Annotated in this window: 55 protein-coding genes (1 of these 55 cut by a window edge); 29 read left to right on the top strand and 26 right to left on the bottom strand. The window is 69.9% G+C overall.

Translation table 11 applies throughout. From position 1 onward, the window contains the following. Window positions 1-313 precede the first annotated feature (313 nt). Window positions 314-1,222 carry a hypothetical protein gene (locus QFZ27_RS29620; protein ID WP_429230046.1) on the top strand — a complete coding sequence of 303 codons (909 nt, stop codon included), beginning with the start codon at window positions 314-316 and terminating at the stop codon, window positions 1,220-1,222. A 414-nt stretch (window positions 1,223-1,636) separates the two neighbouring features. On the opposite strand, the gene QFZ27_RS29615 is transcribed toward QFZ27_RS29620, so the two are convergent. Next, complete coding sequence (locus QFZ27_RS29615; protein WP_429230045.1) at window positions 1,637-2,248, bottom strand: LysE family translocator; 612 nt, start codon at window positions 2,246-2,248, stop codon at window positions 1,637-1,639. Between the two features lie 260 nt (window positions 2,249-2,508). On the opposite strand from QFZ27_RS29615, the gene lpxA (QFZ27_RS29610) reads away from it, so the two are divergent. Next, a complete protein-coding gene (gene lpxA, locus QFZ27_RS29610) occupies window positions 2,509-3,297 on the top strand; it encodes an acyl-ACP--UDP-N-acetylglucosamine O-acyltransferase (protein WP_429230044.1) in 789 nt (262 codons plus the stop codon). Window positions 3,298-3,316: 19 nt separating this feature from the next. On the opposite strand, the gene QFZ27_RS29605 is transcribed toward lpxA (QFZ27_RS29610), so the two are convergent. After that, entirely contained in the window at window positions 3,317-4,861 is a 1,545-nt protein-coding gene (locus QFZ27_RS29605) for an amidase (protein WP_429230043.1), read from the bottom strand. Between the two features lie 178 nt (window positions 4,862-5,039). Between QFZ27_RS29605 and lpxA (QFZ27_RS29600) the strand changes: the two genes are divergently transcribed. After that, window positions 5,040-5,825 carry an acyl-ACP--UDP-N-acetylglucosamine O-acyltransferase gene (gene lpxA / locus QFZ27_RS29600; RefSeq protein ID WP_429230042.1) on the top strand — a complete coding sequence of 262 codons (786 nt, stop codon included), beginning with the start codon at window positions 5,040-5,042 and terminating at the stop codon, window positions 5,823-5,825. A 64-nt stretch (window positions 5,826-5,889) separates the two neighbouring features. Then, the gene (locus QFZ27_RS29595; RefSeq protein WP_429230041.1) at window positions 5,890-6,354 is read left to right on the top strand and encodes an SRPBCC family protein; all 465 of its coding nucleotides are present in this window, start codon (window positions 5,890-5,892) and stop codon (window positions 6,352-6,354) included. A gap of 151 nt (window positions 6,355-6,505) precedes the next feature. Here the strand turns inward: QFZ27_RS29595 and QFZ27_RS29590 are convergent, their stop codons facing one another. The 5 genes from QFZ27_RS29590 to QFZ27_RS29570 form a co-directional block, all read right to left on the bottom strand. Then, the gene (locus QFZ27_RS29590; RefSeq protein WP_429230040.1) at window positions 6,506-7,408 is read right to left on the bottom strand and encodes an NAD-dependent epimerase/dehydratase family protein; all 903 of its coding nucleotides are present in this window, start codon (window positions 7,406-7,408) and stop codon (window positions 6,506-6,508) included. A gap of 356 nt (window positions 7,409-7,764) precedes the next feature. After that, the gene (locus QFZ27_RS29585) at window positions 7,765-9,267 is read right to left on the bottom strand and encodes a xylulokinase (RefSeq protein WP_429230039.1); all 1,503 of its coding nucleotides are present in this window, start codon (window positions 9,265-9,267) and stop codon (window positions 7,765-7,767) included. A 20-nt stretch (window positions 9,268-9,287) separates the two neighbouring features. Further along, on the bottom strand, window positions 9,288-10,274 hold the full coding sequence (locus QFZ27_RS29580) for an ABC transporter permease (RefSeq protein WP_429230038.1): 987 nt from the start codon (window positions 10,272-10,274) through the stop codon (window positions 9,288-9,290). After that, window positions 10,274-11,779, bottom strand: coding sequence for a sugar ABC transporter ATP-binding protein (locus QFZ27_RS29575; protein ID WP_429230037.1), 1,506 nt, complete (start codon window positions 11,777-11,779; stop codon window positions 10,274-10,276). The genes QFZ27_RS29580 and QFZ27_RS29575 overlap by 1 nt, the downstream gene beginning before the upstream one ends. 51 nt (window positions 11,780-11,830) lie before the next feature. Then, entirely contained in the window at window positions 11,831-12,796 is a 966-nt protein-coding gene (locus QFZ27_RS29570; protein ID WP_429230036.1) for a substrate-binding domain-containing protein, read from the bottom strand. Window positions 12,797-12,972: 176 nt separating this feature from the next. Between QFZ27_RS29570 and QFZ27_RS29565 the strand changes: the two genes are divergently transcribed. Genes QFZ27_RS29565 through QFZ27_RS29555 form a run of 3 tightly spaced genes read left to right on the top strand, consistent with a single transcriptional unit; the run spans window position 12,973 to window position 15,435 of the window. After that, window positions 12,973-13,599, top strand: a complete 627-nt coding sequence (locus QFZ27_RS29565) for a glucose-6-phosphate isomerase (RefSeq protein WP_429230035.1) — start codon at window positions 12,973-12,975, stop codon at window positions 13,597-13,599. A gap of 3 nt (window positions 13,600-13,602) precedes the next feature. Continuing rightward, window positions 13,603-14,550: a shikimate dehydrogenase family protein gene (locus QFZ27_RS29560; RefSeq protein WP_429230034.1), complete on the top strand. Its 948-nt coding sequence runs from the start codon at window positions 13,603-13,605 to the stop codon at window positions 14,548-14,550. A 9-nt stretch (window positions 14,551-14,559) separates the two neighbouring features. Next, the gene (locus QFZ27_RS29555) at window positions 14,560-15,435 is read left to right on the top strand and encodes an SIS domain-containing protein (RefSeq protein WP_429230033.1); all 876 of its coding nucleotides are present in this window, start codon (window positions 14,560-14,562) and stop codon (window positions 15,433-15,435) included. 349 nt (window positions 15,436-15,784) lie between these two features. Here QFZ27_RS29555 and QFZ27_RS29550 read toward each other — a convergent pair whose 3' ends face one another. The 4 genes from QFZ27_RS29550 to QFZ27_RS29535 form a co-directional block, all read right to left on the bottom strand. After that, window positions 15,785-16,828, bottom strand: coding sequence for an IS110 family RNA-guided transposase (locus tag QFZ27_RS29550; protein WP_429230032.1), 1,044 nt, complete (start codon window positions 16,826-16,828; stop codon window positions 15,785-15,787). Between the two features lie 180 nt (window positions 16,829-17,008). After that, complete coding sequence (locus QFZ27_RS29545) at window positions 17,009-17,818, bottom strand: DUF72 domain-containing protein (protein WP_429230031.1); 810 nt, start codon at window positions 17,816-17,818, stop codon at window positions 17,009-17,011. A gap of 91 nt (window positions 17,819-17,909) precedes the next feature. Beyond that, a complete protein-coding gene (locus tag QFZ27_RS29540) occupies window positions 17,910-18,941 on the bottom strand; it encodes an NAD(P)-dependent alcohol dehydrogenase (RefSeq protein WP_429230030.1) in 1,032 nt (343 codons plus the stop codon). A 251-nt stretch (window positions 18,942-19,192) separates the two neighbouring features. Beyond that, window positions 19,193-19,687, bottom strand: coding sequence for a DUF1993 domain-containing protein (locus tag QFZ27_RS29535; RefSeq protein ID WP_429230029.1), 495 nt, complete (start codon window positions 19,685-19,687; stop codon window positions 19,193-19,195). Between the two features lie 178 nt (window positions 19,688-19,865). On the opposite strand from QFZ27_RS29535, the gene QFZ27_RS29530 reads away from it, so the two are divergent. Further along, window positions 19,866-20,339, top strand: coding sequence for a nuclear transport factor 2 family protein (locus QFZ27_RS29530; RefSeq protein ID WP_429230028.1), 474 nt, complete (start codon window positions 19,866-19,868; stop codon window positions 20,337-20,339). 2 nt (window positions 20,340-20,341) lie between these two features. Then, the gene (locus QFZ27_RS29525) at window positions 20,342-20,899 is read left to right on the top strand and encodes a TetR/AcrR family transcriptional regulator (RefSeq protein WP_429230027.1); all 558 of its coding nucleotides are present in this window, start codon (window positions 20,342-20,344) and stop codon (window positions 20,897-20,899) included. Here the strand turns inward: QFZ27_RS29525 and QFZ27_RS29520 are convergent. Genes QFZ27_RS29520 through QFZ27_RS29510 form a run of 3 tightly spaced genes read right to left on the bottom strand, consistent with a single transcriptional unit; the run spans window position 20,886 to window position 22,929 of the window. Further along, window positions 20,886-21,794 carry an alpha/beta fold hydrolase gene (locus QFZ27_RS29520; protein ID WP_429230026.1) on the bottom strand — a complete coding sequence of 303 codons (909 nt, stop codon included), beginning with the start codon at window positions 21,792-21,794 and terminating at the stop codon, window positions 20,886-20,888. The genes QFZ27_RS29525 and QFZ27_RS29520 overlap by 14 nt on opposite strands. A 14-nt stretch (window positions 21,795-21,808) precedes the next feature. Next, window positions 21,809-22,360 (bottom strand): GNAT family N-acetyltransferase, encoded by a 552-nt coding sequence (locus QFZ27_RS29515; RefSeq protein WP_429230025.1) that lies wholly within the window; start codon window positions 22,358-22,360, stop codon window positions 21,809-21,811. Then, window positions 22,357-22,929, bottom strand: coding sequence for a TIGR00645 family protein (locus QFZ27_RS29510; protein ID WP_429230024.1), 573 nt, complete (start codon window positions 22,927-22,929; stop codon window positions 22,357-22,359). The genes QFZ27_RS29515 and QFZ27_RS29510 overlap by 4 nt, the downstream gene beginning before the upstream one ends. Before the next feature lie 212 nt (window positions 22,930-23,141). On the opposite strand from QFZ27_RS29510, the gene QFZ27_RS29505 reads away from it, so the two are divergent. Then, window positions 23,142-24,290 carry a lytic transglycosylase domain-containing protein gene (locus QFZ27_RS29505; RefSeq protein WP_429230023.1) on the top strand — a complete coding sequence of 383 codons (1,149 nt, stop codon included), beginning with the start codon at window positions 23,142-23,144 and terminating at the stop codon, window positions 24,288-24,290. 493 nt (window positions 24,291-24,783) lie between these two features. Further along, entirely contained in the window at window positions 24,784-25,743 is a 960-nt protein-coding gene (locus tag QFZ27_RS29500) for a crotonase/enoyl-CoA hydratase family protein (protein WP_429230022.1), read from the top strand. A gap of 75 nt (window positions 25,744-25,818) precedes the next feature. Here QFZ27_RS29500 and QFZ27_RS29495 read toward each other — a convergent pair whose 3' ends face one another. The 5 genes from QFZ27_RS29495 to erpA form a co-directional block, all read right to left on the bottom strand. After that, window positions 25,819-28,338, bottom strand: coding sequence for a hybrid sensor histidine kinase/response regulator (locus QFZ27_RS29495; RefSeq protein WP_429230021.1), 2,520 nt, complete (start codon window positions 28,336-28,338; stop codon window positions 25,819-25,821). After that, on the bottom strand, window positions 28,335-29,123 hold the full coding sequence (locus tag QFZ27_RS29490) for a histidine kinase dimerization/phospho-acceptor domain-containing protein (RefSeq protein WP_429230020.1): 789 nt from the start codon (window positions 29,121-29,123) through the stop codon (window positions 28,335-28,337). The genes QFZ27_RS29495 and QFZ27_RS29490 overlap by 4 nt, the downstream gene beginning before the upstream one ends. Before the next feature lie 281 nt (window positions 29,124-29,404). Beyond that, window positions 29,405-31,540, bottom strand: a complete 2,136-nt coding sequence (locus QFZ27_RS29485; protein ID WP_429230019.1) for a GGDEF/EAL domain-containing response regulator — start codon at window positions 31,538-31,540, stop codon at window positions 29,405-29,407. Between the two features lie 132 nt (window positions 31,541-31,672). Next, window positions 31,673-32,443, bottom strand: a complete 771-nt coding sequence (gene xth, locus QFZ27_RS29480; RefSeq protein ID WP_429230018.1) for an exodeoxyribonuclease III — start codon at window positions 32,441-32,443, stop codon at window positions 31,673-31,675. Between the two features lie 105 nt (window positions 32,444-32,548). Further along, window positions 32,549-32,890 carry an iron-sulfur cluster insertion protein ErpA gene (gene erpA / locus QFZ27_RS29475; RefSeq protein ID WP_429230017.1) on the bottom strand — a complete coding sequence of 114 codons (342 nt, stop codon included), beginning with the start codon at window positions 32,888-32,890 and terminating at the stop codon, window positions 32,549-32,551. 122 nt (window positions 32,891-33,012) lie between these two features. Here erpA and QFZ27_RS29470 point away from each other — a divergent pair, with 122 nt between their 5' ends. The 3 genes from QFZ27_RS29470 to nagZ all read left to right on the top strand — a co-directional run bounded on the left by QFZ27_RS29470 (window position 33,013) and on the right by nagZ (window position 36,382). Next, window positions 33,013-34,179, top strand: coding sequence for a deoxyguanosinetriphosphate triphosphohydrolase (locus QFZ27_RS29470; protein WP_429230016.1), 1,167 nt, complete (start codon window positions 33,013-33,015; stop codon window positions 34,177-34,179). Between the two features lie 172 nt (window positions 34,180-34,351). Continuing rightward, window positions 34,352-35,338 carry an SPOR domain-containing protein gene (locus QFZ27_RS29465; protein WP_429230015.1) on the top strand — a complete coding sequence of 329 codons (987 nt, stop codon included), beginning with the start codon at window positions 34,352-34,354 and terminating at the stop codon, window positions 35,336-35,338. A 9-nt stretch (window positions 35,339-35,347) separates the two neighbouring features. Next, complete coding sequence (gene nagZ, locus QFZ27_RS29460; RefSeq protein WP_429230014.1) at window positions 35,348-36,382, top strand: beta-N-acetylhexosaminidase; 1,035 nt, start codon at window positions 35,348-35,350, stop codon at window positions 36,380-36,382. A 4-nt stretch (window positions 36,383-36,386) separates the two neighbouring features. Here the strand turns inward: nagZ and QFZ27_RS29455 are convergent, their stop codons facing one another. Further along, window positions 36,387-36,947, bottom strand: a complete 561-nt coding sequence (locus tag QFZ27_RS29455; RefSeq protein WP_429230013.1) for a flavin reductase family protein — start codon at window positions 36,945-36,947, stop codon at window positions 36,387-36,389. 119 nt (window positions 36,948-37,066) lie between these two features. On the opposite strand from QFZ27_RS29455, the gene QFZ27_RS29450 reads away from it, so the two are divergent. The 5 genes from QFZ27_RS29450 (at window position 37,067) to tatC (ending at window position 40,245) form a co-directional block, all read left to right on the top strand. Then, on the top strand, window positions 37,067-37,867 hold the full coding sequence (locus tag QFZ27_RS29450; protein ID WP_429230012.1) for a segregation and condensation protein A: 801 nt from the start codon (window positions 37,067-37,069) through the stop codon (window positions 37,865-37,867). Beyond that, window positions 37,864-38,472 (top strand): SMC-Scp complex subunit ScpB, encoded by a 609-nt coding sequence (scpB, locus tag QFZ27_RS29445; protein WP_429230011.1) that lies wholly within the window; start codon window positions 37,864-37,866, stop codon window positions 38,470-38,472. Before QFZ27_RS29450 ends, scpB begins: the two co-directional genes overlap by 4 nt. A gap of 116 nt (window positions 38,473-38,588) precedes the next feature. Next, window positions 38,589-38,840 carry a twin-arginine translocase TatA/TatE family subunit gene (gene tatA, locus QFZ27_RS29440; protein ID WP_429230010.1) on the top strand — a complete coding sequence of 84 codons (252 nt, stop codon included), beginning with the start codon at window positions 38,589-38,591 and terminating at the stop codon, window positions 38,838-38,840. A gap of 61 nt (window positions 38,841-38,901) precedes the next feature. Further along, window positions 38,902-39,417, top strand: coding sequence for a Sec-independent protein translocase protein TatB (tatB, locus tag QFZ27_RS29435; protein ID WP_429230009.1), 516 nt, complete (start codon window positions 38,902-38,904; stop codon window positions 39,415-39,417). 3 nt (window positions 39,418-39,420) lie between these two features. Next, window positions 39,421-40,245, top strand: a complete 825-nt coding sequence (tatC, locus tag QFZ27_RS29430; RefSeq protein ID WP_429230008.1) for a twin-arginine translocase subunit TatC — start codon at window positions 39,421-39,423, stop codon at window positions 40,243-40,245. Window positions 40,246-40,382: 137 nt separating this feature from the next. Here the strand turns inward: tatC and QFZ27_RS29425 are convergent, their stop codons facing one another. Both QFZ27_RS29425 and QFZ27_RS29420 read right to left on the bottom strand, forming a co-directional pair. Next, window positions 40,383-40,835, bottom strand: a complete 453-nt coding sequence (locus QFZ27_RS29425; RefSeq protein ID WP_429230007.1) for a GFA family protein — start codon at window positions 40,833-40,835, stop codon at window positions 40,383-40,385. Window positions 40,836-40,903: 68 nt separating this feature from the next. Then, window positions 40,904-41,374, bottom strand: a complete 471-nt coding sequence (locus QFZ27_RS29420; protein ID WP_429230006.1) for a VOC family protein — start codon at window positions 41,372-41,374, stop codon at window positions 40,904-40,906. A 173-nt stretch (window positions 41,375-41,547) separates the two neighbouring features. On the opposite strand from QFZ27_RS29420, the gene QFZ27_RS29415 reads away from it, so the two are divergent. After that, window positions 41,548-41,775 carry a hypothetical protein gene (locus QFZ27_RS29415; protein ID WP_429230005.1) on the top strand — a complete coding sequence of 76 codons (228 nt, stop codon included), beginning with the start codon at window positions 41,548-41,550 and terminating at the stop codon, window positions 41,773-41,775. Window position 41,776: 1 nt separating this feature from the next. Here the strand turns inward: QFZ27_RS29415 and QFZ27_RS29410 are convergent, their stop codons facing one another. After that, window positions 41,777-42,946, bottom strand: coding sequence for an MFS transporter (locus QFZ27_RS29410; protein WP_429230004.1), 1,170 nt, complete (start codon window positions 42,944-42,946; stop codon window positions 41,777-41,779). Window positions 42,947-43,127: 181 nt separating this feature from the next. On the opposite strand from QFZ27_RS29410, the gene ampC reads away from it, so the two are divergent. Then, a complete protein-coding gene (ampC, locus tag QFZ27_RS29405) occupies window positions 43,128-44,255 on the top strand; it encodes a class C beta-lactamase (RefSeq protein ID WP_429232510.1) in 1,128 nt (375 codons plus the stop codon). 61 nt (window positions 44,256-44,316) lie between these two features. Here ampC and QFZ27_RS29400 read toward each other — a convergent pair whose 3' ends face one another. After that, window positions 44,317-44,688, bottom strand: coding sequence for a nuclear transport factor 2 family protein (locus QFZ27_RS29400; RefSeq protein WP_429230003.1), 372 nt, complete (start codon window positions 44,686-44,688; stop codon window positions 44,317-44,319). A gap of 153 nt (window positions 44,689-44,841) precedes the next feature. On the opposite strand from QFZ27_RS29400, the gene QFZ27_RS29395 reads away from it, so the two are divergent. The 5 genes from QFZ27_RS29395 to QFZ27_RS29375 all read left to right on the top strand — a co-directional run bounded on the left by QFZ27_RS29395 (window position 44,842) and on the right by QFZ27_RS29375 (window position 49,555). After that, window positions 44,842-45,783: a hypothetical protein gene (locus QFZ27_RS29395; protein ID WP_429230002.1), complete on the top strand. Its 942-nt coding sequence runs from the start codon at window positions 44,842-44,844 to the stop codon at window positions 45,781-45,783. A 109-nt stretch (window positions 45,784-45,892) separates the two neighbouring features. After that, window positions 45,893-47,167, top strand: a complete 1,275-nt coding sequence (gene serS / locus QFZ27_RS29390) for a serine--tRNA ligase (protein ID WP_429230001.1) — start codon at window positions 45,893-45,895, stop codon at window positions 47,165-47,167. 2 nt (window positions 47,168-47,169) lie between these two features. Then, complete coding sequence (gene surE / locus QFZ27_RS29385) at window positions 47,170-47,928, top strand: 5'/3'-nucleotidase SurE (protein ID WP_429230000.1); 759 nt, start codon at window positions 47,170-47,172, stop codon at window positions 47,926-47,928. Between the two features lie 11 nt (window positions 47,929-47,939). Beyond that, window positions 47,940-48,605, top strand: a complete 666-nt coding sequence (locus QFZ27_RS29380) for a protein-L-isoaspartate(D-aspartate) O-methyltransferase (RefSeq protein ID WP_429229999.1) — start codon at window positions 47,940-47,942, stop codon at window positions 48,603-48,605. Next, window positions 48,536-49,555, top strand: coding sequence for a peptidoglycan DD-metalloendopeptidase family protein (locus QFZ27_RS29375; protein ID WP_429229998.1), 1,020 nt, complete (start codon window positions 48,536-48,538; stop codon window positions 49,553-49,555). Before QFZ27_RS29380 ends, QFZ27_RS29375 begins: the two co-directional genes overlap by 70 nt. A gap of 1 nt (window position 49,556) precedes the next feature. Here QFZ27_RS29375 and QFZ27_RS29370 read toward each other — a convergent pair whose 3' ends face one another. Further along, window positions 49,557-50,459: a LysR family transcriptional regulator gene (locus QFZ27_RS29370; RefSeq protein ID WP_429229997.1), complete on the bottom strand. Its 903-nt coding sequence runs from the start codon at window positions 50,457-50,459 to the stop codon at window positions 49,557-49,559. 114 nt (window positions 50,460-50,573) lie between these two features. Between QFZ27_RS29370 and QFZ27_RS29365 the strand changes: the two genes are divergently transcribed. After that, window positions 50,574-51,731 carry a M20 metallopeptidase family protein gene (locus QFZ27_RS29365; RefSeq protein ID WP_429229996.1) on the top strand — a complete coding sequence of 386 codons (1,158 nt, stop codon included), beginning with the start codon at window positions 50,574-50,576 and terminating at the stop codon, window positions 51,729-51,731. 2 nt (window positions 51,732-51,733) lie between these two features. Next, a complete protein-coding gene (locus QFZ27_RS29360) occupies window positions 51,734-53,257 on the top strand; it encodes an AbgT family transporter (RefSeq protein ID WP_429229995.1) in 1,524 nt (507 codons plus the stop codon). 12 nt (window positions 53,258-53,269) lie between these two features. Here the strand turns inward: QFZ27_RS29360 and QFZ27_RS29355 are convergent, their stop codons facing one another. Next, the gene (locus tag QFZ27_RS29355) at window positions 53,270-54,142 is read right to left on the bottom strand and encodes an ATP-binding protein (RefSeq protein ID WP_429229994.1); all 873 of its coding nucleotides are present in this window, start codon (window positions 54,140-54,142) and stop codon (window positions 53,270-53,272) included. A gap of 162 nt (window positions 54,143-54,304) precedes the next feature. Here QFZ27_RS29355 and yajC point away from each other — a divergent pair, with 162 nt between their 5' ends. Continuing rightward, window positions 54,305-54,540, top strand: the 5' portion of a protein-coding gene (gene yajC, locus QFZ27_RS29350; RefSeq protein WP_429229993.1) for a preprotein translocase subunit YajC. It continues 208 nt past the right edge of the window; only the first 236 of its 444 coding nucleotides appear in the window; the start codon lies at window positions 54,305-54,307; its stop codon lies off the right edge, out of view.

Raw genomic sequence — 54,540 nt, 5'->3', positions numbered from 1 at the left:
CCTTCCGGGGCCGCCCCAGCGGCGTGAGATGCTCGCCATGACGTGTCGGGGGCAGATGACAGCTCTCCGGGAACAGATCGGGCTGCGGCCCCGCCGATCCGGATTCACCGTCTCGATCAAAACCGTCATGGCGAGCCCCGCAGGGGCGTGGCCATCCAGCAGGCACCGGCCTGACATTGCGGTGAACATTCAGCCAAGTGCGATTCCGATTGACTGTATGTTCCCTTTTTGTTCTAGTGTAGGCATGGTCGATGCCATCCCAGCCGGGACTCCCTCTGCCGCTTCGCCGTCCCCCGACGAGCGGGAGGCCGAGGTGCTGTCCGGGCTGTCCAGGCTCGCCTTGGAGATGGCCCGGACCTTTCAGGCTCGAGGGCTCGCCGCCCTCGCGGCCGGCGATCTCGACCGCGCCGGCACGGCCGAGACCCGCTTCAGCACCCTCTTCCTCGCCATCCGCCGCGCCGTCGCGCTCAGGCTCCGCCAGCAGCGGGAGGACGCCGCCGCGTCGCCGGCCATGGACCAGGCCGCGATGCTGTCCGAGCTGATGGAGCTCGCGGAGGCGCTGGCCCGCGGCTTTCACGCCCTGGCCCTCGCCGCCCTCGCGGCCAACGATCTCGATCGCGCCGGGGAGGCGGAGACCCGCTTCAGCAGCCTGTTCCTCGGCATCCGCCGCGCCATCGCCCTGAAGATCAGGCTGCGGCAGCAGCGGGAGCAGGCGCAGCGTGAGGCCGAGCTCCGGCGCAAGGCCCGGCAGGACGAGAAGGACGGCCGGCGCCAGGCCGCCGCCCAGGGCGTCGCCGCCGCCATCGCCGCGGTTCCCGACGCCGAGGCCCAGGAACGGCTGACCGCCGATCTCCGGGAAAAGCTGACCGAGGACGAGCGCATCGACGTCGACCTTGCCGACACCGCCTTGCCGATCGAAGCCCTGATCGCCAGCCTGTGCCGGGCCCTCGGCCTGCCGCCCCCCGGGACGCCCCCGGCCGGCGGGCCTGCGACCGGCGGACCTGCAGTCGGCAGCCCCGCCGCCGCGGCGAAGTCCGGGGCCAATGTTCCGGGCGCCGGGTCGAAGGGCGAGCGCCGCAGGCACAACCTCGCCACCGGCGAGTCTTCAACCGGAACCGGCAGCCTGTCCCGGCACCGCCCGGGGACGACCGGCCGGACGCCGGCACCGGCCCGCCCGCCACGGCCGCACCCGATCCCGCTCCACCCCCGCGGGCCGCCCTGATCGGCCGGCGCCCGCCGAACGCCGCCGCCAGGACGACGAGCGCAACACGCCACCTGCAGATGCCTGCCCACATCCACCGGCACGGCCGACCGGAAGCCCGGTCGCCGTGGCCGGAGTCATGCGCGCGGTGTTCCCCGCGTGCCAGGGAATTTCGGAATTCCCCAACCAGTCATCCCCGCGGGAGCCAGGGCATCTCCACATCGATCGGGGACACCGACGGCGGGCTTACGAGCAGCCCGACCTCTCCCGCAAGCGGGAGAGGCAATCGGATGACGCCGGGCAGATATGTAGATGCCCTGGCCCGCGGGAGGGGAGGGGCTGCGCGCATCCGCGCGCGAATGGGCGGGCACCGAACTCGCCGTCCGTGGCGGGTTGCAACAGTCTGGGCCGGATTCCACCTCGATTCTTCCCGCTTCAACGGGTCGCCACCGCCACCGCGGCGCCGGCCATCACCGCGCCGGTGCCGCGGTTGATCGCCCTGAGCGCCCGCGGCGACCGGAACATCCGGCGGGCGCGCAGGGCCAGCACGACATACAGCGCCAGCACCGTGCCATAGACCACGACCAGCGTGGCGGCGAGCTCGGCGAAGCCGATCCAGGTCAGCCGCGGCAGGTCGATGATGGTCGGCAGCAGTGCCAGGTAGAACAGCGTCGTCTTCGGGTTGCCAAGGCAGACCGAGATCCCGGTCAGGAACAGCCGCACGCCTTCGCCACGCACCGGCTGCGCCTCGACCGGCGCCGCCGCCGGGGCGGTCCACAGCCGCCAGGCGAGATACAGCAGATAGGCCGCGCCGGCGTATTTGATCACCACGAAGACCGGCTGCAGCGTTGCCGCCAGCATGGCCAGGCCCAGCGCGGTGGCGCCGAGCCACATCAGGTCGCCGGCCACCAGCCCGGCGCAGAACGCCGGCGCCCCACGGCTGCCGCGGCCGAGCACCCGGGCCACCAGCGCCGCGGTGGTCGGGCCCGGGACGGCGCAGGCGACGCCGAGCGTGACGGCGTAGATCAGCAGTGTCGACAGGTCCATCGGCTTGCCCTCGCGAGTCGGCCTGAGAAACTTTGAGAAACGATTATGCCAAGGGCTGCTCCTTCTGTCTCACATCATTGAAAACACTCGACGTTTGAAGAATTCTAGTGAACTTAATCATCTGTAATTGTAGCGATGAGGATTTTGACATTTCTTTATTGCCTGTTCGCGCGCAATATCGGTGCCGGAAAAAGAGCGCTGCCCGATCTGATCCAGAGGTCATTCTGGTTTCATCCACGCATTCCGGGGCAGCCGAGATCATGTCCTTGTCGAGTCTGTTCCACCCCACCGCCATCATTGCAGCCGGCGCCGAGATCGGCCTGGGCACTCGCATCGGGCCCTATGCCGTCATCGGCGCGGAGGTGCGGCTCGGGTGCGACAACGTCGTCGGACCGCATGCCGTGGTCGAGGGCGACACCGAGATCGGCGATCGCAATCAGATCTTCCAGTTCGCCTCGGTCGGGGCGCCGCCGCAGGACCTGAAATGGGGTGGCGGCAACAGCCGGCTGCGGATCGGCAACGACAATGTGTTCCGCGAGCACGTCACCATCCATTCCGGCGCCGCGCGGCCCCTCGGGGTGACCAGCATCGGCGACGGCAACCTGTTCATGGTCAACTCCCATGTCGGCCATGACTGCCGCATCGGCAACCACACCCGCTTCGTCAACGGTGCGGGGGTCGCCGGCTATTGCGAGGTCGACGACCACGCCTTTCTCAGCGGTGTGGTCGCGGTTCATCAGTTCACCCGGATCGGCGCCCTCGCCTTCGTCGCGGCCGGCGCCATGGTGTCCCAGGACGTGCCGCCCTTCTGCCTGGCGCAGGGCGACCGGGCCCGGCTGGTGTCGCTGAACGAGGTCGGGCTGCGCCGCAACGGCTTCATCGAGGCGGATGTGCTGATGCTGCGCAAGGTGTTCCGCCTGCTGTTCCGCGGCGGCGGCAGCAAGGCCGAGCGGATGGCCGCGGTGGATCATGCCTATGCCGGCCGCCGCGGGGTCGATCAGCTGCTGCGCTTCCTCACCGATACCAAGCGCGGCCTGGCAGCGGCCTGAGTGCCAAGGGTCCTTCGTATCAGGCGCCCAGGGTCGGCGGCCGGCGGTGCCGGGTGGCGCTCTCATGGTCGAAGGCGAAGGACAGCAGGGCCGCCTCGCTCCACATCGTGCCGATGAAGATCAGGCCGAACGGCGCGTCCGACGCGGTGCGGCCGGCCGGCACCGTCACGCCGGGCAGGCCGGCGATGTTGATCTCGGAGACTGCGGTCGTCTCTATAACCCCGGCGCTCCCCGCCAGCGGCAGCTCGGCACGCATCTGCGGGAACACCAGCCCGTCGAGCCGCTCCCGCGTCATGACCTCGGCGAAGATGGCGAGATAGGCCTCTTTCGCCGCCAGGAACTCGGACAGGTCCGGCGGCGCCAGCGGGTCCGCCAGGCTGGCCCGGAGCGCCGGCAGATCGGCTATGTCGGAGAGCACGCCGTCCGGGCCGAACGGGTCCTCCGCCGCGACCGCGGCCCTGAAGGCGTCGAAGGACCGGATCGCGGCGTCCGGACCCAGTTGCTTCAGGTAGCGGTCCAGGTCGTAGGGCAGGCCTTCGCTGCCGCGCGGGTCGTACCCGTCGGCGGTCGGCAGCGGGCGGGCGATGTCGGCGAAGCCGGACCCGGCGAACGGATCCTCGACCAGGACCGCGCCCCGCGCCGCCAGCTCCCCGATCGCCCGCCGGTAGGCCGCGGCCATCTCGGGCGACAGCGGCTGGCGGCGCCATCCCGGCCCGTACAGGCCGAGGCGTCTGCCGCGCAGCGCCGCGGCGTCGAGGCCGGCGGCATAACCGGCCCGCGGCCGGTGCCCGATCCCGGCCACGGTCTTCGGGTCCTCCGGGCTGAAGCCGGCCAGCACGTCCAGCGTCAGCGCCGCGTCGCGCACGCAGCGCGCGATCGGGCCGACGACGTCGCGGGTGCTGCCGGCCAGCGGCATGACGCCGGCATTCGGCACCAAGCCGAAGCTCGGCTTGACCCCGACCAGCTCCTGGGCCGCGGCCGGGTTCTGGATCGAGCCGCCGGTCTCCTCGGCCAGGCCCAGCACAGCCATGCTGGCGGCGACTGCGGTGGCGGTCCCGGCGCTGCTGCCGCCCGGCTTCCGGCCGGGATCGGCGGCATTCAGCGTCGCGCCGGCCCAGCTGTCATCGGCATGGCTGCCCGACGCGCTCAGCACCGGGACATTGGTCTTGCCCAGGATGACGGCGCCGGCGGAGCGCATCCGTGCCACCACGGGCGAATCCGTCGCCGGGATCAGGTCGACGCCGCCCGCCCGCGCGCTCAGCATGCGCCAGCCGCCGGTGCTGGGCAGCCCGGCCATGTCCATGGTGTCCTTGACCACGACCGGCACGCCGGCCAGCGGGCCCAGCACCTCGCCCGCCGCGCGCCGCCGGTCGATCTCGTGCGCCTCGCGCAGGGCGTTCGGGTTCATCGTGATCACCGCGACATAGCGCGGGTTGTACCGGGCGATGCGGTCGAGGAAAGCCCGGGTCAGCGCCTCCGCCGTGGCGCCCCGGGCGAAGGCGGCCTGCACATCCGCCACCGTCATCTCGATGGGATCGATCGCGGACGGGATGGCTGTGGTCATGGCAGTTCCGGACAGGTGCGAAGCGACCGCATGCGTGCGGCCATCGGCCGAGCCGACCCGTGGCACAGCATCGGCCACAACGCAATGATGTGTAACAAATTTTGAGTTTGTCTGTCGCCCTCCCGACGGCAGGATCGGCGGCGTGCCGGAGTGTCCGGCGTTTCCTTCGGACCTCTGCATGACGTCATCCCTGATCCACCGCACTGCGATCATCGAGCCGGGCGCCGAGATCGGCGAGGGCACCCGCATCGGCGCCTATGCCGTGATCGGGCCGAAGGTCCGGCTGGGCCGCGGCTGCATCGTCGGGCCGCATGCGGTGATCGAGGGGCGGACCGAGATCGGCGACCGCAACCAGGTGTTCCAGTTCGCCTCGGTCGGCGCGCCGCCGCAGGATTTGAAATGGAAGGGCGAGGAGACGCGGCTGGTCATCGGCCACGACAACATCATCCGCGAATACGTCACCATCCAGCCGGGCGTCGGCGTCTCCGGCGGGCTGACCGAGGTCGGCGACGGCAACCTGTTCATGGCCTGCTCGCACATCGCCCATGACTGCCGCATCGGCAATCACGCCCAGTTCGCCAATGCCGCGACCCTGGCCGGCCATGTCGAGGTCGGCGACCATGTCCATGTCAGCGGCCTGGCCGGGGTGCACCAGTTCACCCGCATCGGCGCCCATGCCTTCGTCGCCGCCGGAGCCATGGTGGCGCAGGACGTGCCGCCCTTCTGCCTGGTTCAGGGCGACCGGGCGCGGCTGGTGTCGCTGAACGAGGTCGGGCTGCGCCGCCACGGCTTCACCGAGCCGGAGGTGCTGGCCCTGCGCCGCGTCTTCCGGACCCTGTTCCGTGGCACCGGCGAGAAGGCGGAGCGGATGGCCCGAGTCCGCCACGAGCATGGCGCGGACAAGGGCGTAGCCGAGCTGCTGGAGTTCCTGTCCGATACCAGGCGCGGCCTGGTCGCGGCCTGACCGGGACAATCCGGCCCATCGGTGCGTTGCTGACTCGAAGCCGAACTTCGAGGAGGACGACGCCATGACCGCCGTCAGCCCGGTCCGGGCCGGGATCACCGTCGACGTGCCGCAGGACCGCGCCTTCGATGCCTTCACCGGCGAGCTCGGCCGGTGGTGGCCGCTCGCCTACACCTATGCCGGGGTGGATCTCGATACTGCGGTGATGGAGCCGCGGGCCAGCGGCCTGTGGCTCGAGCGCGACCGCGCCGGCCGCGAGACCGCCTGGGGCGAGGTCCGCGCCTGGGAGCCGCCGTCGCGGCTGGTGCTGTCCTTCGCCGTCAGCCCGGACCGGGCGCCGGAGCCGGAGGAGCGGGCGAGCGAGCTTGAGATCCGCTTCGTGCCGGAGCAGGGGCGCACCCGGGTCGAGCTGGAGCATCGCGACTTCGAGCGGCACGGCGAAGGGGCAGGGCGGCTGCGCGACGGCATGGCCTCGCCGCAAGGCTGGCCGCTGATCCTCGCCGATTTCGCCCGGTACCTGCGGGGGTAGGGGCGACGGCGCACCGCTCCTTCAACTGCTCGCTACTTCTCCTCGTCATGGCGAGCCCCGCAGGGACGTGGCCATCCAGGCGGCACCGCCCTCTGGATGGCCACGTCGCTTCGCTCCTCGCCATGACGGCTTTGCGAGCGCGGGGTTGCTCTCAACCCACCGGCATCTCCGTCTCGATCCACTCGATCGGCGAACCGTGCTTCGGCGCCCAGCCCAACTCTGCCCGGGCCCGCTTGCCGCGTACCCGGCTGTTCGAGCCGAGCGAGTAGACCGCGTGGCCGAAACCCAGCACACCGATTGCGTCGTCGACCGGCCAGGGCTGCGGCGCGCCGAGGCCGAGCCGTCGGGCGATCGCCGCCGCGGCCTCGGCGAAGGACGCCTCGCCGTTCTCCACGTAATAGAAAGCGCCGGCCGGGGCCCGGTCCAGCGCCAAGGCGTAGAGATCCGCCATGTCGTCGACATGCACGTTCGACCAGATGTTCAGGCCGCGCCCGATATGCCGGACCACGCCAGTCTTCCGTGCCGCGGCCACCAGCGCCGGGATCTGCACGCTGTCGGCATTCAGCCCGGGCCCGGTGCCGTAGATCAGGCTGTTGCACAGCACCACCGACCGCACGCCGCGCCCGGCGGCCTCGACGATCAGCCGGTCGATCGCGACCCGCGCTGCCTTGCCCGGCACCGGCTCGGCCGGCGTATCCTCGTCGTAGATCCGGTCCGAGGCCCATTCGCCGCGGGCGTCGTCGGCCACCACGCTGGTGCCGCTGGTGTGCAGGAACGGCTTGCCGCTGCCGGCCAGCGCGTCGAGCATAGCCTCCACCGCCGCCCGGTCATCGGCGCTGGCGGCGTTGACCACCGCATCGGCGGCCTTCGCCTCCCGCGTCAGCAGAGCCAGGTCCGACAGGTCGCCCAGCACCGGCTCGATGCCTAGCGTCTGCAACTGTGCGGCTTTCTCCGGCGACCGCACCAGGCCACGGATCCGGTGGCCGTCCTGCATCAGCCGCAGGGCGACGGCACCGCCGATATAGCCGCTGGCGCCGGTCAGGAAGATGGTCATGTCGATGCTTTCGTCCGTGCTCCTCCAAACAAGATGAGGGCAGGGGCCCGCATCGGGAAGCCGCCGCGCCGGACAAGCTGGCGCGAAACGAATTCACAGACGGCCCTCCGCAAACGGCAGACCGTGATAAAAAAAACGGCGCCTCATACCAACGGCCTTTGAGATCGCCTCCTCAACCCTTCCCCGTCATGGCGAGCATCTCACGCCGCTGGGGCGACCCCGGAAGGGAAAGAAAGTTTTAACTTCTTCAAGAGGAGCGAAGCGACGTGGCCATCCAGAGGGCCGGTATGAGCGGCCCTGGATGGCCACGCCCTGCGGGGCTCGCCATGACGGGTCGGTTTTCGGGCCGTCGGCAATCAGTCTTCGAGGCGATCCAGATCGTCGTACAGCGCCTGGCTGCGGCGGTAGAGCTTATCGAACACCGGCTGCATCCGGGCGTAGCGCTCGGCCCAGGCGGGGTCGGGCGCGATCTCGGCGCCGTAGCGGACGAAAGCCCCGGCCGCGTCCTGCACCGTGGCGAAGCGGCCGGTGGCGGCGGCGACCATGGCGGCGCAGCCGACCACGCCGCACTCCGCCTCCTCCGGCACCAGGATCGGCAGGCCGGTGGCGCTGGCCTTGATCTTCAGCCACAGCTCGGTCTTGGCGCCGCCGCCGGAGGCGATCAGCCGGTCCAGCGGCCGGCCCGACGCCGCCTCCATCACCCGGATGTGGCGGGTGACGGCGAAGGCCACGCCCTCCAGCACCGCCCGGTGCAGCTCGGCCAGGCCGTGCCCGGCGCCGAGGCCGAAGAACTGCGCCCGGGCGTTGCGGTGGGCGCCCAGCCGCTCGCCCACCAGATAGGGCAGGAAGAACAGGCCGCCGGCGCCGGGCGCGGCCTCGGCCGCCTTGGCGACGATCTCGGCATAGCCCAGCGCGCCCTCATGGAAGGCGCGGCGGGCCCAACGCATGGCGTCGCCGCCGCTCTCCAGCAGCACGAACGGCCCCCAGCCGCCCTCGATCGTGGCGACGTTGCAGATCTCGGGATCCAGCAGCGGCGCCCCGGTGATCAGGGTGATGATCGAGGAGGTGCCGGTGACGTCGGAGACCAGCCCCGGCCGGCAGGCGCCAGAGCCCAGCAGCGCCATCGGATAATCGGCACCGCCGACCAAGACCGGCGTGCCCTGCAGCAGGCCGGTCTCCACCGCCGCCGTGGCGGTGACGCCGCCCAGGATCTCCAGCGGCGGCCGCAGCCGCGGCAGCTTGGCCGCGTCCAGTCCCAGCAGCGCGATCATGGCCGGCGACCAATCGCGCGTCGCCGGGTTCATCAGGAAGCTGCAGGAGCCTTCCGTCGCCTCCATGGCGATCTCGCCGGTCAGGCGGAAATTGACGTAGTCCTTCGGCATCATCACCGCCGCGGCCCGGCGGTACGCCTCGGGGTCGTGGTCGCGGATCCAGGCCAGCTTGAAGCCCGGCCAGGCCGGCGTCGGCGGGTTGCCGCTCTCGGCCAAGTAGCTGTCCGGTGCATGGTCGCGCTCGAACGCCGCGACCAGGTCGAGCGTGCGCTTGTCGTTCCACAAGGGGACGGTGTCGCGGGTCAGGGCACCGGTGTCGTCGACCAGCACCGTGCCGTGCATCTGGCCGCAGGCGCAGACCGCGGCGATGCGGCCGCGGGCGCCCTCGACCTGGTCCAGCACGGTGCGCACCGACTGCACCACCCCGGCCCACCAATCCGCCGGCCGCTGCTCCGACCAGCCGAATTGCGGCACGATCTGCTCGTGCTCCTTGGCGGCGATGGCCAGGATCCGGCCGCCGCCATCGACCAGCGCCGCCCGCGCGCTGCCGGTGCCGACATCGATCGAAAGGGCGAGGTCGCGGGTCATTTCGGCTCCGTGCGGCAGGCCTAATTCCGGCGCAGCCAGCGCGTGCCGTGCTGCAGCAGCACCGCGACCACGATGATGGCGCCCATCAGGACCTGCTGATGATAGCCCGGGACATTGGCCAGGTTCATGATGTTGCTGATCACGCCCATCACCATGGCGCCCAGCAGCGTGTTCACCGCGCCACCGCGCCCGCCCATCAGGCTGGCGCCGCCGATCACCACCGCGGCGATCACCGCCAGCTCGGCCCCGACCCCGACTTGGGCGGAGCCGACCCCCGCCCGGGCGGTGGAGATGATGCCGGCCAGGGCGGCCAGCGCGCCGGAGATGACATAGACCGCGCAGACATAGCGCGGCACCGCGATGCCGGACAGGCGCACCGCCTCCTCATTCGAGCCGATGGCCCGGACGATGCGGCCGAACTTGGTGAAGCCCAGCACCACGCCGCCGACGATGAAGACGGCGAACATCAGGATCACCGGCTGCGGCACGCCGAACAGGAAACCGGCGCCGAAATCGGTGAAGGCCTGGCCGCTGTCGCCCAGCAGGATCGGCTGGCCGTTCGAGATGATCAGCGACAGGCCGCGCGCCGCGGTCATCATCGCCAGCGTCATGACGAAGGCCGGCAGGCGCAGATAGGCCACCAGGATGCCGGTGACCAGGCCGCAGCCGGCGCCGGCCAGCACCACCAGCGCGGTCGACGCCTCCGGCGACCACGTGGCCACCAGATAGGCCGACAGCACGCTGCCCAGCGCCGAGACCGAGCCGACCGACAGGTCGATGCCGCGGGTCAGGATCACCAGCAGCATGCCCACGGCCATGATCCCGGTGCCGGAGATCTGGCGCAGCACGTTCATGATGTTCCGCTCGGTCAGGAAGGCCGGCGACAGCAGATGCGCACCGAGGATCAGCAGCACGAAGATGCAGAAGGTGCCGTAGCGGTGGAACAGCTCGCCGATATCGGTGCGGCTGCGCGGGGCGTCCGGCGTCCCGGCGGTCGTGGTGGTCATCAGCCCGCCATCCTCAGCTCGCCGTCGCGGCGGATCATCGCCAGCGACAGCAGGTTTTCCTCGCTGTAGCGCTCCGGCGGCAGCTCGCCGCGGATCTCGCCTTCGCCCATCACCAGCACCCGGTCGCACAGGCCGAACAGCTCCTGGTGCTCCGACGAGATCACGATCACCGCCTTGCCCTCGGCGGCCATGCGCTCGATCAGGGCGTAGATCTCGGCCTTGGCGCCGACATCGACGCCGCGCGTCGGCTCGTCGAGGATGATGACCTCGCCCCCGACATGGAACCACTTGGCCAGCGCCACCTTCTGCTGGTTGCCGCCGGACAGGCTGGAGACCGGCGCCTCGACCCCCGCCGCCTTGACCCGCAAGCTGCCGGCGAGGTCGCCGACCAGGCGCTTCTCGGCGCCGCGGCGGATGAAGCCCAGCGGGTTCACCACCGGCTTCAGCCGCGCCATGGTGGCGTTGACCCGGATCGACAGCCCCAGGATCACGCCCTGGCCCTTGCGGTCCTCCGGCACCAGCCCGATCCCGGCGGCGACCGCGTCGAGCGGGGAGCGGATCGAGACCTTGCGGCCGTTGCGGAAGATCTCGCCGCCGTCGCGCCGGTCGGCGCCGAAGATCAGCCGCGCCGTCTCGGTGCGGCCGGACCCGACCAGCCCGCCCAGCCCCAGGATCTCGCCGGCCCGCACCGCGAAGCTGACGCCGCGCACCCGGGTGCCAGCGCGCAGGTTCTCGACCCGCAGCGCCTCCGCCCCCGCCTTGCGCTCGGACTTGTCAGCGAACATCGCTGCCAGTGGCCGGCCGACCATCATGCGGATGACGTCGTCGATCCCGGCCTCCTGCGGCGTCACGGTGCCGACCGTGCGGCCGTCCTTCATCACGGTCATCCGGTCGGCGATGCGGAACACCTCCTCCAGCCGGTGCGAGATGTAGACGATGCCGACCCCGGCGCCGCGCAGATCGGCGATGATCCGGTGCAGCCGCTCGGCGTCGCGCGCCGCCAGCACTGCCGTCGGCTCGTCGAAGACGATGACGCGGACGTCACGCGACAGCGCCTTGGCGATCTCCACCACCTGCTGGTGGGCGACGGCCAGGTCGCCGACCAGGCGGCGCGGGTCGATGTCGAAGCCCAGCCGCTCAATCAGGGCGCGGGCCCGGCGGTTCAGGCCGCGCCAGCCGATCACCCGCGGCAGCTCGCGCATGAAGATGTTCTCGGCCACCGAAAGATCCGGCGCCAGCGCCAGCTCCTGGTGGATCACGGCGATGCCGCGCTCCAGCGCCTCGCGCGGGCCGCCGAACAGGACCGGCTGGCCCTCGATCCGGATCTCGCCGGAATCGGGCCGCATCTCGCCGCCCAGCACCCGCATCAGCGTCGACTTGCCGGCGCCGTTCTCGCCCAGCAGGGCGTGCACCTCGCCGGGCCGAATCGTGAAGTCGACCCCGGCCAGGGCCCGGACGCCGCCGAACGACTTCGTGATGGCGTGCAGATCCACCAGATCGGTCATGCTGTCCCTCCGGCAGGGCAGGGGCGGCGGGCCGGCCGCCGCCCCTGGTGATCAGAACACGGCGTCAGGCCGGTAGTACTTGGCCACGTTGTCCTTGGTGATGGCGTCGGGGGTGGTCAGGTCGACCTTCGGGAAGTCGGCGGGCAGCGACCCGTCCAGCGCCTTCATGCCGACATCCACCGCGGTGCGCGCGATCAGGGCCGGGTCGTTCAGCCCGGTGGCGCCGTATTGCCCCTCCTGGATCAGCTGCAGCGCCTCCTTCTGCCCGTCGGCGGCGGCGACCAGCAGCACGTCGTTCAGCTTGCCCGCGGCCTCCAGCGCCTTGCGGGCGCCCAGCACCATCGAATCGTTCTCGCCGAGGACGACGTTGATGTCGGGATGGGCGACCAGCAGGTCCTCCATCGCCTTCAGCCCGCCCTCATGCGTCCAGCCGCCCCAGCCCTGGCCGACCACGGCGAAGCTGACCTTGCCGCCATTGACCAGCTGGCCCTCGACCAGGCCGCGGAACACGCCCAGCCGGCGCTCCTGCCCGACGACATTGCCCTTCTCACCGGAGAGCAGGGCGATCTTGAGATCCTTGCCGGCGGTCGACTGTGCCAGCCACTGGCCGACCTGGAAGCCATTCTGGTCGTTCGAGGACTGGATCAGGGTGATGTACTTGGCCTTGGGGTCGACCGTGCTGTCGATCGCCACCACCTTCACCCCGGCCGCGGCCGCGGCGTTGATGGCGGGGACCAGCCCCTGCGGGTCGGCGGCGTTGATGATCAGCAGGTTGACGCCCTTGGACACCATGTCCTCGACGTCGCCGATCTGCTTGCCCATGTCGTTCTGGGCGTCGGCCGTGGCCACCTGGCAGCCGGCCTTGGCGGCCTGGTCCTTGGCCGCGGCCTCCTGCGCCGCGAAATAGGGCGCGTTCAGCGTCTTCATCGAGATGCCGATCATGCAGTCCGCCGCCTGGGCGCTGCCGATCAGGAGGGCGGTCGTGGCCAGGCAGCCCGTCAACACGGTCTTGAACATCCGGATCCTCCCTTGGTGCCCGGGCCTGTGCCGACCCGGTTTGGTAGTTAAAGTACCGAATCACTGGATGGTCAATTCGATTCTGGGAAGGGATGCGCCGATCGGCGCTTGAAACGGCCCAGAAACTGGCTCATTCATTCTCAGTATGTAGTTTTGCTACAAAATCGGAGCGAACCATGCAGCTGCGCGAGCCGGGGCGATGCGTCATCGGCGTGATCGACGGGGGCCTCTCGGGGGCGACCGGGCGCTACGTCAAGCGGCTCTCCGACCTGTCCGGCCTCTACGGTGACGCGGCGGCCTTCGCGGCGGCGGCGGTGGAGGAGGGCGGCGACCGGATCGTCTACGAGGTGCAGGACTACCGCCCCTCGGGCGCGACCGGCGATCTGATCTTCGGCGTCACCCGCATGGTGCCGGGTCGGATCGGGCGGGAATACTTCCTCACCCGCGGCCATATCCACGCCAGGGCTGACCGTTCGGAGATCTACACCGGCGAGGCCGGGCGCGGCCTGATGCTGATGGAATCACCGTCCGGCGAGACCCGCATCGTCGAGATCGGACCGCGCACGGTCTGCTATGTGCCGCCCTACTGGATCCACCGCTCGGTCAATGTCGGGGACGGGGAACTGGTGATGAGCTTCTGCTACCCGGCCGATGCCGGGCAGGATTACGGCATCATCGAGCAGGCCGGCGGCATGCGGCAGCGCATCTTGGATGACGGGGCCGGCGGCTGGGTCGCGGTCGACAACCCGGACTACCGGCCGCGGCCGCAGGCGCGGATCGACGCGCTATTCGCGGGAGCTTGAGTTATGGCCGTGTATCAACCTGCCACCCAGCCGACGCTGTACTTCATCGGCGTCACCACCGGCAAAAGCTCGATCATGAAGGTGTTCCCGGCCTGGGCCCGCGCGCTGGGCCTGGCGGACGCCGAGATCCGCGGCATCGATTTCCCGCTGCATGCCGACCCGGCGGCCTATCGCGAGGCGGTGGCCTTCCTGCGCGACGATCCGCTGTCACTCGGCGCCCTCGTCACCACCCACAAGATCGACCTGTTCCACGCCTGCCGCGACCTGTTCGACGTCATCGACCCGCATGCGGCGCTGATGGGCGAGACCAGCTGCATCTCCAAGGCCGGCGGCCGGTTGGTCTGCCACGCCAAGGACCCGATCTCGTCCGGGCTGGCGTTCGACGCCTTCGTGCCGGACGGCCATTTCGCCCGCACCGGGGCGGAGCTGTTCTCGATCGGCGCCGGCGGCTCCACCATCGCCCTGACCTGGCATGCGATGCGGGCCCGGCGCGACCGGCCGTCGCGGATCATCGTCTCGAACCGCAGCAAGGCGCGGCTCGACGAGATCCGCCGCATCCATGGCGAGATGGGCGCCGACCTGCCCGTCGACTACGTGCTGGCGCCGATGCCGGCCGACAACAACGCGGTGCTGGCCGGGCTGACGCTGGGCTCGGTGGTGGTCAACGCCACCGGCCTGGGCAAGGACGCGCCGGGATCTCCGCTGACCGACGCGGCGCGGTTCCCGCAAGGCGGGCTGGCCTGGGACCTCAACTATCGCGGCGACCTGGTGTTCCTGGACCAGGCCCGGCGGCAGCAGACGGCGCGCGGCCTGACGGTCGAGGATGGCTGGACCTATTTCATCCATGGCTGGACCCAGGTGATCGCCGAGGTCTTCCACATCCCGATCCCCACATCGGGCCCGCGCTTCGACGACCTGTCCCGCATCGCCGCCGAGGCCGCGAAGGGGTAGGCTGCGGCCATGGACACGACCGACCGCCCCGCCACGGCCAACATCCTCGAGGTGGTGCGCACGCTGCGCCCTGAGCTGCGCAAATCGGACCGCAAGGTCGCCGACGCGGTGCTGGCCGACCCGGCGCGTGTGCTCAAGGCCACGGTGGCGGAGATGGCGCTTCTGGCCGAGGTCAGCCAGCCGACGGTGATCCGCTTCTGCGTCGCCATCGGCTGCTCCGGCTACCAGGAGTTCCGGCTGCGCCTGGCGCACAGCCTGGCGCTGGGCCTGCCGGCAACGCATTCGGTGCTGCTCGGCACCGACACCCCGGCGACGGTGGTCGACAAGATCTTCGACTACACCCTGTCCAGCCTGGACTGGGCCCGGAACCATCTCGACAAGGCGGCGATCGAGGTGGCGGTGGAGATCCTGGAGAAGGCCCGGTCGATCGCCTTCTTCGGCTTCGGCGCCTCCGGCATCGTCGCCCGCGACGCGCAGCAGAAATTCCCGCTGTTCGGCGTGCCCTGCTCGGCCGAACTCGATTCCCATCAGCAGATCATGGCCGCGTCGATGATGCAGTCGGGCGACGTCGCGGTGGTGATCTCCAACACCGGCCGCACCCGCTCGATCATCGAGGTGGCGCGGACCGCGCGCGAGAACGGCGCCAAGGTGATCTGCCTGACCGGCACGGATTCGCCGCTGGTGCCCTACAGCGACGTGGCGCTGGTGGCCGAGACGCTGGAGAACACCAGCGTCTATACCCCGACGATCTCGCGCATCGCCGCGTTGGTGGTGATCGATATTCTCTCCACCGCCGTGGCCCTGCGCCGCAACGACGCCCATTTCCAGCGCTTCCAGACCATGAAGCGCCGTCTGAACGAGCTGCGGTTCAACGAAAGGCTGTGAGGGAAGGGCGGGCTCCGCTCGGCATCCCTCCAAACCTGTCATTGCCGGGCTTGACCCGGCAATCCATATGTGGACGGCCCCCTGCCTGCAAGGCATTTGGGCATGGTCAGGGAGCGGATCGCTAGCATCCATATGTCCGGCCTGTTGAGTGCGGTCGCGATGACCGCTGGCCAAGATGATATCCACGGCGGGAGTTCCAGACAGGGGCGAGACGTTGAGGCGCCACTGGATTGCACGGAGTGTCTCCCGGCTTGGATCGATCGATCCCAATCATCTGCTCGTCAGCTTGCAGGTCCGGCCTCAGCGGGAGCGGGCGAGCCCGTGAGGGCTCCCGCTCGCCGCGGAGCTCTCAGGCGCCGAGGGTTGCGGCGGCGGGTTGGGGGCGATAGCGCTCGCCGGAGACCATCAGCTTCCAGGCGATGCGGGCGATCTTGTTGGCCAGCGCCACGGCGGCGAGCTTGGCCGGCTTGCGGGCGACGAGATCGAGCAGCCAGGGCGGGGCCGAGCGGCTGGTGCCGCGGCTGACCTGCCGGATCACGGAGGTGGCGCCGACCACGAGCTGGCTGCGCAAGGCCTCGTCGCCGGCGCGGGTGATGCCGCCGAGCCGCTGCTTGCCGGCGGTGTTGTGGTTCTTGGGCGTGAGGCCGATCCAGGCGGCGAAGTCGCGGCCGGAGCCGAAGCGCTGGGGCTCGGGCGCCCTCAGCACCAGGATGGTCGCGCCGACCGGCCCGATGCCGGGGATCTCGGCCAGGCGACGGCTCGCCTCGCCCTGCCGGTGCCAGGCCATCAGCCGGGCGTCGGCGGCCTCGACCTGCACCTCGAGCCGGGCATGCTCGCAGGCCAGCTCGGCGAACAGGGCCCGCGCCGTCTCCGGCACCGTCGGATCTTCCTCGATCCGCCGCAACAGCGCCGTGATCTTGGCCGGGCCCTTGGCGGCGACCAGCCCGAACTCGGAGGCATAGCCGCGGATCGTGTTGATCAGCTGGGTCCGCTGCCGCACCAGCCGTTCGCGCAGCCCGGCCAGCATCAAAGCCGCCTGGATCTCGGCGCTCTTCACCGGCACCAGGCGCTGCCGCACCTTCGGCCGGCTCATCGCCTCGCAGATCCCCTCGGCATCCGCCGCGTCGGTCTTGCCGCGCGGCACGTACGGCTTGACGTATTGCGGCGGGATCAACTCCACCTGATGGCCCAGCGCCTGCAGCTCCCGAGCCCAGTAGTGCGATCCACCACAGGCCTCCATCCCCACCCGGCACGGCGGCAGCTTGGCGAAGAACTTCAGCACGTCCTGACGCCGCAGCTTCTTCCGCAGCACCACCTGCTCCGCTGCATCCACCCCGTGCAGCTGGAAAACACTCTTCGACGTGTCCATCCCAATGCGCGTAATCTCGGTCACGGACGGCCTCCTTCGATGAGATCTTTGACAGCCTCATCCTGGCACACTGATGCCGTTCGGGGGCCGTCCACCTCATCAGGGGCCACCCAGAGCGGCATCGAGGGTCCCTGGATGCCTGGGTCAAGCCCGAGGATGACAATGAATAAGGGTGGGGGGGGAGGGCCAGGCGGCCGTGTCCCTTCACCCCAGCTTCTTGATCAGCGCCATCGCCGCGGCCGGGGCCTTCGGCTTGAAGCCGTTGATCATGTAGATGAAGACGTCGCGCGATTTCGGCGGCTTCGCCTCCGGCGATCCGACCGGCTTCAGGTCGTCCGGCGCGCCGCCCTCGGCCCAGGCCTTGGCCCGCTTGGCCCATTGGTCCAGCGCCTTCGGGGCGTAGCCGGTCTCGATCTCTTCGGAGGCGCCCTGCAGCCGGGCATAGACGAAGGGGGCGGTGACGTCCGGGATCTCCGGGAAGCCGTCCTTGTCGGTCAGCACCACCGCAACCTTGTGGGCGCGCAGCATGTCGATGAATTCGGGGGTGCGGAAGCTGTCGTGCCGCACCTCGACCACATGGCGCAACGCATGGCCATCGACGCTGTGCGGCAGCAGCTTGAGGAAGGCCTCGAAATCCTTCGGGTCGAACTGCTTGGTCGGCAGGAACTGCCAGTTGATCGGCCCCAGCTTCTCCTTCAGCTCGGTGATGCCGCTGCCGACGAAGCGGTCGATCGACTCGCCGGCCTCGGCCAGCACCCGCCGGTTGGTGGTGAAGCGCGTGCCCTTGACCGAGAAGACGAAGCCCTCCGGCGTCTCGTCGCGCCATTTGGCGAAGGTCTCCGGCTTCTGCGAGCCGTAATAGGTGCCGTTGATCTCGATCGAGGTGACCTGGCGCGAGGCATATTCCAGCTCGCGCTTCTGGGCCAGGCCCTTGGGGTAGAAGGTCTCGCGCCAGGGCTCGAAGGTCCAGCCGCCGATGCCGACGCGAATCCCCGATGCCTGCTTCGCCGCCATGGCGTCCTCCCCGTTGGCCTGCTCCGGACACTGGAACATATGGCGAACGAGGAATCAAGCGCCGGCCGCACCGGGCCGGCGCTTGACGCGATTACAGCTTGATCTGCAGCTTGACGTCCGCTGGCCTTCCCTCGGCCGCCCGCTCGAAGGCGGTGATGCTGTCTTCGAAGCCGTAGGTGTGGGAGATCAGCGGCTTCAGGTCGACCTTGCCGGAGGCGATCATGGCAATGGCGCGGTCATAGACATTGGCGTAGCGGAACACGGTCTCGATCCGCACCTCCTTGGCCGCGGCGGCGACCAGGTCGACCGCCACCGGCTCGACCGGCATGCCGATCACCACCAGGCAGCCACCCGGGCGCACGGCGTCGAAGATGCCGGGATAGGCACGCGGGCTGCCGCTGGCCTCAAGCACCACATCGGCGCCCCAGCCGTCGGTCGCCGCGGCCACCGCATCGGCCAGCTTGGTCTCGCGGATGTTGACGCCGGTGATGCCGGGATAGCGCTCGGCGATCGCCAGCTTTTCCGGCAGCAGGTCGGAGATCAGCACCCGGCTGCAGCCGCCCGCCAGGGCCGCCAGCGCGGCCATGATGCCGATCGGGCCGGCGCCGATCACCACGGCGAAGTCGCCCGGCTGGATCCGCGCCTTCACCGCCGCCTGCAGGCCGACGGCGAAGGGCTCGACCATCGCGCCCTCGGCGAATGAGACATTGTCCGGCAGCTTGAAGGTGAAGCCGGCCGGATGTACCACCTCCGGCGTCAGGCAGCCATGCACCGGCGGGGTCGCCCAGAACACGACGCTGGGGTCGACATTGTAGAGGCCCAGCTTGGAGGCCTTGGAGGTCAGATCCGGGATGCCGGGCTCCATGCACACCCGGTCGCCGGGCTTCAGGCTGGTGACGCCGGGGCCGACCTCGGTGACGGTGCCGGCGGCCTCATGGCCCAGCACCATCGGCTCCTTCACCACGAAGGGCCCGATCCGGCCATGGGTGTAGTAGTGCACGTCACTGCCGCAGACGCCGACGGTGTCGATCTTGATTCGGACATCGCCGGGCCCGAGGGTCCGGGGCAGGTCGATCTCGCGCAGCGACAGTTCTCTCTGGCGCTCCAGGACCAAGGCACGCATCTCGCATCCTCCCGAATTCGGGCCGGACGCGCGGCCGGCCCTGACGTCCCCTTGGTACGACTTTTGTCGCCGGCGGGGAAGATGCGGCTGCACATATGTTTTTTATCGGATACCAAAGTTCACGACGATGAAGGTTCGCCGCCGCCCCTGTGCCGTCATGGCGCGCCCCGAAGGGGCGCGGCCATCCAGCTCGCATTGGCCCTGAATGGCCACGGCGCTCCGCGCCTCGCCATGACGGAATGGGAAGGGCCTCAGCCCGCCAGCGCGAGATAGTCCCGCTTGCCGACCTCGACGCCTTTGTGGCGCAGGATGTCGTAGGCTGTCACCACGTGAAAATAGAAGTTCGGCAGCACCATGTTGAGCGCGTAGTTGCGGCCGGTGAAGTCCACCTTGCGGTCGCGCAGAGTGAGGGTGATCGTCTCCTCCTCACGGCCGTCGACCTGCTCCGGGCCGACGCTCTCGAGATAGGCGACGGTCTTGGCCAGGCGCTCCTGCAGCTGGGCCAGGGTGGTCTCGTTGTCCTCGAAGGGCGGCGGCGTCAGCCCGGCCAGGCGGGCGGCGCCGAACTTGGCGGCGTCGCTGACCCGTTGGATCTGCCCCGACAGCGGGTACATGTCGGGCGCCAGACGGGCCTCGACCAGCGTGTCGGCCTCGGCATGCGCCGCGGCCTTGTCCAGCAGCGTCGACAGCATGCGCAGCTTCGGCAGCATCACGCCGATCGAGATCTCGTGCAGGGAGAGGGGCAAGGGAATGCTCCGATGAAGGGTGGGCGCCGCATCGGCCCGGGCGTTCGGCGGCAGGTGATTCCTCCGCCCTCGACTCGCTTGCGGTCAAGCGCCGCAGCGGCTTCGCTTGACCGATCGCATCGCCGTCTGTACCAATCAGTACAGTCAGTTCCGTTCGGTACAACAAAGGAGAGCTTTCATGACCGCCGACCGTCCGCCGCTGCCGCCTTTTACCCGCGAGACCGCGCTCCAGAAGGTCCGCGGGGCCGAGGATGGCTGGAACAGCTGCGACCCGCAGCGCGTCTCGCTGGCCTACACCGAGGACAGCCGCTGGCGGAACCGGGCGGAGTTCCCGCAGGGCCGCGCCCAGATCGTCGAGTTCCTGACCCGGAAATGGGCGCGGGAGCTGGAATACCGACTGATCAAGGAGCTCTGGGCCTTCGAGGGCAACCGCATCGCCGTCCGCTTCGCCTATGAATGGCGCGACGATTCCCGCCAATGGTACCGCTCCTACGGCAACGAGAACTGGGAGTTCGACGAGCACGGGCTGATGCGCGCCCGCCATGCCTCGATCAACGACCGGCCGATCGCGGAGTCCGAGCGCAAGTTCCACTGGGATCGGTCCGGCCCGCGGCCGGCGGACCATCCAAGCCTCAGCGACCTCGGGCTCTAGCCTTGCCGAGGGTCGTGGCGGAGCGGGCGGATGTGCTGCCCGCTTTGGCCGAGCTGTTCCGCGAGCACGGCTTCGAAGGCGCCAGCCTGGCCCTGATCGGCCAGCGCACCGGGCTGGGCAAGGGCAGCCTCTACCACTTCTTCCCGGGCGGGAAGGAGGAGATGGCGGCGGCGGTGCTGGCCGAGATCGACGGCTGGTTCGAGCAGCACATCTTCCGCCCGCTGCGGGAGGAGGATCCGCGTCGCGCGGTGCCGGAGATGATCCGCGCGGTCGACGGCTATTTCCGTTCCGGCCGGCGGGTGTGCCTGGTCGGCGCCTTCGCGCTCGGCGATATTCGCGACCGTTTCGGCGCCGCCATCCACGGCTATTTCGCCGCCTGGACCGATGCGCTGGCGCTGGGGCTGGAGCGGGGCGGGCTGGCCGAGGTCGAGGCCCGCGACCGGGCGGAGGAGGCGGTGGCGGCGATCCAGGGCGCCCTGGTTCTGGCCCGGGCGCTGGACGAGCCCGCGGCCTTCCGCCGCTCGCTGGCCCGGGTCGAGGCCCGGCTCATGGCCGCGTGAGCGGATCCTCGCCCAGGAACCCGATCAGCGCCGCGGCGGTCTCCTGCGGCCGCTCCTCCTGCAGCGTGTGGCCGCAGGGCAGGGGGCGGCCGCGGACATTTGCCGCCTTGTCGCGCCAGGTTTCCAGCACGTCGTACAACTCGCCGACCACACCCTTCGCGCCCCACAGCGCCAGCAGCGGTGCCTCGACGCGGCGACCGGCATCGGCGGCGTCGTGCTCCAGGTCGATCGTGGCCGCCGCGCGATAGTCCTCGCAGATGGCGTGGACCGCGCCGGGCTGGCGATAGCAGCGCAGATACTCCTGCACCAGATCCTCACATGGCACGCCGGGCGTCCGGCTCTGCCCCGCCAGGTGGTGGCGCAGGAAGAATTCCGGATCGGCCTCGATCAGCCGCTCCGGCAGCGGCGCCGGCTGGATCAGGAAGAACCACCAGAAGTAGCGGGTGGCGAAGGCGCGGTCGGTGCGGGCGTACATCGTCGCCGTCGGCGCGATGTCCAGCACCGCGATGCGGCGCACCGCCTCGGGATGGTCCAGTGCCATGCGGTGGGCGACGCGGCCGCCGCGGTCATGGCCGACCACGGCGAAGCGGTCGTGACCGAGGGTGCGCATCACCGCCACCTGGTCGGCCGCCATCGCCCGCTTGGAATAAGCGACGTGGGGCTCGCCACCTTCCGGCCGCGCGCTGTCGCCATAGCCGCGCAGATCGGCGGCGACCACCGTGTGCCCGGCGGCGACCAGCAGCGGCGCCACGGCGTGCCAGGTGACATGGGTCTGCGGATGGCCGTGCAGCAGCAGCACCGGCGGTCCGTCGCCCACGTGCACGCCGTGGATGCGAATGCCGGGCGCGGTCTCGATGTCGAAGGGCGTGAAGCCGGGCATCAGATCCTGGGTCATCGGTCCCCAGTCTCTCAGCGCCGGAGGGGCAGTTGGTAGCGGAATTCGTCGCTGGGGCTGCCCTTGAAATGGTCGGCGTCGCGGATCAGGCCGGTCCGTTCGAAGCCGAGCGCCTCGACCAGCGCGATCGAGCCCGTGTTGCGGGTGTCGATCGAGGCGCCGATCGCGGTGACCGCCGGCTCGGCCGCCAGCGCCTCGACCACGGCGCCGACCGCCCGGCGGCCGATGCCGCACCCCTGGCAGCGGCGGAACACGAAATAGGCGATGTCGACCGCGCCGGCGCTGCCGACCGTGGCCTCCACCAGCCCGGCATAGCTGTCGTCGGGACGGCGGATCGCCCAGTTCAGCCAAGCCTGGTCGCCAGCCGGCGACCGCCGCGCCGCCAGTCGCTCGAACCGGGCCCGCAGCGCCGCGGCGTCGGCCGGCGGCTGGTGCGGGATGAAGCGGTAGAGGGTCGGTTCGGCCAGGCCGTCGAACAGCCCTTCCGCATGGCCGGGGCGGAGCGGCTCCAGCCGCAGCTCCGCGGCGGCGAGCAGCGTCTCCGCCAGGGAGGCGATGCCGGTCAATGCGGCCGGTTGGGAACAGGCTGTGACAGCCGGTCGACGGCGGCGATGCCGATCGCCGACAGGATGAACACGCTGTGGATCACGGTCTGCAGGATGATGCCGGTCTCGGTGTAACCGGTGTTCTCCGCCGACCCGACATTGCCGGCGCCGATGAAGGTGCGCAGCAGGTGGATCGACGAGATGCCGATGATCGCCATGGCCAGCTTGACCTTCAGGATGCTGGCATTGACGTGGTCGAGCCATTCCGGCTGGTCGGGATGGCCGGCCAGCCTGAGGCGGGAGACGAAGGTCTCGTAGCCGCCGATGATGACCATGATCAGCAGGTTGGAGATCATCACCACGTCGATCAGCCCCAGCACCACCAGCATGATCTGCTGCTCGGTGAAGTCGATGGCGTGGATCACCAGGTGCCACAGCTCCTTCAGGAACAGGAAGGCATAGACCGCCTGCGCCACGATCAGGCCGAGATACAGCGGCAGCTGCAGCCAGCGCGAGCCGAAGATCACGGCGGGCAGCGGACGCAGCTTGGGCGGCGTCGGATCGGGGGAGGCGTCGCGGTCCTGCGGCATGGTCGGCTCCGGAAGCGGTGGTCGAGCGCCCTTATACAGGCGCGCCGCGCCGGGTCGGAGAGGGATTTCCGGAAGGCCGGCGCGGCGCCTTGATTCGTCGGGGGTGCCATTCTTTCGACAAACATGATAGGTTTGAATGGCTTGTCGTCGATCCCTGTGATCACGATGTAAGACAGGGCGCTTGTGCCCGGGGGAGTCTGGAGGGGGCCGCCATGGCCTGTAGGGGACGCTGGCTGAAGACCGCCGGTATGCTCGGTCTGGTCGCCGGGTTGATCGCCGCATGCGGCAGCGACAAGCCACGGCCGTCCGGAGGCAACATCGCTTATTGGGAACCGCAGATCCAGAAGGCGTCGAAGCGCTTCAACGTGCCGCCGGAATGGATCCGCGAGGTGATGCGGATCGAGAGCGGCGGCCGGTCGACCTGGAAAGGCGGCCAGCCGATCACCAGCTCCGCCGGGGCCCAGGGGCTGATGCAGGTGATGCCGGCGACCTATGAGGAGCTGCGCCAGAAGCACAGCCTCGGCCGCGACCCCTACGATCCCGAGAACAACATCATGGCCGGGACCGCCTATATCCGCGAGCTGTACGAGATGTACGGCTCGCCGGGCTTCCTCGGCGCTTACAACGCCGGCCCCGGCCGCTACCGGCAATATGTCGAGAACGGCCGCAGCCTGCCGCCGGAGACCCGGCGCTACATCGACATCGTCGGGCCTCAGATCGCCGGCATCGAGCCGGGCTCCAGCCGGCCCGACCGGATGACGCAATATGCCGAGCAGCAGATCCAGAACCGGGTCGACGGCGCGGTGGCGGCCCGCGCCGGCCAACCGGCCAGCCGGTCGCCGGTGGTGATGGCGATGGCGCCGATCCCCGACCGGCTGTCGCCGGAGGAGCAGGGCACGATGAGCCGGGTCGACGCGGCCATCGCCGACCGCACCGGCCAGCCGATCCCGGCCCAGCCCATCACAGTCCAGCAGGCGCCGCTGCCGGCGCCGGCGTCCCGCCCGGTGGTGGTGGCGATGCAGCCGATCCCGGACCGGGTGGCGCCGATGCCTGTGCCGGTCGCACCCGTCCGCCAGGCGGCGGTGCGGCCCGCGCCTGTCCGCATGGCGCCGATTCCCGATCGGCCGCAGGTCGCGCCGGTCGACGACGTGCTGCTGGCGATGGCGGCCTCGCAGCCGGAGCGGCCGAGCCCGGTCGCCCAGCCGCAGGCCCGGCAGGCCAGGCCCGTGCCCGCTCCCGCGCCGGCCTCGGTGACGGTGGCGCCGACCCGGGTGGCGGCGACCGCTCCCGCAGCACCGGTCCGGCGCCAGGCCGGCGGCCTACCCAGCGGCTGGTACGTGCCCTCGGCACCGGCCAAGTAGCCGGTTTGAACGTCGGCTGTCGTCTCGTTCTAGCTGACGCTGAACTCGCTGTTGCGGAGCCGCAGCGGCTGGCGGGCAGAGACTTGGCGGGTTGCGGGCTGCTGGAGCGACGGGGATCGTCCCTAAGCTGTATGCTTACAGGCGCTGGATTCTCCGCCTTTACGCTCCACGAGACTGGACGAACTTTCTCGTTTTCAGCCGCATACCTCGGATAGAGGATGGCGGTCGATTTTGATGGGCCTTCATCCCTATTTTAGGCTAGTTCAGCCGAAAGGCGGACTTGTGCATAGTTCAGCCACGGGGCAGTGATCGTAAGATATTTCGAGCAAGTGACATAAAATATAGTTAAAAATTGATGTAATTTGTGACAACAATGCCCGAATAATTGTCTCGGGTGGTCAAAATAAATGGAATTGCTCAGAATGATCTGCCGCTCCGCTGAAGAAGACTGCCCTGCTTGCAGCGGGGCGGCATCAACCGAAGGAGCATGAGAATGACCCCGAGCATTGCCGTTCCCGAATTTGCGCCGCAGCTGTCCCCGATTTTTGCCCCCCGGCTGGCTATCCAGACCCGGGAGCCCGCCCATGTCGAGGTGGCCCGCAGCCACTACCGCAACCTGGCCGTCAGGCTCGATCCGGCCGACCGGACCTACTGGTGCTACATGCAGCCGGAAGGCCGCCCGAGCTTCACGCCGGAGCTGCTGCACGACATCACCGACATGCAGCAGTCGATCCGGCGCATGTTCGTCGAACGGGCGGATGAGGAGCCGCCGATCCGCTACTTCGTCTTCGCCTCGGGGCTCCCGGGGATCTACAGCCTGGGCGGCGATCTGGGCCTGTTCATCGAGAAGATCCGGCTCGGGGACCGGGCGGCGCTTCGTCGCTATGCCCATGCCGCGATCGAGCCGATCCACCGCAACTACGCTGCCTTTGACACGCCGATCATCACCATGGCCCTGGTCCAGGGCGACGCTCTTGGCGGCGGCTTCGAATGCGCGTTGTCGCTCGACATGATCGTGGCCGAGCGGAGCAGCAAGATGGGGCTGCCCGAAATCCTGTTCAACCTGTTCCCGGGCATGGGGGCCTACAGCTTCCTGTCCCGTCGCATCGGCGCGGTGGCGACCGAGAAGATGATCACCAGCGGGCGGATCTACACCGCCGAGGAGCTGCACGAGATGGGCATCGTCGATGTGCTGGCCGAGGACGGCAAGGGCACCGAGGCGGTCCATGAGTACATCGCCGAGAACGGGCGCAAATACAATGCGCACCGGGCCCTGATCCAGGCCCGGCGCCGGGTCAACCCGATCACGCTCGGCGAGTTGCGGGACGTGGTCGACATCTGGGCCGACGCTTGCCTCGGCCTCAGCGAATCCGATCTTCGCAAGATGGCGCGGCTGACCCAGGCCCAGGATCGTCGGCGCGCCGCGGTGGTGCCGATGATCGCGGCCGAGTGACGTCCGATCTCATGGTCCAGAGGGCAGCGGGGGCGACGGGCGGGGGAGCCGGTCGCCTCATTTTCCGGGCCTGGATCAGCCTTCTCTGGCCGGCCGGGCGGCGGCCACGCGCCGCCGCAGCAGGATCGGGCGGAGGCGCTCCATTTCGGCCGCCAGACGCCGCAGGTGGGCCTGGCCGTTGCGGGCGAGGTCCGGCCCGCTGATCCCCTGCCAGTCCTGGCAGAGGTCCGACAGGCCGCGCGCACCGATATTCGCGGTGGCGCTGCGCAGGGCGTGGGCGTTTGCCCGGAACAGCACGGCATCTCCCTTCTGCACCGAGATCCTCATATCCTCGGCAACCGTCTCGATATCCGCCAGGAAATCGTCGATCAGCTCGACCAGGAAGTCGTTGCCGCCGAGCGCTTCCAGGCGGTCGATGACGCGCATGTCGACCGCGGCCGGGCCGGCCTGCGGCAGCGCCGTGACGTTGTCCGGCAGCGGCTGCGGCGGCGTTGCCGGAACATGGCCCTCCAGGATGTCGTCGATCGCGGCGAACAGCTGCTCGGGCTCGATCGGCTTGGTCAGGCAGGCGTCCATGCCGGCCTCGGTGCAGCGCGCCGCAACGCCGGGGGTGGCATCGGCGGTCAGGGCGATGATCGGGAGATGCGGCCGGTCCAGCGCGGTGAAGCGGTACAGCTTGGTGGCTTCGATGCCGTTCATCACCGGCATGTTGATGTCCATCAGGACGAGGTCGAAGGTCGCGGCGTCGAGCGCGTCGAGCGCCTCCTCGCCATTGCCGACCAGCTGGACCTGATGGCCGGCCCGCACCAGCATCTCCCGCAGGACCTTCTGGTTGATGCGGTTGTCGTCGGCGACCAGGACGGACAGGCTGCGCTGCACCACGGCGGGGCGGCGGACGGCCGCGGCTTTCGGCTTGCCATGAGAGCGCCCGGCCTGCGCGATGCGCAGGGCAATGGCGATGGTCCGGGCGTCCGCATCGGAAGGGATCGTGGTGGCGAAGACCTCCGTCAGGTCTCGCGACACGCCTTCGCCGGCGATCAGGCCGGCCAGCAGGATCGGGCGGATGGCCGGCGCCGAACGCAGCGCGGCGAGGACCGACGCCCGCCGGCTCGGATCGCTCGGCAAGGCGCCGCGGTCCACGACCAGGACCGCGGCCGTGTCGGCTGAGCGCAGGGGGGGCCAAGCCAGCATCGCGTCGATCGTGCCGAAGGTCTCGATTGTGCCGGCGGCCGGCGTCAGCAGCGGCATCAGCCGTCCGATCAGCGCCGCGTCCGGGGCGATCACGCCGAGGATGGGGATCGGCTCGGTGGCAGGCTGTGCGTCGGCATCGGCGGGCTGGTCGAACTCCAGCATGAACCAGAAGGTGCTGCCGACGCCCGGAGTGCTGTCGACCCCGATCTCGCCGCCGAGCAGAGTGACCAGCCGCTTGCAGATGGCGAGGCCCAGCCCGGTGCCGCCGAACCGGTCCATGATCGAGGCGTCGGCCTGCCGGAAACTCTCGAAGATGTGGCTGGAGGCCTCCGGCGCGATGCCGATGCCGGTGTCCGAGACCTCGAAGCGCAACCGCGGCCGCTCGCCGGACTCCGTCTCGGGCCGGACCGAGACCACCACGCTGCCGGCCTCGGTGAACTTGACGGCGTTGCCGAGCAGGTTGAGCACGACTTCGCGGAGATGCCGCTCGCTGCCCCGCAGCCGCAGCGGCACGCGATGGTCGATGTGGATGCCGAGATGCAGGCCCTTGGCCTTCGCCTCGGTCAGCACCATCGCCCGCATCTCCGCCAGCACCGACGGCAGGTCGAAATCGGCGGCCTGCACCGTCATCTGCCCGGCTTCGATGCGGGAGAAATCCAGGATGTCGTTGATCAGCGCCAGCAGCTGCTTGCCGGCCGAGACGACGGTCTGGGTCATCTCCTGCTGCGACGGGTTCAGCTTGGTGTCGTGCAGCAGGGATCCCATGCCGATGATCGCGGTCAGCGGCGTCCGCAGCTCATGGCTGACGCTGGCCAGGAACATGCTCTTCGCCTGGCTCGCCTCCTCGGCCTGCTGCCTGGCCCTGGAGAGCTTGCGGATCAGGGTGGCGGCGTAGGCCGGCAGTAGCACCATGCCGCCGAGCAGCCCGGCCGACAGGGGGGCGTGGGCGCGCCAGAACTCGGTCGTCGCCACCACGGCGCCGAACGAGGCCAGGCCGGCACCGGTCGCCAGCGCGAGGAATCCGATGCCGAAGCGGAAGCCGTTGCCGAAGATGACCCAGAGATAGATCGGGAACAGGATCGTGGTGGCTTCGCCGCCGATCTGCATCTCCCAGAACATGGCGCCGAAATCGACCAGGATGGCGACGATCCGGCGCGGGCGGCAGATCGCCGGATGCACGGCGATATGGGTCAGGATGGCGACATTCGCCGTGATATAGCCGGCCAGGACGGCGACCGCTTCGAGGTCGTAATGCCCGGTCGCCAGCACGTAGATCAGGATGGCGACGGCAAAGACGATGCCGTTGAGCCGCATCTCGTGCTCGCTGTCCGGACGGTTCCGGAAGCGCTGCAGGATGCGCCGGACCGGGGATCTCGATCCCGCCTGCGACCTGCTGCCGGTCATCGGTCGCCACCGCGTCCGGGCCGTGCGGGGCCGGCGGGAATGTCGTCGACCAGCTGCAGCAGCCGCTGCCCGGCCGACACCAGCCGCCGCGCCATCTCCCGCTGCACCGGGCTGAGCCTGGTGTCCTGCAGGACCGATCCGGTGCCGACGATCGCGGTCAGCGGCGTCCGCAGCTCATGGCCCATGCCGGCTAGGAGGAGGCCCTTCTCCCGGTTCTCCGCCTCGGCCTTGCGCTGGTCCGTGGACAGCCTGCGGATCAGCGGCATGGCGCCGAGCGGCACCAGCAGCATGCCGGCGGCCAGGCCGGCGGCCAGGGCGCCATGCGCGCTCCAGAACGGTGTCGTCGCCACCACGGCGCCGAACCAGGTCAGGCCGGCCGCCGTGGCCAGGGCCAGGAAGGCCGGTCCGAACCGGAACCCATTGCCCAGGATGACCCAGAAGAACAGCGGGACCAGGACGGCCGTGGTCTCGCCGCCGATCTGCATGACGCAGAACAGGGCGCCGAGATCGCAGACGATCGAGAAGATCCGGCGCGGCCGGCAGATGCCGGGATATCGCAGGATATGGCCGAGCACGGCGAGGTTGATCGCCAGGTAGACGGGCGGGACGGCGAGGATGCCGGGGGCGTTGCCGCTGGTCGTCGCCAGCAGATAGACCAGGATGGCGGTACCGAAGCCGAGGGCGTTGAACCGCATCTCGTGTTCGCTGTCCGGGCGGGCCCGGAGACGCTGCGCGATGCGCGCGACCACGGATCTTGGCCCCACCTGCGGTTTACTGTCGGTCATCTCCAAAACCACTCCAGCCCGGCGGCGCCGTCATGCCGCCTGGGACTATCACCGAACACCGGACGGGAAGGCCAAGGCCAACCTATCCCATGCGAACTCTCACCGCCGGTTGTTCGGTATCAACCTGAGGAAATGAAACCTCCGAACCTTGCTGCAGACCGGCATGCGGATCCTCTTGAGCCGCCTGGGAGTTTCCTCCCCTTCGGCAGTCGCGTCTAGGGGCCAAGATCAGCGGCCGCCCGCACCATCGGCATTCGGCTGCGGGCCAGTCTCCCGGCGGGTCATGAAACCCGGCCGTCCGCCGGCCAGCGCCGCACGAAGTCTCGCAACTGGTCGTCCGGCATCGGTCTGGCGAAATGAAATCCCTGAACCTCGTCGCAGCCCAGCCGGCGGATGGTCTCGAGCTGCTCGGGGGTTTCCACCCCTTCGGCAGTCACCTCCAGGCCGAGATCATGGCCGAGATTGGTGACCGCCCGCACGATCGCCGCGTCCCCGGGGCTGGCCTCCAGGTTGCGGATGAAGCTGCGGTCGATCTTGAGGCGGTTGACCCGGAAAATCTTCAGGTAATTGAGCGAGGAGTAGCCGGTGCCGAAATCGTCGATGGCGAAGCGGATGCCGAGGCCGCGCAGCTCCGCGATCTTGCTCGCCGCCGATTCCGCGTTCTGCATCAGCACGCCTTCGGTCAGCTCCAGCTCCAGCGCCGATGCGGCCAGGCCGGTGTCCTCCAGGGTCTGGCGGATCAGTTGGCTGATGTCCTGCTTGCGGAACTGCAGCGACGTCAGGTTGACGCCGACGCGCAGCGACAGCCCGTCACGGGCCCAGGCGGCGCCCTGGGCGCAGGCCTCGCGCAGCGCCCAAGTGTTCATGGCGATGATCAGCCCGCTCTCCTCCGCCGCCGGCAGGAACTGCGCCGGCAGCAGCAGGCCGCGGGTCGGATGCTGCCAACGCATCAGCGCCTCGGCGCCGACGATCCGGCCGCTGTGCAGGTCGATCTGCGGCTGGTAGTGCAGCACGAACTGGTCGCTCTCGACCGCGGCCCGCAGCTCGGCTTCCAGCACGACCGCGTCCTGGATGCCGACATTCAGCTCGGAAGCGAAGAAGCGGTATTCGCCCGGCCCGTCGGCCTTGGCCCGGTACATCGCCAGGTCGGCGTTGCGGAACAGCTGGTCCGGATCGTTGCCATCCTGCGGATGCAGCGTGATGCCGATGCTGGCGGTCAGCGACACGGTGCTGTCGCTGCGGATGTGCGGCCGGGCGATCTCCTGCAGGATCAGCGCCGCCGTCGCCGCCGCGTGCTCGCTCCGCGCCGGCCCCAGCTGCAGCACCGCGAACTCGTCGCCGCCGAGCCGGGCGACGATGTCTCCCGGCCGCGCGGTCACGCTCAGCCGCCGCGCCACCTCCTGCAGGATCTGGTCGCCGAAATGGTGGCCCAGCGCGTCGTTGATCGACTTGAAGCGGTCGAGATCCAGGAAATGCAGGGCGAAGACGGCGTCGGCGTCCCGGGCCAGAATCCGGCGGATCCGGTTCAGCAGATGCGTCCGGTTCGGCAGGTCAGTCAGTGCGTCGTGATTGGCCAGATGGTGCAGATGCTCCTCGGCCAGCTTGCGGTCGGTGATGTCGAGCGCCGTGGTCAGGACGCTCTCCACCTGGTTCGCCGCGTCCCGCAGCGGCGCTTTGCTGGTCAGGAACACCTGCCGCACGCCGCTGCGCTCGACCGCCTCCTCATAGCTCGGCAGCGGCTCGCCGGAGGCGAAGACCAGCTGGTCCAGCTGCCGGCTGCGCTCGCCGCGCTCGGCCCCGAATACGGCGGCGACGTCCTCGCCGACCAGGGCGGCGGGGGTCGAGCCGCTGATCGCCGCCTGATAGGCGTTGACGAAGACGCAGCGGCCGTCGCGGTCGGCGGCGCTGATCATCGCCGGCACCGTGTCGATCACCTGGGCCAGCGCCTCGCGGCTGTTGCGCAGCGCCTCCTCCTGGCTGCGCCGGGTGCGCTCCAGCTCGCGCTCCAGCGTCGCGGCGCGGCGCTTGACTCGCTGCTGCTGCCGGCGCAGCCGCAGCAGGTTGCGGGCCCGGGTCATGAACTCGTGATGGTCGACCGGGCTCTGCAGGAAATCGGTGGCGCCGGCCTCCAGCGCCTGCAGCCGGAAGCTGCGGTCGTCATAGGCGGTGATGACGATCACCGGTACGTCGGCGACATGCGGGTTGCCGCGCATCCGGCGGGTGAACTCGGCGCCGTCCAGATTCGGCATCTTGTAGTCGGCGATCACCAGGTCGGGGGTGTGGCCGCCCAGCCAGTCCAGCGCCTCCAGCGGGTCGCCGAACGCCTGCACGGTCACCTGGCTCTCGAGCGAGGCTGCCAGCTTGGAGAAGATGTGCCGGTTGGTGGGCCGGTCATCCAAGATGACGACGAGCGACATTCCCGCTGCTGCACTCCCTGTCGCACCCGGCCCCTGTGCTACCCGGTGGTATGGCCAACCGCCACTATAGAAGGGCTTTTCGCCGCATTATGAGGGAATTCGTATGATCGCCGGACTATGGTCCGCCACCCGCTATTCCGACAGGGTGGCGACCACCGGCGTGTGGTCCGAGGCCTTGTCGCGGCCTCGCGGCTCGCGGTCGATGATGCAGGCCTCGAGCCGGTCGGCGATCTCCGGGCTGGCCAGCAGGTGGTCGATGCGGATGCCGTTGTCGGCCTGCCACGCCTGGCCCTGATAGTCCCAGAAGCTGTAGCCGGTCGCGGTCGGGTTCAGGGCTCGCCACGAATCGGTCAGGCCCAGATGGGTCAGCGCCCGGAAGCGGCGGCGCGTCTCCAGTCGGAACAGCGCGTCGTCGACCCAGGCGGCCGGGTCGGCGGCGTCGCGCGCCTCGGGGATGACATTGAAGTCGCCGCCCATGACGAAGGGCTGGCCTGCCGCCAGCAGGGTCTCGGCACGGCGATGCAGCCGGTCCATCCAGGCCAGCTTGTAGCCGTATTTCTCGGTGCCGGCGGGGTTGCCGTTCGGCAGGTACAGGCCGCAGACCCGGACGCCGCGCACGGTGCCCTCGACATAGCGGGCCTGGACGTCCTCGCCGTTGCCGTCCAACCCGCTCAGCGGGTCCTCGATCGGATGCTTCGACAGCAGGGCGACGCCGTTATAGCTCTTCTGGCCGTGGATCAGCAGCTTGTAGCCCAGCGCCTCGAACTCGAAGCGCGGGAACGCGTCGGTCTCGCACTTGATCTCCTGCAGCACGGCGACGTCGGGGTCGGCGCTGCGCAGCCAGTCCAGCACGTTCGACAGCCGGGCCTTGACCGAATTGACGTTCCAGGTGGCGACGCGCATGCCTCAGCGCTCCGCCCGGGGAACCGGCAGGCGATGGGGCAGGGTGGGGCGCATGGCTGATCCTCCGGGGCTGGGCGGCCCTCCGACTCCGGCGGGCGCGGCCGGTCAGAGTGCGAAGGAAGTGCCGCAGCCGCAAGAGGAGCTGGCGTTCGGGTTCTTCACCTGGAAGGACGCGCCGATCAGCTCCTCGACATAATCGATCTCGGCACCGGCCAGCAGATCGAGCGAGGTGTCGTCGACCACCACGGTGACGTCGTCGCGCCGGAAGGTCAGGTCGTCGCCATTGACCTTGTCGTCGAAGCTGAAGCCGTACTGGAAGCCGGAGCAGCCGCCGCCGGAGACGGCAATGCGCAGCATCAGCGCGTCGTTGCTCTCGGCGCGGCGCAGCTCGGCGATCCGCCGGGCGGCGCTTTCGGTCAGGTTCAGGATGCGGCCATCGTCGGGCATGGCGTGTCCATAGGTCAAACGGGCGGTCGAAACCGGTCCCCTCCAATGTAGGGAGCCGCGGGGCATCTGCAAAGCGCCGCCGATGATTGCCAGCCCCGCATGCGATGGCTAGCTTGCCCTGGATGACCGCAGCAGCCTACGCCACCGCCCCGGACCGCAGCCGCGGCCGGCTGCACGCCGAGCCGGACAGCGGCATGCGCTCGCCGTTCCAGCGCGACCGCGACCGCATCGTCCACTCCTCGGCCTTCCGCAAGCTGCAGTACAAGACCCAGGTCTTCATCTATCACGAGGGCGACTATTACCGGACCCGGCTGACCCACACGCTGGAGGTGGCGCAGATCGCCCGCACCATCTGCCGGGCGTTGGGCCTGGACGAGGATCTGGGCGAGGCGGTGGCCCTGGCGCACGACCTCGGCCACACCCCGTTCGGCCATGCCGGCGAGGACGCGCTGCACGCGGCGATGGCCGGCCATGGCGGCTTCCACCACAACGACCAGACGCTGCGCATCCTGACGGCGCTGGAGCAGCGCTACGCCGGCTTCGACGGGCTCAACCTGACCTGGGAGACGCTGGAGGGCGTGGTCAAGCACAACGGCCCACTGCTGCCGCTGCCGCCCGGCGGGGCGCTGCCGGCGACGATCGACGCCTTCCGCGCCACCTGGGACCTCGACCTCGGCTCGCAGCCGGGGCCGGAGGCGCAGGTGGCGGCGCTGGCCGACGACATCGCCTACACCAACCACGACATCGACGACGCGGTCCGGGCCGGGCTGCTCGACCTCGACGCGCTGCGCGGCCTGCCGCTGGTCGGGCCGGTGCTGGCCGAGGTCGAGACCCTGCATCCCGGCCTGCCGCGCCGCCGGCTGATCCATGAGACGGTGCGGCGGGTGATCGATCAGATGGTCACCGACCTGCTGGCGGAATCGCGCCGCCGCCTGGCGGCGGCGGCGCCGGAGTCGGTCGAGGCGATCCGCGCCGCGCCGGTGCCGGCGATCGCCTTCTCCGACGGTGTCGCCGCCGATCTCGCCGTGGTCCGCGGCTTCATGTTCCGCGAGGTCTACCGGCACTATCTGGTCAACCGCGAGACCAGCAAGGCGCGGCGGGTGGTGCGCGACCTGTTCGACCTGTTCACCGCCGAGCCCAACACCTTGCCGACCGACTGGCGCCGCCAGGCCGAGGCCGCTGGCCCGGCCGGCCTGGCGCGACTGGTGGCCGACTACATCGCCGGCATGACCGACCGCTACGCCCTGCTCGAGCACCAGCGCCTGTTCGCCCTGGACAGGCCGGCGTGAGAAGGGCAGGGGCTCTGGCAAAATGATTCATCATTGAATCAATTTCTTATCGCCCGTTTCTCCGATTCGCGTTACGATTCCGAATCAGTCGGGGGATAGTATGGTCGACACCGCCACGCAGCTGCGACTCGCACCGGACGGACAATGGGTGGAGGCGCCTTACGCGCTGCCCATGACTGCGCCCGCCGCGGTCCAGCTCAGGCCGGCGCAGGCCGCGCCGCCATGGCGCATCATCGTCCCGGCCGGGGTGGTCCTGGTCGTGATCCTGCTGTTCGCCGCCGTTCTGATCTCGACCTACACCTCCGGCGGCGCCGTGACGATGGAAGGCGGGGTGCCGATCATCCGCGCCGACCGTACCGAGTTCCGCACCCGGCCGGAGCAGCCGGGCGGCATCGACATCCCGAACCAGGACCGCCTGGTGCTGCAGGATCTCGGCCGCCGCCAGGCGCCGGTGAATGTGGCCACCGTGCTGCCGCCGCCGGAGCAGCCGATGCCGCGTCCGGTGCAGGCCGGTACCGATCAGCGCGGCTGGCGGCTGCCGCTGCCGGCCGCCGCGTCCGGCGCCGGGGTGGTGGAGATCCTGCTGGCGCGCCCCGCCGAGGCCGCGCCGCCGCCGGAACCGGTCGCGCAGCCCGCTCCCGAGCCGGTTGCCGCTGCGCCGGCCGGCGCGGACCCTGCGCCCATTGCCGATCCGGCCCCGGTCCAGACCGCCGCGCTGGCGCCGGCGGCTCCGGTCGAGCCGATCACGCCCGCACCTCAGGCGGCCCCCCAGCCGGACGATCCGATCGCGGCGCTGCTGGCCAACCCGGCCGCCGCCGGTGGTTGGATCGACCCCGATGCTCATGCCCCGGCGCAGGTGGCGGCCGTGCCTTCCATGCCGGCGCCATCCCTGCCGACGATCACCGCCGTGCCGGCCGGGCGCTTCGCGGCCCAGATCGCGGCGGTGACCTCGCCGCAGGAGGCGCAGGCCGAATGGGCCCGCTTCCAGCGCCGCTTTCCGGAGCTGTTCGGCGCGCTGCAGCTCGCCGTGCCGCAGGTCTCGGCCTCGACCCGCCTCGGCTATCGCGTCCAGGCCGTGCCGCTGGACCAGGCGACGGCGACGCGGCTGTGCGAGGCCCTGGCCAGCGAGAAGACCGGCTGCCTCGTCGTTCCCCGCTGAGTTCCCGTCATGTCCCCCATAGCGTTGCATCGGGCGATCCTGTTCGGCTGCGCCGGCCCCGTCTTGACGGCCGAGGAGCGGCTGTTCTTCCGTGACGCCGACCCGCTCGGCTTCATCCTGTTCCGCCGCAACTGCGAGACGCCGGACCAGCTCGCAGCGCTGGTCGCCGATCTGCGCGCCGCGGTCGGCCGCAAGGCGCCGGTGATGATCGACCAGGAGGGCGGGCGCGTCGCCCGGCTGCGGCCGCCGCACTGGCCGGCCTTCCCGGCCGCCGGCCGCTTCGGCGCCCTGGCGTCGCTCGATAGAGATGCGGCGGAGGAGGCGGCCCGCGCCAACGCCACCGCCATCGCGCTGACCACCGGTGCCGCCGGCATCGACATCGTGGCCGCGCCGGTGCTCGATCTCGACCTGCCCGGCGCCGACCGCACGGTGGTCGGCGACCGTGCCTTTTCCGGCGACCCGGCGGTCGTCGCCCGGCTCGGCCGTGCGCTGGCGGAGGGGCTGCTCGACGGCGGCGCCCTGCCGGTGATCAAGCATCTGCCGGGCCATGGCCGGTCGCGGGTCGACAGCCATGTCGCCCTGCCGGTGGTCGAGGCCGATCTCGACACGCTGGAGCGCACCGATTTCGCCCCGTTCCGGGACCTTGCCGATCTGCCTTGGGGCATGACCGGCCATCTCGTCTTCACCGCGCTGGATCCAGATCACCCGGTCACCCAGTCGCCGACCGCGATCCGCGACGCGGTGCGCGGCCGCATCGGCTTCGACGGGGTGCTGTGCAGCGACGACCTGTCGATGGGCGCGCTGTCCGGATCCCTGCCGGACCGGGCGGCGCGGGCCTTGGCCGCCGGCTGCGACCTGGCCCTGCACTGCAATGGCGACCTGGCGGAGATGCGGGCGATCGCGGCCGCGGTGCCGGCGATCGGCCCCGAGACCGCGGCCCGGCTGGCCCGCGCGGAAGCCTGGCGCCGCCCGGCCAGCAACCGTCCGGTCGAGAGTTATCTGGAGCGGGTGAGGGAACTGCTCGGCCGCCTGCCGACAGCCTGATGCGTCACAGCATCCCCGGCCGGAACAGCGCCCTCCGGTTCACCACTCCGCCTGCGGTCACGAAGACCCCGCCGCCGGTGTAGTGCAGCGTCTTCGGGTGCTTCGGCACTGGCGCCACATGCGCCTTCACCACCTCGAAGATGAAGAAGTTGTAACGCTCGACCAGCGCGTCATCGTGCAGCCGGCACTCGAAGCTGGCATGGCATTCACGGATCAGCGGCGCCTCGACCTCCTGCGCCTCCCCGGCGGTCAGGCCGAATTCCTGGAACTTGTCGATCTTCGCGCCGGAGGTGTTGCCGATCCCGACCACCGTGTCGGTCAGGGCCGTCGTCGGCAGGTTGATGACGCATTCGCCGCTGTCGCGGATCAGGCGGAAGCTGTGGTTGCCGCCGGAGATCATGCAGCCGACCAGTGACGGCGAGAACTCCATCACCGTATGCCAGCCCAGGGTCATGATGTTGGTCCGGTCGCGCCAGCGCGACGACACCAGCACGATCGGCCCGGGCTCCAGGTAGCGCCGGACCTCATGGACGGGGAAATCGGTCTTCTTGCGGGATCTTGCCATGGTGACTTTTCCGCTGCGCCTGCCAATGAACTGGCCGCGCATCGGCCCGCGGAAAGCCGGAGCGGCCCGATGTCGCGATCGAGGTTGCTTCGCCGCGCCCGGGCGGCGAAACTCCGGCCATGCTGGAAGACTGGTCGAAGGTCGATGCGCCGCCGGTGACGAACCGGGAGGACGCCGCCTTCATTCTCAAATTCGAATCCTATGAAGGGCCGATCGATCTGCTGCTCGAACAGGCGCGCGAGCAGAAGGTCGACCTGACCCAGATCTCGATCCTGGCTCTGGCCGACCAGTACCTCGCCTTCGTCGAGCATGCGCGGCGCCTGTCGCTGGAGCTGGCGGCGCATTACCTGGTGATGGCGGCCTGGCTGGCCTATCTCAAGTCGCGCCTGCTGCTGCCCGCCCCGCCGGGCGACGACGAGCCCAGCGGCGCCGAGCTGGCCGAAGCCCTGGCCTTCCAACTGCGCCGGCTGAACGCGATGCGCGAGGTCGGGCAGGCGCTGATGGCGCGGCCGCAGCTCGGCCACGACCTGTTCGCCCGCGGCGCCGCGGAGGAGGGCGAGGCGACCCCGACCTCGGTCTGGGCCGTGTCGCTTTACGACCTGCTCAAGGCCTATGCCGAGCATGTCCGGGCCAAGGCGGCGGCCGGGGGCAGCCTGCGCATCGAGGCTTCGGTGCTGTACTCGCCGGAGCAGGCGCTGGAGCGGCTGGAGGCGATGCTCGGCCGGTTCCCGAGCTGGACCACCCTGGCCGCCTTCCTGCCGCCGATGACCGGCAGCCCCCTGGTGCGGCGCTCGGCGCTTGCCTCCACCTTCGTCGCCACGCTCGAGCTGGCCAAGGCCGGCCGGATCGCCCTCCGCCAGGACGGTCCGTTCGGCCCGATCTGGCTCAAGGCCCAGACTCCCCAAGCCACTGAAGAATGACCGAACTCACCCAGGCCCTGCGCCTTGTCGAAGCCATGCTGTTCGCCTCGCCGGCCCCCCTGACCGAGGCGGCGATCGCCGAGCGCCTGCCCGACGGCGCCGACGTGCCGGAGCTGATCGACACGCTGGTCGAGCAGTATCGCGGCCGCGGCGTCGCCCTGATGCCGGTGGCCGGCGGCTGGGCCTTCCGCACCGCGCTCGACCTGGCGCCGCTGCTGCGCGACGCCGGCCATGTCGTGCGGCGGCTGACCCGGGCGGCTTTGGAGACGCTGGCGATCATCGCCTACCACCAGCCGGTGACCCGGCCGGAGATCGAGGCGGTGCGCGGCGTCGCCGTGGCCAAGGGCACGCTCGATACGCTGCTGGAGGCCGGCTGGATCGCGCCCGGTCGACGCCGGCAGCAGCCCGGGCGGCCGCTGACCTGGGTCACCACCCAGGGCTTCCTCGACCATTTCGGCCTCCCCAGCCTCGCGGACCTGCCGAGCGTCGACGAGCTCAAGGCCTCCGGCCTGCTCGACACCCGCCCGGCCATGGCCGTGCTGCCCGGCGGCACCCTGTCCGGCGAGGACGGGCCGGAGCCGCCGGAGGAGGATGAGAGGGAGTAGCGGAACGGGCCGCGGCGGGCCGTTTTCGCCGCCGCCGGAGGCCAGGATTTCCGCGCCATTTCGCCCCGTCCGCCGGCATTGCGGTGGCGGGGGGTTTCTGCGATGATCCCGCCGCCTTGGGGCTGGAGGAAAAGTTTATGGGTGGTTTGAGTATTTGGCATTGGTTGATCGTCCTGGTGGTCGTGCTCCTGATCTTCGGGAACCGGCTGCCGCGGGCGATGGGCGACCTGGCCAAAGGGATCAAGAACTTCAAGTCCGGGCTGTCGGACGATCCCAAGAGCGAAGGGTCGGAGGATCGCCCGGCCGTGCCGCCGCCCGCGGGCACCGAAGCCGGCAGTCCGAACCGGACGACCGTCGACCGCCAATAGTCCCTTCGGGGAACCGGTAGCGCGCCCCGTCCCTGGTGGCGGGGCGTGATGGACGAATGTGATGTTCGGTTTCGACTGGTCGGAGTTGATGGTCGTCGTGGTCGTGGCACTTATCGTGCTCGGCCCGAAGGATCTGCCGCGTGCCCTCTATCAGCTGGGCAAATGGACGCGGCATGCCCGCCGCATCACGGGCGAGTTCCAGCGCCATGTCGACGACATCGTGCGCCAGGCCGAGCTGGAAGAGGTGCGCAAGACCGTCACGGATGCGGCCAAGACGCTCGACGTCCGCAGCCAGGTGGCGGAGCACGTCAATACCGTCCTGGACCCGGTCAAGGACATCAAGCAGGCCTTCGACAAGGCGGCGCCCGGCGCCACGCCGCTGGCCGAGCCCGACAAGGCGGCCACCAACGGCCAGGCCGCACCTGAGCCGCAGCCGGTCGAGGGGCCGCCGAAGCCCGTAGTGCCGGAGGCTCCGGTCGCCGCCGCCGCTGAACCTGCGCCGGCCGTTGTTCCCGCGTCGCCTGCGACAGCCCCCGCGGCCGTTCCGGCCACCACCCCGACCGACCGCACGAGCTGATTCATGGCGCCCTCCGACAAGGAGATCGACGACAAGCAGATGCCGCTGATGGATCATCTGCTGGAGTTGCGCACGCGGCTGATCTATTCCGTGGTCGCGATCCTGGTCGGGTTCTTCATCTGCTACCACTTCGCCGAGACGATCTACCTGTTCCTGACCCAGCCGCTGGCCGATGCGCTGCCGCCGGGCCAGCCCAAGTCGATGATCTACACGGCGCTGACCGAGGTGTTCTTCACCTACATCAAGATCGGCTTCTGGGGCGGCTTCTGCCTGGCCTTCCCGGTGGTGGCCACCCAGATCTGGATGTTCGTGGCGCCCGGCCTGTACAAGAACGAGCGCAACGCCTTCCTGCCGTTCCTGGCCTTCAGCCCGGTGATGTTCATCGCCGGCGGGCTGTTCGTGTACTACTTCGTGTTCCCGCTGGCCTGGAAGTTCTTCCTGTCCTTCCAGGTCATGGGGCCCGATGTCGGCGCCGGCCTTGAGATCAGGCTCGACGCCAAGGTGTCGGACTATCTCGACCTGGTGATGCGCCTCTTGCTGGCCTTCGGCATCGCCTTCCAGCTGCCGGTGCTGCTGACGCTGCTGGTCCGCGTCGGCATCCTCAGCGTCGCCACGCTGAAGAGCAAGCGGCGCTATGCCATCGTCATCGTCTTCGTCGTCGCCGCCGTGCTGACCCCGCCGGACGCGATCAGCCAGGTCGCGCTCGCCGTGCCGATGCTGCTGCTCTACGAGGTCGCGATCCTGATCGGCGGCATGATCGAGCGCGACCGTGCCAAGCGCGACGCGGAGGCCGAGGCGGAAGACGCCCGCGACGACGGCGGGGCCTGACCATCCCCATCATTGTCATGCCCGGGCTTGACCCGGGCATCCAGAGATGCCGAAGCCGCTCGGGGTGGCCCCTGTCATTGCCGGGTCAAGCCCGGCAATGACAGAGGAAATTGAAGCGGACAGAAGGCTTCAATGCCTCACATCCGTGCCGCGAACTCCGCGACCAGCGGGCCATAGGCCTCCATCGGCGGGACCGTCTCATAGCTGTGCGCGGCCGGCGTGGCCGCCCAGGCCAGCTTTTCGCCGGTGAAGGTCTCGATGAACGGCACCGACCAGGCCGGGTCGTCCAGCATGGTCGACCGGACGTTGACGAAATGATCCAGCCCCTCCGGCCGGGTGAACAGCCAGCTCAGGCAATGCGGGCAGAAATAGTGCCGCGACGGGCCGTGCAGCCCGCCGATCACCGGCTCGCCCTGGGTCACGGCGAAGCCCTCGCTCGGTATTGCCGCCGACAGCGAGAAGGCGCTGCCGGTCATGCGCTGGCAGCCGGTGCAGTGGCAGGCCATGGTCAGCAGCGGTGGTGCGGAGATGCTGAAACGCACCTGGCCGCAGCGGCAGCGTCCCTCCTGCGGCAGGGTCAGATCGGTCATGGCGTCCTCCTGATGGTTGCCCCGTTCTAGTTGCCTTGTTCTAGATTGGCGGAGGACGCCGGACCAGATCAGCCCTTCGCCGCCGCCTCCAGCGCGGCGGTGTCGAGCTTCACCATCTGCAGCATCGCCTCGGTGACGCGCTTGACCTTGGCCGGGTCGGGGTCGGTCATCAGCTCGCCCAGCCGCTTCGGCAGGATCTGCCAGGACAGGCCCCAGCGGTCTTTCAGCCAGCCGCACTGCTCGACCGCGCCGCCGTCCTTGAGCGCGTCCCACAGCCGGTCGACCTCGGCTTGGCTGTCGCATTCGACCATGATCGAGAAGGCGTGGTTGAACGGGTCCAGCGGCCCGGCCTCGATCGCCTGGTAGCGCTGGTCGCCCAGGGTGAAGGCCGCGAGCCGGACGCTGCCCGCCGGGCCGCTCGGCGTGTCGGCCGGCAGCGGCGTGACCCAATGCACCGCCGAGCCCGGGATCAGCGCGGTGTAGAAGCCGATCGCGGCTTCCATGTCCTTCTCGAACCAGAGATGCTGGGTGACCTTCATCGCGGTGCTCCTTCCTTGGTCGCGCGGCCATGCGCTGGGCCGCTCCTGATCCAAGGACGACCGAGGGCATCCCTTCCCGACATCGCCCGCAAATTCGCGACGTTAGGACGATCGATCAATGGTCTCCCGGCCGGCGCGGGCCTAGGATGACCGGGCGGTTTCGGGAGGCGGCGATGGCCGGGCACGGGCATGTCGGCAGGACGGATGTCGCCGCTCTGGAGCGGTTCCTTGCCGACACGGCGACCGCCGCGCCCTCGCAATACGCCTTCGTCCGCCGCGGCAAGGTGATGTGCTTCTACGCCGATCCCAGGGTGGCGCTGGAGGCCGGGGCCCGTTGCTTCCCCGACCGCGAATTCTCGGTCATCGACATCTACGCCCGCAAGGTGGTGCTGCCGCACTGACTCAGCTCTGCCTCTCCCGCAGCCGCGGCAGCGCGGCGAGGCACAGCAGGGCCGCCAGGTGGAAGCCCAGCGCGATCGCCGCCAGCGGGAGCAGCCCGTGCTCGATCAGCGGCGCCGCCGCGGCGGTGCCCCCGGCGGTGACCGCGAGGATCGCCAGGACGACGAGGGCGGAGCCGCGGGCGTCGTCGCCGCGCGCCGCCTGCACCGCCCGATAGAAGCCCGGCGGGCCGCGCAGCCCGAGCCCGGCATTGATCGGCACGAACAGCGCCGCGATCGCCATCGGGGCGGTGCCGCCCAATGCACCATAGGCCAGCATCGCCGCGGCCCCCAGCGCGGCGAGCCCGGTGCCGGCGGCGATCACGCGCTCCGCCCCGAGGCGGCCGGCCAGCCCGCCGGCGAGGTTCGCCGCCAGCATGAAGCTGGCGATGCCGCAGACCTGCATGGTGATGAAATCGGCCAGACTGCCCCCCAGAGCACGCACGAACACCGCCGGCATGCCGAACACGAAGGTCAGCAGCCCGCCCAGCACGAAGGCCTGGCTCAGCGCATAGCGCATGAAGGCGGGATCGCGCAGGAGATGGGCATAGCCGCCGCGCGGTCGTCGCCCGACCTGGGGCAGGGCGCTGCCGATCCCGATCGCTGCCGCCAGCGCCAGCGCAGCCGCCGTGATCACCGCGAAGGGCAGCCGCCAGCCGCCGAGCGTCAGCAGCCAGGCGCCGAGGATCGGGGCCAGCGCCGGGGCCAGGGCCTCGATGCTGCCGAGCAGCCCGAGCGCCCGCACCGCGCGGGCCTCGTCGAACAGCGCCCGGACGATGCCCGGCGCGAACACGGCGGGCCCGGCCGCGACCGCGCCCTGCAGCGCCCGCAGCGCGATCAGTGGGCCGATCCCCTCGGTCACCGCGCAGGCCGCCGACACGGCGGCGGTGGCCAGCAGCGAGGCCATGAACAGCCGGCCGGTGGCGAAGCGGTCGCCCAGCGCGCCATAGGTGAGGAGCCCGAAGCAGGTCCCGGCGACATAGGCAGCCAGCACCAGCTGCGCCTGCGCCGGGTCGCCGCCCAGCGCCTCCGGCAGGAACGGCACCGCCGGCAGCACGAGGTCGGTTCCCATCAGGCCGAGCACGGTGCTCGCCACCACCAGCCCGAGCACCAGCCCCTTCTTTTCCCCGGCCATGGCGCACGCGACTCCTTGATTTGGCCAATCTCAGCTCATGTCTAAGCAAAGAAATCCTCGTTTGGATAGGCCATCATTTCCGCCTATCCAGGGTCGAACGGCGGCGCCATTCCCCACCCGACTCATGGAGATAGGATTGACGATCTCGGTATCGCGCCGGAGAGCTCTGCTCGCGGTCGGCATGCTCGCGGCCGGCTCCCTGGTCCCCGGTGTCCGCGCGGCCGACGGCCCGCTCGCCCGCATCGTCGACGACGCGATCCGGTCGGTGATGGCGGAGAACGAGGTCCAGGGCATCGCCGTGGCGGTCACGGTCCGGCGCCGGCAGTCCTTCTTCAACTACGGCGTCGCCGCGAAGGACGGCGGCGGGACGGTGACGGAGGACACGCTGTTCGAGATCGGCTCGATCAGCAAGACCTTCACCGCGACCCTCGCCGCCATGGCGCAGCTGCAGGGGACCCTGTCCCTCTCCGACAGCGCCAGCAAATACCTGCCGGCGCTGGCCGGCAGCAGCTTCGACCGGATCAGCGTGCTCGATCTCGGCACCTACACCGCCGGCGGCCTGCCGCTGCAGTTTCCGGACGACGTCACCGATCCGGACCGGATGCTCGCCTTCTACCGCGGCTGGCGCCCGGCCTATGCCCCGGGCACCCAACGGCTGTATTCGAACCCCAGCATCGGCCTGTTCGGCTATCTCGCCGCGCGCAGCCTGAACCGGCCGTTCGACGAGCTGATGCAGCAGCAGATCTTCCCGGCGCTCGGCCTGGCCAGCACCTATATCCGGGTCCCGCCGGACCGGATGGACCGCTACGCCTGGGGCATGTCCAAGGCCGGCAAGCCGGTCCGGGTGACTCCGGGCGTGCTGGATTCGCAGGCCTATGGCATCAAGACCACCGCGGCCGACATGATCCGCTTCGTCGAGGCGAACATAGGCGGCGCGAAGCTGGACGACACGCTGCGCCGCGCCATCGCCGCGACCCATGCCGGCTACTACAAGGTCGGCGACATGACCCAGGGCCTGGGCTGGGAGATGGTCGACTGGCCGACCGATGTCGACCGGCTGCTGGCCGCGAACTCCTCCGAGATGACCATGAAGCCCAATGCCGCCACCCGGCTGGACCCGCCGCTGCCGCCGCGGGACGAGGTTCTGATCAACAAGACCGGCTCCACCAACGGCTTCGGCGCCTATGTCGCCTTCGTACCCGCCCGCGGCATCGGCGTGGTGATCCTGGCCAACCGCAACTACCCGATCGCGGCGCGGGTGCAGGCCGCCCACCGGATCCTGGCGGCGCTGGACGGCGAGGCCGGGTGATCGGTGCCCAGTGCGTAGGTTGGATTCGCGGAACACGAACCCAACAGCGACCGCCGGACTCTTACTCCACGATCTTCCAGTACGAGTCCTTGCGGATCACCTTGCCGTTGCGGAACGTGTAGAAGTCGCAGCCCCGGACTTCCTTCTTTATCCCCTCGCGGGTCGTGCCGGTGAGGATCCATTTCGACATGCCGATGTCGGCAGCCGCATCCGCAAAGTGCTCAGCCTCGCCATAGTGGACGTCGGGCAAGCCTTCGAAGCGTGTCGCCAGCGCTTTTCGCACGCTCTGTTTGCCTTCGAAACGAGACCCCCAGGGCTCGCTTCCCCGCGGCATCTCCAGGACGCAATCGTCGGAGAAGAACGCCATGATGCGATCGAGATCATGCGCGTTGAAGGCCTCGCACAGCTCCGTCAGCGTCGATCGAATGTCCATCGCCCCGTCTCCGTCCGGTCGGATAATCGAGGATCCTGCTCGCGTTCGACGTCCGAAGCAGGTCATGAGCAGCCGGCCCGGTCAAGGCCTTGCCACCGAGAGGCTGCGAAGAACCGCAGGCTCGTCCTTGCGACGTGGATCGCCGCTGGATGAATGGCCGCCGTCGGTGAACACAATGTTCATTGCGCGCATCCGCGATCTTCGTTCATGCTATGTTCCATGGATGAGGCGCAATCCGAACCGATCCGGCCGACCGCACCCGACATGCATTGGACGGGCTGGGCGCTGAGCACGCTGCGCGAGGCGGCCGAGATCGACATGCGCTGCAAGCGGCTGATCGAGCGGCAGCAGGAGCGGGCGCATCACGACCCGAAGGCGCCGCCGGCTTTCGGCCTGATCCAGGCACGGCTGACGCGCTCGGTGCGTCTGACGGTCGCCCTGACCGACCGGATCCGCACCGGCTTCATGACGCGAAGGGATGAGCGCAAGGCCTCGGGCGAGGAGCAGCGCCGCCGGCAGCGTCGCGAGCGCGCGGCCCAGATGGTCGGCGAGGCCACGGCGCAGCCCGAGCGCGGAATCGACGCCGAATGCATGCGGGCGATGGCGTGGGAGTCGCTGGTCGAGGACGAGATGCTCGACGCGCAGCTGGACACGCTGTCGGCGGAAGAGTTCGTGCGGGCGGTCTGCCGCAAGATCGGCCACCCGCCGGTCCGGCTGCCGCAGAGCTGGGACGAGGGCTGCGAGATGAAGCCCGTCCCGCCGACGGAGCCTCCCGAGGCCGCCGACCGCGAAGCCACGGACGACTGGTCTGCCGAGCCGGGCGAGTCCGACACCGGCCGGCCCATGCCGGAGCCGCCGCAGCCGGACAGCAGCAAGCTGTCATGGCCCGACCGCGTAACCACCGTCACCAACCCGGCCGGCCTTCCACTCTCCCCCTCCCCCTGCGGGAGGGGGGTGGGGGAGGGGTCTACGCGCGTCCGCGCGCGATTGGTTTGGCTGGAGGCCGGATCAGGTGCATGCCGGTCCCGGCTGCACCAACCCCCTCCCCCTGGCCCCCTCCCGCAAGGGGAGGGGGAGGATGAATGTTTGCCATAAGAGAGGCGGCACAAACCTCGCTCCCAAACCCCCGGCCTGTTTGCGTCCGGCCGGGCCACCTCCTATAACCACCGCACGATTCCCTGATCCGCCAGAGTTCGAGCGCGCGATGCACGACATCCGATTCATCCGAGAGCATCCCGAGGCCTTCGACAAGGGGATGGCTCGGCGGGGTCTGTCGCCGGTCGCGGCTGAGCTGCTGTCGCTGGACGAGCGCCGACGCCAGATCACCACCGAGCTGCAGGGGCTGCAGACCCGCCGCAACGCCGCCTCCAAGGAGATCGGCGCGGTCAAGTCCAAGGGCGGCGACGCCCAGGCGCTGATGGACGAGGTCGCCTCGATCAAGGCGAAGATGGGCGAGCTGGAGCAGGCCGACCGCGACGCCGAGGCGGCGCTGGCGGCGCGGCTGGCCGAGCTGCCGAACATCCCCGACGACGACGTGCCCGACGGGGCGGATGAGAGCGCCAATGTCGAGATCCGGCGCACCGGCGAGCCGCGGCGACTGAACTCGGCCCGCGACCATGTCGACCTCGGCGAAGGGCTGGGGCTGATGGACTTCGCCGCGGCCTCCAAGCTGTCCGGCGCGCGTTTCGTGGTGCTGCGCGGCGCGCTGGCCCGGCTGGAGCGCGCCATCGGCCAGTTCATGCTGGACCTGCACGTCACCGAGCATGGCTACACCGAGATCGCGCCGCCCTTGATGGTGCGCGACGAGGCGGTGTTCGGGACCGGCCAGCTGCCGAAGGCGGCCGAGGACATGTTTCGCACCAACACCGGCCATTGGCTGATCCCGACCGCCGAGGTGCCGCTGACCAACCTGGTCGCCGGCGAGATTCTCGAGGCGGAGGGGCTGCCGCTGCGCTTCACCGCGCTGACCCCGAGCTTCCGCTCCGAGGCCGGCGCCGCCGGGCGCGACACCCGCGGCATGATCCGCCAGCACCAGTTCTGCAAGGTCGAGCTGGTCAGCATCACCACGCCGGAGCAGTCGGCCGCCGAGCACGAGCGCATGACGCAATGCGCCGAGACCGTGCTGAAGCGGCTGGGCCTCGCCTTCCGCACCATCGTGCTGTGCACCGGCGACATGGGCTTCACCGCGCGCAAGACCTACGACATCGAGGTCTGGCTGCCGGGGCAGGGGCGCTACCGCGAGATCTCCTCCTGCTCCAACACCGGCGAGTTCCAGGCCCGGCGGATGCAGGGCCGGTTCCGGCCGGCGGGCGAGAAGGGGACCCGGTTCGTGCACACGTTGAACGGTTCCGGCGTCGCCGTCGGCCGCGCCCTGATCGCGGTCATGGAGACCTATCAGCGGCAGGACGGCTCGATCGAGGTGCCGGAGGTGCTGCGGCCTTATATGGGCGGGCTCGAGATTCTCGAAGTGAAGGGCTGACGATGCGCATCCTCCTGGCCAATGACGACGGCATAAACTCCACCGGCTTCTCGGTGCTCGAGCGCATCGCCCGCGAGCTCTCGGACGACGTCTGGGTCTGCGCGCCCGAGACCGAGCAGTCGGCCGCCAGCCATTCCCTGACCATCCACCGGCCGCTGCGGCTGCGGCAGATCGAGGAGAAGCGCTTCGCCGTCGACGGCACGCCGACCGACTGCGTGCTGCTGGCCGTCAACCACATGATGAAGGACAAGCGGCCCGACCTGGTGATGTCCGGCGTCAACCACGGCCGCAACATCGCCGAGGACGTGACCTATTCCGGCACCATCGCGGCGGCGATGGAGGCGACGCTGCTGGGCATCCGCGCCATCGCCTTCAGCCAGCAATTCGCCGATGGCCGCCGCCCGGACTGGGAGACGGCAGGGCGCTGGGGCGCCGAGGTGGCGCGCAAGGCGATCGCCACCGACTGGCCGGACCAGGTGCTGGTCAACGTCAACTTCCCGGCGGTCGATCCGGACGCGGTGACGGGCATCGCCGTGGTGCCGCACGGCCTGCGCAAGATCGGCGACGTGCTGGAGGAGCGGCTGGACCCGCGCGGCCGCACCTATTTCTGGATCGGCACCAGCCGGACCGAGCAGGCGCTGCAGGGCACGGAGACCGACGTGTCCGCCATCGCCGCCGGCCGGATCACGGTGACGCCGCTGCATCTCGACCTGAACCACGCCGCCGCGATCCAGTCCCTGCGCGGCGCCTTCGCCAAGTAAGGGCGTCGCCGATGATCGCCGAGCCGCGGCTGATCCGCCTGCTGATGCATCTCCGCCGGTCGGGGATCACGGATCATCGCGTCCTCGGCGCGATCGAGCGGGTGCCGCGCGAGGCCTTCGTGCCCGACGCCTTCCTCGACCAGGCTTATGAGGACATCGCCCTGCCGATCGGCCGCGGCCAGACCATCAGCCAGCCGATGGTGGTCGGGCTGATGACCCAGGCGCTGGAGGTCGGCGACCGGCACAAGGTGCTGGAGATCGGCACCGGCTCCGGCTACCAGGCGGCGGTGCTGGCGCGGATCTGCCGCCGGCTCTACACCATCGAGCGGCACAAGCCGCTGCTCGACCTGGCGCTGGAGCGGATCGCCGGGATGCGCATCAGCAACATCACCGCGCGCTGGGGCGACGGTATGAAGGGCTGGCCGGAACAGGCACCGTTCGACCGTGTCATCGTCACCGCCGCGCATCGCGGCGACCTGCCGCCCCCGGCGCTGACGGATCAGCTCGGGATCGGTGGTATAATCGTGATTCCCATGGGGGACGAGAAGCGGAACCAGCGCGTGGTCCGCTTCACGCGCACCGAGACCGGGTTGGAGCGGGAGGATCTGTGGCCAGTTCGCTTCGTGCCGTTGCTGCCGGACCTTCCCGACGGGGAGGATGGCGGTCCATCCTACTGACGACGCTCGCCGCGGCGAGCCTCGCAGCCTGCAACGTCCCGCCAGGGGCCGACGAGGCCGCGCTGCGGCCGGCGACCGTCCAGGTCCAGCCGGGCGACGACGTGCTCGCCATCGTCCGCCGCTATGACGTGTCGATGCCGGCGCTGATCGCGCTGAACGGACTGCAGCCACCCTATGCGCTGCAGTCCGGCCAGACGCTGCGCCTGCCGGGCGCACCGGGATCGGCACCCGGCCCGGCGCCGACCATCACGCTGCCCGGGGCCGTGGCGACGGTGCCGGGCGCGACCGTGCCGATGGGCGGCACACCGCTCAACACGGTGCCGTCGACCGGCAGCGGGCTGGCGGTGCAGCGCCTGCCGCCGCCGGGCGGAGCCGCCGCGCCGGTGGTGCCGGGCACGGTTCCTGCCGTGCCGGGCACGGTGCCGCCCGCGGGCGCCGTCACGGCCCCGACTGTGGTGGCACCGACGACCGGCGCCCCGACCTCGATCGTGCCGAAGCCGCCGCCCGCGACGGTGCCACCGGTCGCCAGCACCACCGTGCCGCCGCCCGCCGCGGCGTCCCAGACCGCGACCCGGGGCGGCCGCTTCGCCTGGCCGGTGACCGGTTCGGTGATCGCCGGGTACAACGTCCCGCTCGCCGGCAAGCCGAACCAGGGCATCAACATCTCCGCCCCGGCCGGCACGCCGATCAAGGCGGCCGGCCCCGGCACCGTCGCCTATGCCGGCAACGAGCTGCGCGGCTATGGCAACCTGGTGCTGATCCAGCACGGTGACGGGCTGGTCACCGCCTATGCCCATGCCGCGTCGCTGTCGGTGAAGAAGGGCGACACGGTCACCGCCGGCCAGACCATCGGCACCGTCGGCCAGACCGGCGCGGTCGACGCACCGCAGCTGCATTTCGAGGTGCGCAAGAACAGCTCGCCGGTCGACCCGAAGCAGTATCTGCAGTGAGCTAGAAGCGCTCGACCGGCGCCAACTCGGCCAGGAGGGCATCGAGGAAGGCGCGCACCGCGGCCGGCAGGGTGCGGCCGGCCATGGTCAGGATGTGCAGCGTGCTGTCGGTCATGCTCTCGTCTGCGACCGGCACGGCGACGAAGTCGCCCAGCTCCACCCGGCCGGGGTCGCGGATGGCGCTGGTGAAGTGGATGCAGCCCTCGATGTCGCTGAAGCGGCGCAGCGCGGCCATCGAGTTGGTCGACAGCACCGGCTCCAACCTCAGCCCCTGCAGGTTGCAGGCGGCGTCGATCAACTGCCGCTGGGTCCGGTCGGGGTCCGGCAGGGCGACCGGGTGGGGCAAAGTCTGAGCCAGAGTGATGCTTTCCTGATTGGCCAGTGGGTGGCGTCGTGGCATCAGCGCATGCATCGGCCGGCGGATCATCCGCTCCACCGCAACGCCGCGCGGCGGCGCCAGGTTGAAGCTCACGCCGATGTCGGTCTCGCCATCCTGCACCCGCCGGGCGATCTCGACGGAGGTGCCGACCCAAAGGTGGAAGGTCACGCCGGGATGCTCGCGGCGGAACGCGGCCACCGCCTCGGGCAGGATGTCGATCGCGAAGCCCTCGAAGCTGGCCAGCCGGACATGGCCGCGATGCGGGCCCTGCAGCTCGCGGATCTCCGCGGCCGCGCGCTCGCCGTCCAGCATCGACCGGCGGGCATGGCCGGCCAGAATCTCGCCGGCGGCGCTGGGCACCATGCCGCGCGGCCGGCGCTCGAACAGCTCGGCCCCCAGCTCGCGCTCCAGCTTGGCGATCTGGCGGCTGATGGCGGAAGCGGCGACGTTCAGCCGCTTCGACGCATCCGCGATCGAGCCGGACCGGGCGACTTCCAGGAAGTAGCGAAGCGCGGTGCTCTGCATACCGGGCCTTTCGTCCGTTGCCGAAGCGGCAACACGTTGTGCGAATTATAGCGCTTGTGGCATGCGGACCGCGTCCATACCAGGGACGGCGAACAAACCTGAACAGGGATGGCGATGAACAGCTTTTCGCCCGAGGCGATCGCGGAGGCCGTGGCGACCCGCCGGCATCTGCACGCGAACCCCGAGCTGAAGTACGAGGAGCGCGGCACCGCCGACCTGGTGGCGTCGCGGCTGCGCAGCCTCGGTTACACGGTCGAGACCGGCGTGGCCGAGACCGGCGTGGTCGGGCTGCTCGACACCGGCCGGCCGGGCCCGACCATCGCCCTCCGCGCCGACATGGACGCCCTGCCGATCCTCGAGGACACCGGGCTGCCCTACGCCTCGAAGACCCCCGGCAAGATGCATGCCTGCGGCCATGACGGGCACACCGCCTCGCTGCTGCTGGCCGCCCACGGCCTCGCCGGCATGGCAGGCCGCCTGTCCGGGCGGATCAAGCTCTTGTTCCAGCCGGCTGAGGAGGGTGGGCTCGGCGCCGCCCGGATGATCGAGGCCGGGGTGCTGGACGGCGTCACCGCGATCTACGGCTATCACAACCGCCCGGCCTATCCGCTCGGCCGGGTCTTCGCCAAGTCCGGCCCAACCATGGGCGGCAGCTCGCTCTATGAGGTCACCATCTCCGGCAAGGGCGGCCACGCCTCGCGGCCCGACCTGGCGATCGACCCGATCTTCGTCGGCACCGCCGTGGTGCAGGGGCTGCAGAGCGTGGTGTCGCGCCGCCTGTCGCCGCTGGAATCCGGCGTGGTCACGGTGACCCAGTTCCATGGCGGCAACAGCCACAACATCATCCCGATGGCGGTGACGCTGGCAATCAACACCCGCGACGGGTCGCCGGCCGCCTATGAGCGGATCGACCAGGAGTTGCGCTGGGTGATCGCCCAGATCTGCGAGGCGCATGGCGCCACCCCGGCGATCGAGCAGAGCATGCGCATCCCCTCAGTGGTGAACGACGCCGCCGAGACCGACTTCGTGCTCGCGACCGCGCTGGAGACAGTCGGTCCCGAGCGCTCCGGCCGGATGGACTCGCTGCCGACCATGGGGGCCGAGGACTTCGCCTTCTATCTGGAGAAGGTGCCGGGCTGCTTCTTCTTCGTCGGCAACGGCGAGGACAGCGCCTATCTGCACCATCCCCGCTACGACTATCGGGACGAGATCCTGGCGGTCGCTGCCGAGATGTTCACCGCCATCGCCGAATGCCGGCTGGGGGGCCGCTGACCATGACCGCCTCGACCGCCGAAAGCCGCTCCGGCATGCAGCGCTTCCTCGCCCTGATCGAGCGCGCCGGCAACCGCCTGCCGCACCCGTTCCTGCTGTTCCTCATCCTCTGTGTCGTCGTCGCGGTGCTGTCCTGGCTGATGGCGCTGGGCGGCGCCGCCGGCATCAACCCGAAGACCGGCAAGGAGATCGCGGTCCAGAGCCTGATCTCGGGCGATGGGCTGGTCTTCGCCCTGACCTCGCTGGCCAAGAACTACGTCAACTTCCCGCCGCTCGGCGTCATCCTGGTGATCATGCTGGCGATCGGCGTGGCCGATAAGGTCGGGATGATCGCCAGCCTGATGCAGGTCAGCGTGATCAAGGCGCCGCGGCACCTGACCACCTTTGTCATCTTCCTGGTCGGCATGTGCAGCCACCTGGCGTCCGACGCCGCCTATATCGTGCTGATCCCGCTGTCAGCGATGATCTTCCAGGCGGTCGGGCGCAACCCGCTGGTCGGCGCCGTCACCGGCTATGTCGCGGTCGGCGCCGGCTACGACGCCAGCCTGTTCATCACCCCGGTCGACATCATCCTGTCCGGCATCACCACCGGCGCCGCGCACACGATCGACCCGAACGCCTATGTCTCGCCGCTCGACAACTACTACTTCATCGCCTGCTCGGCGGTGCTGCTGTCGCTGGTCGGCACCCTGGTGATCGAGCGGATCGTCGAGCCGCTGGCCGGCAAGTACACCGGCGACGTGGTGCTGACGCTGCAGCCGATCGGCGATGTCGAGAGCCGGGCGCTGAAGCGCGTCGGCTGGGTGGCGCTGGCCTTCCTCGCCGTGGTGCTGGCCGCGGTGCTGCCGGCCGGGTCGCCGCTGCGCAATGAGGAGGGCGGGCTGGTGCCGTCGCCCTTCCTCGAAGCCATCGTCGCCATCCTGGCGGTGTTCTTCCTGCTGCTCGGCTGGGTCTATGGCGCCGCGGTCGGCAAGGTGAAGAGCGCCCGCGACGTCGCCGGCTACATGGCCGAGGCGGTGAAGGAGCTGGCGCCGACCCTGGTGCTGTTCTTCGCCATCTCACAGTTCCTGGCCTGGTTCCGCTGGACCAATCTCGGCGAATGGATCGCGATCCACGGCTCGCATCTGCTCGACACCGGCGGGCTGGGCGGCACGCCGCTGGTGGTGGCCTTCGTCCTGCTGGCCATGGTGATGAGCGTCTTCATCACCTCCGGCTCGGCGCAATGGTCGCTGATGGCGCCGGTCTTCGTGCCGATGATGATGCTGGTGGGGATGGAACCGGCGCTGGTCCAGGCCGCCTTCCGCATCTCGGATTCGGTCACCAACGTGATCTCGCCGATGAGCCCGTATTTCGCCGTCTGCCTGGCCTTCCTGCAGCGCTATCAGAAGGATGCCGGCATCGGCACGCTGGCGGCGATGACGCTGCCGATCTCGATCGGCTTCTTGGTCGCCTGGACCGCCTTCCTGGTGCTGTGGGTCGAACTCGGCCTGCCGCTGGCCCCCGGCGTCGGGCTCTTCCTGAACTGACGGGAGGAGGCGCTACTTCGCCGGTTCCAGCCGCTTGCCCAGCCGGCCGGCCAGGTCCTGGATGTACTGCCAGGCGACGCGGCCGGAGCGGGAGCCGCGGGTGATGGTCCATTCCAGCGCCTCGGCCCGCAGCGTCTCCGATGCGATCTCCAGGCCGTAGGCGGCGGCGTAGCCCTCGACCATCTCCAGATAGGTGTCCTGGTTGCAGCCATGGAAGCCGAGCCACAGGCCGAAGCGGTCGGACAGCGAGACCTTCTCCTCCACCGCCTCGCCGGCGATGATCGCGGTCGACCGCTCGTTCTCGATCATCTCGCGCGCCAGGATGTGGCGGCGGTTCGAGGTGGCGTAGAACACGACGTTCTCCGGCCGGCCCTCGATGCCGCCCTCCAGGATCGCCTTCAGCGACTTGTAGCTGGCGTCCTGGCCGTCGAAGGACAGGTCGTCGCAGAACAGGATGAAGCGCCGGGTCGAGGCGCGCAGCAGGTGCAGCAGCCGGGGCAGGGAACCGATGTCCTCGCGGTGGATCTCGACCAGAGCCAGGATGCCGCCGGCCTCGCCGTTCACCGCCGCATGCACCGACTTGACCAGCGAGCTCTTGCCCATGCCGCGCGAGCCCCATAGCAGGGCGTTGTTGGCCGGCAGCCCTTTGGCGAAGCGGCGGGTGTTCTCCAACAGCAGGTCGCGCTGCAGCTGGATGCCCTGCAGCAGGACCAGATCGACCCGGCTGACCGCGGCGACCGGCAGCAGCCGCCCATGCTCGGCGTCCCAGGTGAAGGCGTCGGCGCTGGCCAGGTCGGTCGGCGCCGGCACCGGCGGAGCCAGCCGCTCCAGCGCATCGGCGATGCGGGTCAGCAGCTGCAGTCGTGTCGGATCCAGGTCGGCCACCGGACAATCTCCTTCGCTCAGAGGGGCCGACGCTAGCGATCGGTTCCGGCGAGATCAATCCCGCAGGGCACACCGTTGCCGCGACCGCAGGCGAACCGGATTCCGTTGCAACCGCGGCCCCGGCCGCTATAGTCGCGCCCGACTGTAGAGGTGGAGCGAAAGATGCTGATTTCCGAGGCTTATGCCCAGACGGCTGATGCCGGCGCGGCCGGCGGTGCCGGCATGCTGATGCAGTTCGCGCCGCTGATCCTGATCTTCGTGGTGTTCTACTTCCTGCTCATCCGGCCGCAGCAGAAGCGGGCGAAGGAGCATCGCGACATGCTGGGCAACTTGCGCCGCGGCGACCGCGTCGTCACCGGCGGCGGCATCGTCGGCACCGTGCAGAAGGTGGCCGATGA

Source organism: Inquilinus ginsengisoli, from assembly GCF_050434925.1.
Classification (GTDB): domain Bacteria; phylum Pseudomonadota; class Alphaproteobacteria; order DSM-16000; family Inquilinaceae; genus Inquilinus; species Inquilinus ginsengisoli_B.
The sequence above is the reverse complement of the archived record's forward strand: the minus strand, read 5'-3'. Positions and strand labels throughout refer to the sequence as shown.

What these genes read in the sequence shown, in the direction of transcription:
- QFZ27_RS29530 (WP_429230028.1), top strand. Translation starts at nt 19,866, where the DNA reads ATGACCGCCGACCGTCCGCCGCTGCCGCCTTTTACCCGCGAGACCGCG.
- surE (WP_429230000.1), top strand. Translation starts at nt 47,170, where the DNA reads ATGCGCATCCTCCTGGCCAATGACGACGGCATAAACTCCACCGGCTTC.
- lpxA (WP_429230042.1), top strand. Translation starts at nt 5,040, where the DNA reads ATGACGTCATCCCTGATCCACCGCACTGCGATCATCGAGCCGGGCGCC.
- QFZ27_RS29520 (WP_429230026.1), bottom strand. Translation starts at nt 21,794, where the DNA reads ATGACCCAGGATCTGATGCCCGGCTTCACGCCCTTCGACATCGAGACC.
- QFZ27_RS29360 (WP_429229995.1), top strand. Translation starts at nt 51,734, where the DNA reads ATGACCGCCTCGACCGCCGAAAGCCGCTCCGGCATGCAGCGCTTCCTC.
- QFZ27_RS29540 (WP_429230030.1), bottom strand. Translation starts at nt 18,941, where the DNA reads ATGCGTGCCTTGGTCCTGGAGCGCCAGAGAGAACTGTCGCTGCGCGAG.
- lpxA (WP_429230044.1), top strand. Translation starts at nt 2,509, where the DNA reads ATGTCCTTGTCGAGTCTGTTCCACCCCACCGCCATCATTGCAGCCGGC.
- QFZ27_RS29455 (WP_429230013.1), bottom strand. Translation starts at nt 36,947, where the DNA reads ATGGCAAGATCCCGCAAGAAGACCGATTTCCCCGTCCATGAGGTCCGG.
- QFZ27_RS29470 (WP_429230016.1), top strand. Translation starts at nt 33,013, where the DNA reads ATGACCGCAGCAGCCTACGCCACCGCCCCGGACCGCAGCCGCGGCCGG.
- QFZ27_RS29450 (WP_429230012.1), top strand. Translation starts at nt 37,067, where the DNA reads ATGCTGGAAGACTGGTCGAAGGTCGATGCGCCGCCGGTGACGAACCGG.
- QFZ27_RS29380 (WP_429229999.1), top strand. Translation starts at nt 47,940, where the DNA reads ATGATCGCCGAGCCGCGGCTGATCCGCCTGCTGATGCATCTCCGCCGG.
- erpA (WP_429230017.1), bottom strand. Translation starts at nt 32,890, where the DNA reads ATGCCCGACGATGGCCGCATCCTGAACCTGACCGAAAGCGCCGCCCGG.
- tatB (WP_429230009.1), top strand. Translation starts at nt 38,902, where the DNA reads ATGTTCGGTTTCGACTGGTCGGAGTTGATGGTCGTCGTGGTCGTGGCA.
- QFZ27_RS29410 (WP_429230004.1), bottom strand. Translation starts at nt 42,946, where the DNA reads ATGGCCGGGGAAAAGAAGGGGCTGGTGCTCGGGCTGGTGGTGGCGAGC.
- QFZ27_RS29560 (WP_429230034.1), top strand. Translation starts at nt 13,603, where the DNA reads ATGGCCGTGTATCAACCTGCCACCCAGCCGACGCTGTACTTCATCGGC.
- QFZ27_RS29595 (WP_429230041.1), top strand. Translation starts at nt 5,890, where the DNA reads ATGACCGCCGTCAGCCCGGTCCGGGCCGGGATCACCGTCGACGTGCCG.
- QFZ27_RS29565 (WP_429230035.1), top strand. Translation starts at nt 12,973, where the DNA reads ATGCAGCTGCGCGAGCCGGGGCGATGCGTCATCGGCGTGATCGACGGG.
- QFZ27_RS29570 (WP_429230036.1), bottom strand. Translation starts at nt 12,796, where the DNA reads ATGTTCAAGACCGTGTTGACGGGCTGCCTGGCCACGACCGCCCTCCTG.
- QFZ27_RS29420 (WP_429230006.1), bottom strand. Translation starts at nt 41,374, where the DNA reads ATGAAGGTCACCCAGCATCTCTGGTTCGAGAAGGACATGGAAGCCGCG.
- QFZ27_RS29415 (WP_429230005.1), top strand. Translation starts at nt 41,548, where the DNA reads ATGGCCGGGCACGGGCATGTCGGCAGGACGGATGTCGCCGCTCTGGAG.
- serS (WP_429230001.1), top strand. Translation starts at nt 45,893, where the DNA reads ATGCACGACATCCGATTCATCCGAGAGCATCCCGAGGCCTTCGACAAG.
- QFZ27_RS29495 (WP_429230021.1), bottom strand. Translation starts at nt 28,338, where the DNA reads ATGACCGGCAGCAGGTCGCAGGCGGGATCGAGATCCCCGGTCCGGCGC.
- nagZ (WP_429230014.1), top strand. Translation starts at nt 35,348, where the DNA reads ATGTCCCCCATAGCGTTGCATCGGGCGATCCTGTTCGGCTGCGCCGGC.
- QFZ27_RS29485 (WP_429230019.1), bottom strand. Translation starts at nt 31,540, where the DNA reads ATGTCGCTCGTCGTCATCTTGGATGACCGGCCCACCAACCGGCACATC.
- QFZ27_RS29615 (WP_429230045.1), bottom strand. Translation starts at nt 2,248, where the DNA reads ATGGACCTGTCGACACTGCTGATCTACGCCGTCACGCTCGGCGTCGCC.
- QFZ27_RS29605 (WP_429230043.1), bottom strand. Translation starts at nt 4,861, where the DNA reads ATGACCACAGCCATCCCGTCCGCGATCGATCCCATCGAGATGACGGTG.
- QFZ27_RS29505 (WP_429230023.1), top strand. Translation starts at nt 23,142, where the DNA reads ATGGCCTGTAGGGGACGCTGGCTGAAGACCGCCGGTATGCTCGGTCTG.
- QFZ27_RS29545 (WP_429230031.1), bottom strand. Translation starts at nt 17,818, where the DNA reads ATGGCGGCGAAGCAGGCATCGGGGATTCGCGTCGGCATCGGCGGCTGG.
- QFZ27_RS29400 (WP_429230003.1), bottom strand. Translation starts at nt 44,688, where the DNA reads ATGGACATTCGATCGACGCTGACGGAGCTGTGCGAGGCCTTCAACGCG.
- QFZ27_RS29575 (WP_429230037.1), bottom strand. Translation starts at nt 11,779, where the DNA reads ATGACCGATCTGGTGGATCTGCACGCCATCACGAAGTCGTTCGGCGGC.
- QFZ27_RS29365 (WP_429229996.1), top strand. Translation starts at nt 50,574, where the DNA reads ATGAACAGCTTTTCGCCCGAGGCGATCGCGGAGGCCGTGGCGACCCGC.
- QFZ27_RS29490 (WP_429230020.1), bottom strand. Translation starts at nt 29,123, where the DNA reads ATGACCGACAGTAAACCGCAGGTGGGGCCAAGATCCGTGGTCGCGCGC.
- ampC (WP_429232510.1), top strand. Translation starts at nt 43,128, where the DNA reads ATGCTCGCGGCCGGCTCCCTGGTCCCCGGTGTCCGCGCGGCCGACGGC.
- QFZ27_RS29395 (WP_429230002.1), top strand. Translation starts at nt 44,842, where the DNA reads ATGGCCGCCGTCGGTGAACACAATGTTCATTGCGCGCATCCGCGATCT.
- QFZ27_RS29500 (WP_429230022.1), top strand. Translation starts at nt 24,784, where the DNA reads ATGACCCCGAGCATTGCCGTTCCCGAATTTGCGCCGCAGCTGTCCCCG.
- xth (WP_429230018.1), bottom strand. Translation starts at nt 32,443, where the DNA reads ATGCGCGTCGCCACCTGGAACGTCAATTCGGTCAAGGCCCGGCTGTCG.
- QFZ27_RS29510 (WP_429230024.1), bottom strand. Translation starts at nt 22,929, where the DNA reads ATGCCGCAGGACCGCGACGCCTCCCCCGATCCGACGCCGCCCAAGCTG.
- QFZ27_RS29585 (WP_429230039.1), bottom strand. Translation starts at nt 9,267, where the DNA reads ATGACCCGCGACCTCGCCCTTTCGATCGATGTCGGCACCGGCAGCGCG.
- QFZ27_RS29425 (WP_429230007.1), bottom strand. Translation starts at nt 40,835, where the DNA reads ATGACCGATCTGACCCTGCCGCAGGAGGGACGCTGCCGCTGCGGCCAG.
- tatC (WP_429230008.1), top strand. Translation starts at nt 39,421, where the DNA reads ATGGCGCCCTCCGACAAGGAGATCGACGACAAGCAGATGCCGCTGATG.
- QFZ27_RS29555 (WP_429230033.1), top strand. Translation starts at nt 14,560, where the DNA reads ATGGACACGACCGACCGCCCCGCCACGGCCAACATCCTCGAGGTGGTG.
- QFZ27_RS29465 (WP_429230015.1), top strand. Translation starts at nt 34,352, where the DNA reads ATGACTGCGCCCGCCGCGGTCCAGCTCAGGCCGGCGCAGGCCGCGCCG.
- scpB (WP_429230011.1), top strand. Translation starts at nt 37,864, where the DNA reads ATGACCGAACTCACCCAGGCCCTGCGCCTTGTCGAAGCCATGCTGTTC.
- QFZ27_RS29370 (WP_429229997.1), bottom strand. Translation starts at nt 50,459, where the DNA reads ATGCAGAGCACCGCGCTTCGCTACTTCCTGGAAGTCGCCCGGTCCGGC.
- QFZ27_RS29590 (WP_429230040.1), bottom strand. Translation starts at nt 7,408, where the DNA reads ATGACCATCTTCCTGACCGGCGCCAGCGGCTATATCGGCGGTGCCGTC.
- QFZ27_RS29580 (WP_429230038.1), bottom strand. Translation starts at nt 10,274, where the DNA reads ATGACCACCACGACCGCCGGGACGCCGGACGCCCCGCGCAGCCGCACC.